This window comes from Gilliamella sp. B2824 (assembly GCF_026536245.1).
Lineage (GTDB): Bacteria > Pseudomonadota > Gammaproteobacteria > Enterobacterales > Orbaceae > Gilliamella.
On record NZ_JAFNON010000009.1, the window covers coordinates 1 to 57,671 of the forward strand.

53 protein-coding genes and 1 tRNA gene (1 of these 54 running past the window's edge) are annotated in these 57,671 nt (G+C 36.4%); 38 read left to right on the top strand and 16 right to left on the bottom strand.

Features of this window, described 5'->3' with window-relative positions:
- Together J3U56_RS09090 and J3U56_RS09095 are read left to right on the top strand one after the other, a co-directional pair.
- Window positions 1-560 (top strand): hypothetical protein (locus J3U56_RS09090; RefSeq protein WP_267367422.1); only part of this gene is annotated, 560 nt, incomplete at its 5' end.
- A gap of 13 nt (window positions 561-573) precedes the next feature.
- Window positions 574-957 (top strand): DUF596 domain-containing protein, encoded by a 384-nt coding sequence (locus J3U56_RS09095; RefSeq protein ID WP_267367424.1) that lies wholly within the window; start codon window positions 574-576, stop codon window positions 955-957.
- Between the two features lie 59 nt (window positions 958-1,016).
- On the opposite strand, the gene J3U56_RS12190 is transcribed toward J3U56_RS09095, so the two are convergent.
- Window positions 1,017-1,100 (bottom strand): SymE family type I addiction module toxin, encoded by an 84-nt coding sequence (locus J3U56_RS12190; protein WP_416380338.1) that lies wholly within the window; start codon window positions 1,098-1,100, stop codon window positions 1,017-1,019.
- Between the two features lie 294 nt (window positions 1,101-1,394).
- Here J3U56_RS12190 and J3U56_RS09105 point away from each other — a divergent pair, with 294 nt between their 5' ends.
- The 8 genes from J3U56_RS09105 (at window position 1,395) to csdE (ending at window position 8,317) form a co-directional block, all read left to right on the top strand.
- Window positions 1,395-2,372 carry an RNase A-like domain-containing protein gene (locus J3U56_RS09105; protein WP_267367429.1) on the top strand — a complete coding sequence of 326 codons (978 nt, stop codon included), beginning with the start codon at window positions 1,395-1,397 and terminating at the stop codon, window positions 2,370-2,372.
- Window positions 2,369-2,671, top strand: coding sequence for a contact-dependent growth inhibition system immunity protein (locus J3U56_RS09110; protein WP_179854724.1), 303 nt, complete (start codon window positions 2,369-2,371; stop codon window positions 2,669-2,671). The genes J3U56_RS09105 and J3U56_RS09110 overlap by 4 nt, the downstream gene beginning before the upstream one ends.
- 346 nt (window positions 2,672-3,017) lie before the next feature.
- A complete protein-coding gene (locus J3U56_RS09115) occupies window positions 3,018-3,197 on the top strand; it encodes a hypothetical protein (protein ID WP_267367434.1) in 180 nt (59 codons plus the stop codon).
- Window positions 3,198-3,651: 454 nt separating this feature from the next.
- Window positions 3,652-4,353: a hypothetical protein gene (locus J3U56_RS09120; RefSeq protein WP_267333947.1), complete on the top strand. Its 702-nt coding sequence runs from the start codon at window positions 3,652-3,654 to the stop codon at window positions 4,351-4,353.
- Window positions 4,354-4,648: 295 nt separating this feature from the next.
- The gene (ubiU, locus tag J3U56_RS09125) at window positions 4,649-5,644 is read left to right on the top strand and encodes a ubiquinone anaerobic biosynthesis protein UbiU (protein ID WP_065633153.1); all 996 of its coding nucleotides are present in this window, start codon (window positions 4,649-4,651) and stop codon (window positions 5,642-5,644) included.
- A gap of 150 nt (window positions 5,645-5,794) precedes the next feature.
- Window positions 5,795-6,673, top strand: a complete 879-nt coding sequence (locus J3U56_RS09130; RefSeq protein WP_267367436.1) for a U32 family peptidase — start codon at window positions 5,795-5,797, stop codon at window positions 6,671-6,673.
- Window positions 6,630-7,853, top strand: coding sequence for a cysteine desulfurase CsdA (gene csdA, locus J3U56_RS09135; RefSeq protein ID WP_267333950.1), 1,224 nt, complete (start codon window positions 6,630-6,632; stop codon window positions 7,851-7,853). Before J3U56_RS09130 ends, csdA begins: the two co-directional genes overlap by 44 nt.
- Window positions 7,854-7,921: 68 nt before the next feature.
- Window positions 7,922-8,317: a cysteine desulfurase sulfur acceptor subunit CsdE gene (gene csdE, locus J3U56_RS09140; RefSeq protein ID WP_267344914.1), complete on the top strand. Its 396-nt coding sequence runs from the start codon at window positions 7,922-7,924 to the stop codon at window positions 8,315-8,317.
- A gap of 47 nt (window positions 8,318-8,364) precedes the next feature.
- Here csdE and dolP read toward each other — a convergent pair whose 3' ends face one another.
- The gene (gene dolP, locus J3U56_RS09145) at window positions 8,365-8,943 is read right to left on the bottom strand and encodes a division/outer membrane stress-associated lipid-binding lipoprotein (protein ID WP_267333952.1); all 579 of its coding nucleotides are present in this window, start codon (window positions 8,941-8,943) and stop codon (window positions 8,365-8,367) included.
- 250 nt (window positions 8,944-9,193) lie between these two features.
- On the opposite strand from dolP, the gene J3U56_RS09150 reads away from it, so the two are divergent.
- Complete coding sequence (locus J3U56_RS09150; protein ID WP_267333953.1) at window positions 9,194-9,892, top strand: DUF1266 domain-containing protein; 699 nt, start codon at window positions 9,194-9,196, stop codon at window positions 9,890-9,892.
- Window positions 9,883-12,573 (top strand): hypothetical protein, encoded by a 2,691-nt coding sequence (locus tag J3U56_RS09155; protein ID WP_267367439.1) that lies wholly within the window; start codon window positions 9,883-9,885, stop codon window positions 12,571-12,573. The genes J3U56_RS09150 and J3U56_RS09155 overlap by 10 nt, the downstream gene beginning before the upstream one ends.
- Before the next feature lie 92 nt (window positions 12,574-12,665).
- Here J3U56_RS09155 and J3U56_RS09160 read toward each other — a convergent pair whose 3' ends face one another.
- The 3 genes from J3U56_RS09160 to xthA form a co-directional block, all read right to left on the bottom strand.
- Window positions 12,666-14,336: a molecular chaperone HscC gene (locus J3U56_RS09160; RefSeq protein ID WP_267344908.1), complete on the bottom strand. Its 1,671-nt coding sequence runs from the start codon at window positions 14,334-14,336 to the stop codon at window positions 12,666-12,668.
- Between the two features lie 225 nt (window positions 14,337-14,561).
- Window positions 14,562-15,914 carry an exodeoxyribonuclease VII large subunit gene (gene xseA, locus J3U56_RS09165; protein WP_267333956.1) on the bottom strand — a complete coding sequence of 451 codons (1,353 nt, stop codon included), beginning with the start codon at window positions 15,912-15,914 and terminating at the stop codon, window positions 14,562-14,564.
- A gap of 31 nt (window positions 15,915-15,945) precedes the next feature.
- Complete coding sequence (xthA, locus tag J3U56_RS09170) at window positions 15,946-16,752, bottom strand: exodeoxyribonuclease III (protein WP_267333957.1); 807 nt, start codon at window positions 16,750-16,752, stop codon at window positions 15,946-15,948.
- Window positions 16,753-16,866: 114 nt separating this feature from the next.
- Here xthA and tyrA point away from each other — a divergent pair, with 114 nt between their 5' ends.
- The 10 genes from tyrA (at window position 16,867) to J3U56_RS09220 (ending at window position 26,139) form a co-directional block, all read left to right on the top strand.
- Window positions 16,867-17,988, top strand: coding sequence for a bifunctional chorismate mutase/prephenate dehydrogenase (gene tyrA, locus J3U56_RS09175; RefSeq protein ID WP_267333958.1), 1,122 nt, complete (start codon window positions 16,867-16,869; stop codon window positions 17,986-17,988).
- 151 nt (window positions 17,989-18,139) lie between these two features.
- The gene (glmM, locus tag J3U56_RS09180; RefSeq protein WP_267333959.1) at window positions 18,140-19,477 is read left to right on the top strand and encodes a phosphoglucosamine mutase; all 1,338 of its coding nucleotides are present in this window, start codon (window positions 18,140-18,142) and stop codon (window positions 19,475-19,477) included.
- A 251-nt stretch (window positions 19,478-19,728) separates the two neighbouring features.
- Window positions 19,729-20,511 (top strand): F0F1 ATP synthase subunit A, encoded by a 783-nt coding sequence (gene atpB / locus J3U56_RS09185; protein ID WP_267333960.1) that lies wholly within the window; start codon window positions 19,729-19,731, stop codon window positions 20,509-20,511.
- A gap of 36 nt (window positions 20,512-20,547) precedes the next feature.
- Window positions 20,548-20,778 carry a F0F1 ATP synthase subunit C gene (gene atpE / locus J3U56_RS09190; protein WP_034901511.1) on the top strand — a complete coding sequence of 77 codons (231 nt, stop codon included), beginning with the start codon at window positions 20,548-20,550 and terminating at the stop codon, window positions 20,776-20,778.
- Between the two features lie 24 nt (window positions 20,779-20,802).
- A complete protein-coding gene (gene atpF, locus J3U56_RS09195; protein ID WP_065563773.1) occupies window positions 20,803-21,273 on the top strand; it encodes a F0F1 ATP synthase subunit B in 471 nt (156 codons plus the stop codon).
- 13 nt (window positions 21,274-21,286) lie between these two features.
- Window positions 21,287-21,820, top strand: coding sequence for a F0F1 ATP synthase subunit delta (atpH, locus tag J3U56_RS09200; protein ID WP_267333961.1), 534 nt, complete (start codon window positions 21,287-21,289; stop codon window positions 21,818-21,820).
- A gap of 11 nt (window positions 21,821-21,831) precedes the next feature.
- Window positions 21,832-23,373 carry a F0F1 ATP synthase subunit alpha gene (gene atpA / locus J3U56_RS09205; protein ID WP_416379598.1) on the top strand — a complete coding sequence of 514 codons (1,542 nt, stop codon included), beginning with the start codon at window positions 21,832-21,834 and terminating at the stop codon, window positions 23,371-23,373.
- Between the two features lie 14 nt (window positions 23,374-23,387).
- The gene (gene atpG / locus J3U56_RS09210; protein WP_065633167.1) at window positions 23,388-24,257 is read left to right on the top strand and encodes a F0F1 ATP synthase subunit gamma; all 870 of its coding nucleotides are present in this window, start codon (window positions 23,388-23,390) and stop codon (window positions 24,255-24,257) included.
- Between the two features lie 47 nt (window positions 24,258-24,304).
- Entirely contained in the window at window positions 24,305-25,687 is a 1,383-nt protein-coding gene (atpD, locus tag J3U56_RS09215; protein WP_267333962.1) for a F0F1 ATP synthase subunit beta, read from the top strand.
- Between the two features lie 26 nt (window positions 25,688-25,713).
- Window positions 25,714-26,139, top strand: a complete 426-nt coding sequence (locus J3U56_RS09220; RefSeq protein WP_065633169.1) for a F0F1 ATP synthase subunit epsilon — start codon at window positions 25,714-25,716, stop codon at window positions 26,137-26,139.
- An 82-nt stretch (window positions 26,140-26,221) separates the two neighbouring features.
- Here J3U56_RS09220 and J3U56_RS09225 read toward each other — a convergent pair whose 3' ends face one another.
- Both J3U56_RS09225 and J3U56_RS09230 read right to left on the bottom strand, forming a co-directional pair.
- Complete coding sequence (locus J3U56_RS09225) at window positions 26,222-26,770, bottom strand: hypothetical protein (protein WP_267367441.1); 549 nt, start codon at window positions 26,768-26,770, stop codon at window positions 26,222-26,224.
- A gap of 333 nt (window positions 26,771-27,103) precedes the next feature.
- On the bottom strand, window positions 27,104-28,414 hold the full coding sequence (locus J3U56_RS09230; RefSeq protein ID WP_267367443.1) for a hypothetical protein: 1,311 nt from the start codon (window positions 28,412-28,414) through the stop codon (window positions 27,104-27,106).
- Between the two features lie 1,202 nt (window positions 28,415-29,616).
- Between J3U56_RS09230 and recC the strand changes: the two genes are divergently transcribed.
- The 14 genes from recC to lysS all read left to right on the top strand — a co-directional run bounded on the left by recC (window position 29,617) and on the right by lysS (window position 43,914).
- A complete protein-coding gene (recC, locus tag J3U56_RS09235; RefSeq protein WP_267367445.1) occupies window positions 29,617-32,832 on the top strand; it encodes an exodeoxyribonuclease V subunit gamma in 3,216 nt (1,071 codons plus the stop codon).
- An 8-nt stretch (window positions 32,833-32,840) separates the two neighbouring features.
- Window positions 32,841-33,632, top strand: coding sequence for a TatD family hydrolase (locus J3U56_RS09240; protein ID WP_267367448.1), 792 nt, complete (start codon window positions 32,841-32,843; stop codon window positions 33,630-33,632).
- Between the two features lie 57 nt (window positions 33,633-33,689).
- A complete protein-coding gene (gene panS / locus J3U56_RS09245) occupies window positions 33,690-34,655 on the top strand; it encodes a ketopantoate/pantoate/pantothenate transporter PanS (protein WP_065633175.1) in 966 nt (321 codons plus the stop codon).
- A gap of 137 nt (window positions 34,656-34,792) precedes the next feature.
- Complete coding sequence (locus J3U56_RS09250; RefSeq protein ID WP_065633176.1) at window positions 34,793-36,196, top strand: MFS transporter; 1,404 nt, start codon at window positions 34,793-34,795, stop codon at window positions 36,194-36,196.
- 4 nt (window positions 36,197-36,200) lie between these two features.
- Entirely contained in the window at window positions 36,201-36,833 is a 633-nt protein-coding gene (locus tag J3U56_RS09255) for an MBL fold metallo-hydrolase (RefSeq protein ID WP_065633177.1), read from the top strand.
- Between the two features lie 124 nt (window positions 36,834-36,957).
- Window positions 36,958-37,536: a biotin transporter BioY gene (locus tag J3U56_RS09260; RefSeq protein WP_065633178.1), complete on the top strand. Its 579-nt coding sequence runs from the start codon at window positions 36,958-36,960 to the stop codon at window positions 37,534-37,536.
- Window positions 37,512-38,093, top strand: a complete 582-nt coding sequence (locus tag J3U56_RS09265; protein WP_267334332.1) for a YiiX/YebB-like N1pC/P60 family cysteine hydrolase — start codon at window positions 37,512-37,514, stop codon at window positions 38,091-38,093. Before J3U56_RS09260 ends, J3U56_RS09265 begins: the two co-directional genes overlap by 25 nt.
- Window positions 38,094-38,207: 114 nt before the next feature.
- Window positions 38,208-38,283 (top strand) — tRNA-Asn (locus J3U56_RS09270).
- Between the two features lie 481 nt (window positions 38,284-38,764).
- Window positions 38,765-39,493 (top strand): type 1 glutamine amidotransferase, encoded by a 729-nt coding sequence (locus tag J3U56_RS09275; protein ID WP_267367451.1) that lies wholly within the window; start codon window positions 38,765-38,767, stop codon window positions 39,491-39,493.
- A 29-nt stretch (window positions 39,494-39,522) separates the two neighbouring features.
- Window positions 39,523-40,038, top strand: a complete 516-nt coding sequence (locus J3U56_RS09280; RefSeq protein WP_267344767.1) for a VanW family protein — start codon at window positions 39,523-39,525, stop codon at window positions 40,036-40,038.
- 10 nt (window positions 40,039-40,048) lie between these two features.
- A complete protein-coding gene (locus tag J3U56_RS09285; RefSeq protein WP_267344768.1) occupies window positions 40,049-40,333 on the top strand; it encodes a hypothetical protein in 285 nt (94 codons plus the stop codon).
- A gap of 140 nt (window positions 40,334-40,473) precedes the next feature.
- Window positions 40,474-41,100: a Fe-Mn family superoxide dismutase gene (locus J3U56_RS09290; protein WP_267334342.1), complete on the top strand. Its 627-nt coding sequence runs from the start codon at window positions 40,474-40,476 to the stop codon at window positions 41,098-41,100.
- 175 nt (window positions 41,101-41,275) lie between these two features.
- Window positions 41,276-42,374 (top strand): peptide chain release factor 2 gene (gene prfB, locus J3U56_RS09295; protein ID WP_323849472.1). Its coding sequence is split into 2 segments (ribosomal slippage): window positions 41,276-41,350 and window positions 41,352-42,374, totalling 1,098 coding nucleotides; the frame shifts between segments, so codons are not numbered across the junction.
- A 25-nt stretch (window positions 42,375-42,399) separates the two neighbouring features.
- Window positions 42,400-43,914 (top strand): lysine--tRNA ligase, encoded by a 1,515-nt coding sequence (gene lysS, locus J3U56_RS09300; RefSeq protein ID WP_267334344.1) that lies wholly within the window; start codon window positions 42,400-42,402, stop codon window positions 43,912-43,914.
- 796 nt (window positions 43,915-44,710) lie between these two features.
- Here lysS and J3U56_RS09305 read toward each other — a convergent pair.
- The 4 genes from J3U56_RS09305 to upp all read right to left on the bottom strand — a co-directional run bounded on the left by J3U56_RS09305 (window position 44,711) and on the right by upp (window position 50,880).
- The gene (locus J3U56_RS09305; RefSeq protein WP_267367453.1) at window positions 44,711-46,132 is read right to left on the bottom strand and encodes a hypothetical protein; all 1,422 of its coding nucleotides are present in this window, start codon (window positions 46,130-46,132) and stop codon (window positions 44,711-44,713) included.
- Window positions 46,133-46,913: 781 nt separating this feature from the next.
- A complete protein-coding gene (locus J3U56_RS09310; protein WP_267367454.1) occupies window positions 46,914-48,404 on the bottom strand; it encodes a hypothetical protein in 1,491 nt (496 codons plus the stop codon).
- A gap of 496 nt (window positions 48,405-48,900) precedes the next feature.
- Entirely contained in the window at window positions 48,901-50,157 is a 1,257-nt protein-coding gene (locus J3U56_RS09315) for a uracil-xanthine permease family protein (protein ID WP_267334350.1), read from the bottom strand.
- A gap of 96 nt (window positions 50,158-50,253) precedes the next feature.
- Window positions 50,254-50,880, bottom strand: a complete 627-nt coding sequence (upp, locus tag J3U56_RS09320; RefSeq protein WP_065633185.1) for a uracil phosphoribosyltransferase — start codon at window positions 50,878-50,880, stop codon at window positions 50,254-50,256.
- A 254-nt stretch (window positions 50,881-51,134) separates the two neighbouring features.
- On the opposite strand from upp, the gene J3U56_RS09325 reads away from it, so the two are divergent.
- Complete coding sequence (locus J3U56_RS09325) at window positions 51,135-51,494, top strand: DUF805 domain-containing protein (protein ID WP_267367455.1); 360 nt, start codon at window positions 51,135-51,137, stop codon at window positions 51,492-51,494.
- 64 nt (window positions 51,495-51,558) lie between these two features.
- Here the strand turns inward: J3U56_RS09325 and gntR are convergent, their stop codons facing one another.
- Both gntR and ung read right to left on the bottom strand, forming a co-directional pair.
- Window positions 51,559-52,563, bottom strand: a complete 1,005-nt coding sequence (gene gntR, locus J3U56_RS09330) for a gluconate operon transcriptional repressor GntR (protein ID WP_267334354.1) — start codon at window positions 52,561-52,563, stop codon at window positions 51,559-51,561.
- Complete coding sequence (gene ung / locus J3U56_RS09335; protein WP_267334356.1) at window positions 52,563-53,249, bottom strand: uracil-DNA glycosylase; 687 nt, start codon at window positions 53,247-53,249, stop codon at window positions 52,563-52,565. Before ung ends, gntR begins: the two co-directional genes overlap by 1 nt.
- A gap of 741 nt (window positions 53,250-53,990) precedes the next feature.
- Between ung and grcA the strand changes: the two genes are divergently transcribed.
- Entirely contained in the window at window positions 53,991-54,374 is a 384-nt protein-coding gene (grcA, locus tag J3U56_RS09340) for an autonomous glycyl radical cofactor GrcA (protein ID WP_065633189.1), read from the top strand.
- Window positions 54,375-54,454: 80 nt separating this feature from the next.
- On the opposite strand, the gene J3U56_RS09345 is transcribed toward grcA, so the two are convergent.
- The 3 genes from J3U56_RS09345 to dnaK all read right to left on the bottom strand — a co-directional run.
- Entirely contained in the window at window positions 54,455-55,546 is a 1,092-nt protein-coding gene (locus J3U56_RS09345) for a DUF695 domain-containing protein (RefSeq protein WP_267367457.1), read from the bottom strand.
- A 250-nt stretch (window positions 55,547-55,796) separates the two neighbouring features.
- Window positions 55,797-56,945 carry a molecular chaperone DnaJ gene (gene dnaJ / locus J3U56_RS09350; protein ID WP_065633191.1) on the bottom strand — a complete coding sequence of 383 codons (1,149 nt, stop codon included), beginning with the start codon at window positions 56,943-56,945 and terminating at the stop codon, window positions 55,797-55,799.
- Window positions 56,946-57,071: 126 nt separating this feature from the next.
- On the bottom strand, window positions 57,072-57,671 hold the 3' end of the coding sequence (dnaK, locus tag J3U56_RS09355) for a molecular chaperone DnaK (protein ID WP_267367459.1). It continues 1,314 nt past the right edge of the window; only the last 600 of its 1,914 coding nucleotides appear in the window; the start codon falls outside the window, past its right edge; its stop codon occupies window positions 57,072-57,074.

Genomic DNA, 57,671 nt, shown 5'->3' on the forward strand with positions numbered 1-57,671 from the left:
GTTTGGCACCAATCATGTTTGGTGATGAAACCTTTGGTGATAGAATTTATAACGAATCATCAGGGGATAACGATAGCAACAATAATAAATTGGGAGGTGCAGGGGCTATTACAGCAAGTGGTGCGCCAGGTTTGCCTCCTGATGATGAAGATAACAATAATAGCAAGAAAAATAATGAAAACTATCAAAATGAAAAGCAACAAAAACGATTTGATGAGTTAAAAGACATTTATAATAAAGATAATTCTAAAACTGATTTAGAGATTGATGGTCAATTAATTAAACAAAATGGTGGGAATCGTTACAGTACTCGAATTTATGAAAGTCAAAATTTGTCAGATAAACAAATATATAATTATGCAGAGGAATTAGCTGGACAACCTTTGACGAAGGTTAAAGATGGTATTTATACCGCACGTCTTCAAGATGGAACTAATATTACATTAAGAAATGTATCCAATTCAAATACGGGCGCTCGTTGGACTATTGATATAAAAAATAACCCAACGTTATTAAGATTATATAATGGACTTAATAAAGCTGAAATAAAATTTAAGTGAGAAAATTATAAATATGATAAAAGAAACTGAGTATAACTGTGTGGTTGATTGTGCAGAACAACAATCATTAAATGGGTTATGGGCGTATATTGCACCAAATATGTTGCCGTCCTTAAAAGTTACTGGAAACGAGATTCCATTCCAAAAAAGAAAAGCGTTATTTTTTTATTTTGTTCATAGATTACTAAAAGAAGGTCGTCTTAAGTTAGCAAAAAATGGACATCTTCTATCGGGGTCAATAGACGATCAAATAAAATTATTTTATAACGCTTTTCCAAAAACGGCAGATGGAATGTTTGATAAACAAAAATTAATGGATGACTATTGGTTTTTTGATGATTCTTGTCCGGCGGAAGCCGTCTGGGTTTTGGATGATGGTTCTTTAGAATGGACTTAGGTAGTGAGTTCACAATAAATTATCTTCTAACTATGCGATCTGCTTCGCAAGTTCGACAATTAACTTGCCCAGCCAATCTTAATTATAACAGGGCCGCCTACATAAAAGCCGAATTGCTCCAGCCACCTGCCTTTAATGGTCAGTTGTGGTCTTGGGTTGGGTTTTGTGTCTTATGGCACGTAACTCACGGTATAAAACCGCTTAGTGGATTGTGGTTAGCAGGTTAGCGGTGCGTCAGCACTGTTAACCTGCGCTGATTAATGTTACTGTTTGTTTTATTATCTATTCATCCTTCTTTTTAGCCAGCCTTGCTGAGCCCCAGCGCCTTGCCTGGTATTTGACAATCATTCCTTCCAGGGCTTCTTTATGAATTATATCAATCAGGCAATTTATCTGCCGATGAATATTTCCAGTTAGTCTCATCTTATGCAAGTTCGATGCTTGAAGGAATTCAAGAAGGTCAAACCGATAATGCCAAAAATCACCGCTTTATGGATTGGGATATTTATGATGCTTCCGGAAGCGATTGGATACCGTCAAACATTATATCTAACCCTTATTTATCAGGAGTAAGAGGATTAATTTTATTAAAACAATGGCGAGTTGAAGGATTATCTGAATCACAAATCCAAGAAAGATTTTTAAAAGATAACATATTAGGTGCTTTTGGCTCTGGTCCTGATATTAATGAAATTGTTCATCAGGTTCGTAATGGCGGTTTGAGTGTTGATGATGCACTAAGACTAGCAACATTGACTGTTTATGGAAAAGTGACAGACAATGCAAGCAAAGGTAAAAATGTTACCGGAAAAGAGACTGATGCCAACAAACCATTAGACAAAACAGATTTAGAGCTACAACACGGAAAAGGCAATGTTGAACAAGGTGGTGGAAATTATAAAGAGACTAAGGATAAAATACTGGATAATCAGGACACCAATCAGAAAGCTAATGAAAGTAGTAATTTTGGTGAACATGTAAAAAAAGAACAAGAGATTAACGCTGGAAAGGGGAATGGTGCACACAGTCCAATTGTTCCTGGTGGAGGACTAGCTGCTCATGAAGCAGCCGGGGGGCATCTAATTGCCAGACATGTTGGAAAAACAGAAGCGGAGTTATTGAATAGAGTGTCTACAGGAAATGTAAAAACAGCATCCTCATTTACAGACAGAGCGACAGCTGAAGCTATTACAAGCAAAGCGATTGATGCAAATCAATCTAAGATAAATGACTATTTATCAGGAAGCCAAAAAGGCTATTTAGAGATCGACTATAAATCATCATCGACAATAGGTATTAGTGTTTCAAAAGGTCAAACTAGTGCAACTCAGGTATCAAACGCTAGAATTATTATAGCTAGAGATCCTTCAATGCCTACTGGTTATAGAATTATTACGGGGTACCCAACACCATGATTGCAACAGAAAAATATCCTGCATTATCTTATTATTTGAGATGTTATTTGAATCAAGATTTTGAAGAAATCTTTGGGGGGGCTAAAGAAGCTTTGTTGTCCTATAAAAAGACAGAAACTAATGAAGAACAACACGAAATGATAAAAGAAATTCAATCGTTGATCGAATCTTCATATAATGAAAAGGAATTACAAAGAATTATATTAGATGATATTGACTGTAATTATTATTATCTGAATGAGTGGCCATCATGTAAAGATTGGTTATTACATATGCTATCCATTTTACGGAATTTATAGTGGTAAATAATTTGCATCTAGTTATTTATAAATCATGAATTATAAAATTAATGAATCCCCGCCTTAACCAGTGGGGCTCTTCTTACCTATTTTTAGATCTGTATCGCAAGTTCAATAATCAATTTGCCCTGTTCAATCTTAACGATAAAGGGCAGCCCACATAAAAGCCTACCTGCTCCAGCTACCTGCCTTTGATTGTTAGTTGTGGTCTTGGGTTGGGTTTTGTGCCTTATGGCATGTAACCGAGGTATAAAACCACCTAGCCTTCACTGCGGATAAATCAAAAAACCGGTTAGATACGGGCACCATTGGCTTTAGTGATATCGAAAACAAAGCGGACTATCAAGTGAGCAGTGTTTCTGGCTCTGTAGGTGCAAGTAAAGGCGGGGGAGGATTGTCCCCAACAGGAGGTGCACCACAAATTTATCAGCATGGCGATAAATCCTCAAACATAACGCATTCAGCAATAGATAATAGTGAGTTAATTATTCATGATAGAAAGAATCAAATTTTGGAAGTGAATTAATATGTTAGATTTAAAGATAGTCGTTCATAAGTATTTGAAGTAAAGTACATGGTATTTTTCACCAAATTCTCAACAAGTTGAGATAAATATGCGTTATGTCATATTAATAAAAAAACAGTTATTGAATTGATTAATTGTAATATATAGTCCGCCTCCAACAAAAAGCACTACTTAAGACTACATCAACGTTTTTTTATGTATATTTTATCGCATGTTAATTATTAAATCAGGTAAGAATTAACACTGATCGAATGTAAACATACAAAACAAAAATACAAATAAAAATTTTTTAATCGAAAATATACATGCATCAATTAAGCTCAAATGTGGCAAACAAATCTCGACATTCAATACTTTTACAACCATAATGAAAACGCATCAAAAAAACACATAGACACATTTTACATAGCTTATTGAAAAATAACAAAAATAATAATACCTAATAGGAATAATAATGATGAAAGTTTTTAAATTGTTTATAGTAACCTGTAGTATGTTAAGCCTAATTTCTTGTGCTAATAGAGAGTCACTACCTAGAACAACAATTGTAAATACCGATACAATAACGTTAAATAATGGCACAACAGTTGATATTTTAACTGAAAACGCGATTAATGGTGACGTTGTAGACGATACAAATAATTATTTAAATATTGTCTCTCGTGCAGATACAGCAAAAGTTGTCGGATTAAAGGTTCTTGAATTTGCCACACTATTCCTTGATGGGACTGGTAGCGGTAGTATTGATGGTTTTTCAAAAGAGGATTTAAAAGGCAGTTATATCAATTCGGTTCCAAATAAAACTATGGATTATTTAACCCCACAGTTATATACAATAATTAAAAAATTCGATGCTAATAACCAAAAAGACAATGTTATAACCATACAACCTTATAAATTTAAATTAATTTATGATGGATTAACCGATAATAAATATAATTTTATTTATAACACCACTATACGTACTAACGGATTTCGTTTTGATTGTTCTGAGCAAAACGATCTGACACCAGAAGAGAGAACTAAGCCCTTTAATGAATGGGAGATCAATAATTATCAATTAGTACAAGATACTGCCAGTAAAGCAATTAATGCCTGTATAAACCGATTAAAATCAGAGCAAAATATGACTAATTTTGAAAATGCGCTAAAATAGAGAATTAATTAAGTTAATTTTTTATAACATCCTGACCAGGTAAAAAATAGTTAATATCTGGTCATTAATTTATTAAATCAGCTTAGTTAGTTGCTACTATTTTATAGTGTCACCGTGACTGACTAGTTTAATTCCTTATTATCTTCAATATTAATTAGTCACTGTTAACTTTATAATACCCAAAACTAAACCTGTGCTGTTCTTTTAGCTAAAATTAGCTTTCTATTCGCATTAGATGATAATTTATTGCATAATACACCACGTATTGAATACATAACATAAGTTAGGAATTATTATGGAACTTCTGTGCCCTGCTGGATCTTTACCTTCACTAAAAGTGGCAATTGATAATGGCGCTGATGCTGTTTATATCGGTTTGAAAGATGACACTAATGCTCGTCATTTTGCCGGTTTAAACTTTAATGAGAAACGATTATTAGAAGCTTCAGACTATGTGCATAAGCGTGGTAAAAAATTGCATATTGCGATTAATACTTTCGCTCACCCTGAAAACTTTGAGCGCTGGCAACATGCGGTAGATACCGCAGCTAATATCGGCGCTGACGCATTAATTATTGCAGATCTGGCCATGCTTGATTACGCAGCAGAGAAGTATCCAAATCTTGAACGTCATGTGTCGGTGCAAGCGTCGTCAACCAATGAAGAATCAATTAAGTTTTATTATAATAATTTTCACGTACATCGTATTGTTTTACCCCGCGTTTTATCTATGCATCAAGTAAAACAACTTTCACAAGTTTCACCGGTTCCTTTAGAGGTGTTTGCTTTTGGTAGTTTATGTATTATGGCTGAAGGTCGCTGTTATTTATCGTCTTATTTAACTGGCGAATCACCTAATACCGTTGGCGCCTGTTCACCCGCAAAATTTGTACGTTGGGAGGAGACCGAAAAAGGTCTTGAGTCCCGTTTAAATAATGTGTTAATTGACTGCCATAAAAAAGGTGAAAACGCCGGCTATCCAACCCTTTGCAAAGGGCGTTACTTTGTTGGTAATGAACTTTATCACCCAATTGAAGAACCGACGAGCTTAAACACTATCGAATTATTACCCGAACTGTTTGCAGCCAATATTGCATCAGTTAAAATTGAAGGGCGACAGCGTAGTCCGGCTTATGTTGAACAAGTAACAAAAGTCTGGCGCCAAGCGATAGATCGCTATAAAGCAAATCCTCAAACATTTCAGGCAGAAAAAAGTTGGATGGATACACTTGGTTCGGTTTCTGAGGGAACGCAGACAACATTAGGTGCATACCATCGCAAATGGCAATAATGTGATATTGGTCGACTTAAAACACCACAATAAAACATTTAAAAAAGATTTAATCTTTTTTAAATCGCTTCTTTTTTAAAGAAATGATGTCGATTAACAATTATTATTAATCATTTTTAACAATAAAATATCAATATAGTGAGCAAAACTATGAAATACGCATTAGGTCCAGTGCTTTATTATTGGCCTAAAATCGAAACTGAAGCTTTTTATCACGCAGCTAAAGATAGTGAGGCTGATATTATTTATATGGGTGAGACCGTATGCACTAAGCGTCGTGAAATGAAAGTGGCTAATTGGTTAGAATTAGCAAAGCAGATCGCAAAATCAGGTAAGCAAGTTGTCTTGTCAACACTTGCACTACTCGAAGCCCCTTCAGAACTTAATGATTTACGACAATTAGTTAATAATGGCGACTTTTTAGTTGAGGCGAATGACTTAGCTGCAATTAATATAGCGCAAGAACATAAATTACCCTTTGTAGCAGGCCCTGCGATTAATTGCTATAACGCTTTAACCTTAAAATTATTACAACAACAAGGTATGATACGTTGGTGTATGCCGGTTGAACTGTCACGTGATTGGTTAACTAATGTGCTTAATCAATTTGATGGTTTACATATTGAACGAAAGTTTGAAGTTGAAGTGTTTAGTTACGGCTATCTACCTTTAGCGTATTCAGCGCGTTGTTTTACTGCAAGATCAGAAGATAAGCCTAAAGATAAATGTGAAACTTGTTGTATCAAATATCCGGTTGGTCGAGAAGTATTTTCTCAAGAACAGCAAAAGGTCTTTGTACTAAATGGCATTCAAACACAAAGTGGTTATTGTTACAATTTAGGAAATAATCTTAAAGACATGAAAGGACTTGTCGATATCGTTAGAATTTCGCCACTTGGGCTAGCAACACTCGACATTGTTAAGCAATTTAAAGCAAATGAAGATGGATCACATCCATTAAACATTGAACATAAACGAGATTGTAATGGTTACTGGAATGGTATCGCCGGACTTGAACTCAGCCAATAAACATTTTTCGCCTAAACAATTTAGAGCGGATTTTCCAGCATTAACTAGCGAAAGTGTTTACCTAGACTCAGCAGCAACCGCACTCAAGCCTAAAGCGATGATTGATGCAACGGTGCAATATTATACCCATAATACGGCAACTGCTGAGCGTAGTTTACATCACGATGCGGTAAAAGTGACAGAAGCAATCAAGCAGGCCAGACAAAATGTTGCTGATTTAATTGCAATCAAAAACAGTAGTGAAATTATTTGGACCAAAGGGGCGACTGAATCAATTAACTTAATTGCACAAAGCTATGCTCGCCCTTTATTGAAGCCGGATGACGAAATTATTGTCAGTGAATTAGAGCATCATAGCAATTTATTACCTTGGCTAATTGTTGCGCAGCAAACCGGGGCCAAAATTATAAAATGGTCGTCCAATGTTGATGAACTGACATCACTACTTTCATCACGAACTAAAATTGTAGCTATCACGCAAATGTCAAATGTCACTGGATTTTGCCCTGATTTAGTCGCTATAAGTCAGTTAGTACATCAATATAACGCTATTTTAGTGGTTGATGGTGCCCAAGGTATTGTTCACCAACCGATCAATGTAGAAGCACTTAACATTGATTTTTATGCTTTTTCTGCCCATAAATTATATGGTCCAACAGGTCTAGGTATTTTATATGGTAAAAAAGCATTACTTGAACAAATGGCGGTTTGGCAAGGTGGGGGCAAAATGTTAAAAAAGGCATCATTAACAGAATTTGTTGTGGCAGATCTACCTTATAAGTTCGAAGCAGGTACCCCTAATATTGCTGGAATTATAGGATTTGATGCCACACTGCAATGGCTTAAAAATTGGTCATTGGCTCAACTTGAGCAATATACAGATCAATTATCTCAGTATGCTAAAACACAGTTAACACAATTAGCTAATATCAAGTTTTACAGCGTTGATAATAGCCCCATTATTAGTTTTAATATTAATCAAATTCACCACAATGATATCGCGATTTTATTAAGTGAGCAGCAAATTGCTATTCGAACTGGCGAGATTTGTGCCCAGCCTTTGATGAGCAAATTAGGTTGCCAAGGCGTGATCCGTATATCGCTCATGCCATATAATAACCAGGAAGATATTGATAAATTCATTACAGCATTAAAAAATGCGATGGAGGTATTGAGTTAACTATAGCCTAAAACATAGGCATTAGCTTAATCTATTTGATAATTAATCAGCGATAAAAGGGTTTAATTATGCTATCACCGCAAACGTTAACTGAATTATTTTTAGCACAACAAAACTGGCAAGATCGTTATCGTCAGTTAATTATACTGTCCAAACAGTTACCTGATTTTCCAGACGAACTCAAAACCGAGCAAAACCTAGTACAAGGTTGTGAAAATCGAGTATGGTTAACTTGGCAAAAACAACCAGATGGTACATTTATTTTTCAAGGCGAAAGTGAAGGTAGGATTGTAAAAGGGTTATTGGCTATATTGATTATATTGGCAAACAATAAAACAGCCCAGCAAATTAGTAATATTGATTTTCTAGCTGTTTTAAATAAGCTCAAAATTACTGATGAATTAAGCCCTTCACGTTTACACGGATTAAGCCAATTAATTACTCGGATTCAATCTATAGGTTAATTGCAATTAAAATGGGGAGTCAGTTCCCCATTTAATCATCAGATAAATTAATTTTCTGGAGAGGTAAAAAGCGTAATTACCTTTTTAACGCCATCAACTTTACTTGCGACATCAGCAACAGATTTGCCTTCTTGCTCAGTAACAATACCGATTAAAAAAACTTCTCCGTTTTCGGTCACAACTTTTATTTTACGTGCTTTTGTTTCAGCGTTAAAAACTAATTGAGATTTTACTTTGGTAGTGATCCACGCATCATTGGTCATGGTACCTGCATCAACAGGCTCACCAACACGAATTTGATTATAAACTTTTTTTATCCCTTCAACTTCATGGGCTAAGCTATCCGCTTTTTCTATTTGTTCATTTGTTGCCTGACCAGTTAAAAGAATATTGCCATCATAAGCAGTTGTTGCAATATGGGATCCAATAAATGTAGATGCGTTATCTTTTAACTTCATGCCCATACGTGAATTGAGTGTAGTGTCATCAACTTGTGTTCCTGCTGTTCGTGGATCTGAAGCCACTTTAGCTGTAGCACCCGCTCCTGCGCCAATTACGGCAGCAACACAACCTTGCAACATAAACACACCAAATATGAATATTGCAAATAAAGCAATTTTTTTCATGGTGACTCCTTTTTATTTATTGCTTCTTAGTAATCAAATAGTGATTACTTTGCTTTTATTATGCCTTGTTGACATTGATTTGCAAAATATAATTACCGTAACTGCAACAAGTCTAAGATTCATTTCGCTCAATCAAAAGGATTTTTAAAATATATCTAATCCCATTAATTTAAATAACAATTTCGTTTTTTAGCTTAAATCTGCTATCTTTTTATATTAAATAATATAAGTAATGATATAAATAAAAAATATGAATCAAGATATTATCGATTGGTTATATGGATTGTCAGCACCGATGGTTGTATTACATAAAGATAAGGGTGCCAGTTATACTTCACCATTTTTTTATCCTCAACAAGATTTTGTTGATATGAGCGAAAGTTGGGGGATTGATTCTCGAGAAACTTTACTAAATTGCGTGTTTGATATGGTCGATGATGGGCATGCTTCAACACTGTCTCACTATTATTTTATCTATTCACGATATGCAGAATTTGACTGGTGTAAGTATTATAACGAGCAAACTGACTACCAAAAAGTGTTGCTTGATTTTGTTAAACAAACCTTTCCTATATGTGGTGTAGCTAGCATCAGAAGTTGGGATTATGCACGGATGGCCTATATTTTACGTAATGGTATCACAAACAAATATATCACCGAACAAGAAGCATTATGGATTCTATTCAGAATTGGTATTCGTGCCCAATATTATTATAGCTCTTGGCAACATTATTTCACCAGTTGGTTTATTGGTTATCAGTATTGGATATCACTAAATAATAAAGAAAACTTAGAATTACTACGTTGCGAATTATCCAGAGCTTCAAACGCGCATACCATGACCAATTTATATTCAGACTTACAAGCACCATTTAACTGCTTACCTTGGTTTATTGATTTGGATGATCAACAAAAACCTGAATCATTAATGGAGTATCAATGGTCATGAATGAAGATATTTGGCATTTATTAGGAATTGTTCCAACAAAAGATATTGGAGTTATTCGTCAAGCATATCGAACTAAGTTACCTGATTATCATCCTGAAAGGGATCCTGAGGGGTTTAAAGCGTTACGTCAAGCCTATGACAATGCAATACTGTATGCACAATCCACCGAAACAGTAATTGATCAACCACAAGCAGAATCTGAAGTAAAACCAAACGATCCTTTAAGTGACGAACAAATTCAAGCAAATGAAATTTGTGCTGCTTATCAAGCGCTATTAAACGATCCTAACCGTTGTTACAAAATTGATGAGTGGCAAAAATTTATTGGTTCGTTTTATGATTATCCAATGGCGGTAATAGATATCGCCAAATGGCAATTGCTAGAAATAAGTTATGAAACTACCAATATATCACAATCATGTGTTAACTTATTAGCCGAAAATTTGCGTTGGCGACAACAACTCATCAGCCAATATCCCGATCAATATGAACACTACAACAATTTTTTAAAATATCTTGAGGGTGGGGATTTTTTTGATTACACCGCCTTACCCACAACGAATAAGCCAATACAAAATGTCACAATTGAGTATGTGTATAATGCCAAATGGATATATTGGGAGCAACGTTCGGCGGACCTTTACGCCTATTTACAACAAGATACTGTTATTTATTTGCCTGATGATAAAACATTGATGCTTGCTTTAAGCTACTGGCATTGTGTGGCTGAATTAGAAAATCAAGCAATTTTAGACTATGCGCTATCAGCAATAACACAACCAGATCAAGCTGAATATTTAATTATTGAATGGAAATATATCGCGGCAAATCAATATACTTTACTCAATAATAAACAGCAGGCTTTACAAGCTTGGATTGATCTTTACCATTCAGGGCATTATGTAGAAAAAGCAGAAAGTTGGATTGCGGGTTGGTGTGCATATTATGCTAGTAATTACCTGCCATTATTATTTGTTGCGCTTAATGACTCTTACTGCCTTGAAGTAGATAAAACTGACAATTATCTATTTACCATTCCACAATTTACACCAACCACCATCGCTCGATTAGCCAAAATTGATCCGAGCGAATATAGCACGGAGATTGCAGATTTTATTAATTGGGCTTTAAGTACAAACTGGAATTACCGACAAATCTTATCAATGTTATTACTTGATGATGGTAGCAATCGCTTATTGCGTTTATATCGTCATGCCATCATGTTACGGCACGGTAACGAAACAATGTTACAACAAATTTTAGATGAACAGAGCGATGATCCATTTGAACAATTTATTCTGACTAATTTAAAGCGACAAGCTAAACAACATTTAGCATGGCTATCAAGACTTACGCCAGTGAAAGAGTTCAAAGCTTGGCTCTATGATAATAATGAAAACTTACCTATTCCCGCTAGATTTGATCCAGATGAAAATGGCGATCAGTTTTTATATAGCCGGTTGTTCCTTGATAGGTTTGATCATTTACCTGACATCGCAATATTACATCTTTATAAAAATCTAAACTACACCCATATGGAGATGTATGACTGGGTTGTATATTTTAAATTTCAAAATGTTTATCAATTACCCTCACCACCCAATGACAACACAATATTTTACAACAAAAATAACTATTGGCAGTGGTATCGTGAATGTATCTTGGCGCTAGCCATTGTTAACTCGCCTTTTAAAACCGCTCAATACCTGCAACAACACAGTAATACCTTTAATTTATCGAATAATAATGCACTTAAACCCATTATAGATATTTTCAAAAATCCAAAATGGCAAACAAGCGATGAATTATACAGTTTGATTAATAATGATAATAAATTGATTAATAGTATGTTAATCAGTTATCCCGATTCGATAGAGTCTTTTATTGATGAGCCAAACAACGTTGATTTTAATGATATTGAGCAAAAATTAGCACACTCATGGCATGCAAAATTAAAAAATGGCAATCGAATTTATTTAATGTTTTTATATAAGATTGTCTTAAATAAACCTTCGCAAGCTAAACAGCTAGATCAAATACTAAAAAACTTTGCTGGTGATGATAAAGCATTAATCAAAGTAGCAACTAATTTGCAGAAAAGCGGGGATTTACCTTATTTGAATAACTTCAAACAAAACGCCAGCCATCACCAACCAGCACAATTGATACAGTCAATGATTGCACTTTTATCTCAAAAATATGGTATATGCTCAGAAACTGAACTTGAAAAATTAGAAGAGTTAAAAGATAACACGGATAATGATTTGATACTGCGACTTTGTGCCACACTGCTTTTAGCCCAAAATAACCAAAAACAAGCGTATTTAAACTCGTTATCGCTGCCTAAAAATGAATGGACGCAATTTTGGCGTTGGAATGGCCGTACTGACCTATCAGGATTTGCGAAACAGTTATTTGTTAGTTTGATTATCATTGCTTACGGTAAGACATTTATGGATATATATAATCAGACGCCAAATATATTTTCTGTACTCTTGACGATATCTTATATTTTTGCCGGAATAAATATCGTGTTTGCCATAAAACGACGTCTGAATGATAGCTATCAAGGACAAAAATACTTTTTTAGTATAAATACATTTTTGTTAATCTTTTTACTGTATCCTTGTTATCAGCCTAGTTTAAAACAGATCAATCGTTTTGGTCCACCTTTAGAATAAAGCAAAAGTCGTTAGCCAAACTTCCCCCTTTTTTAAATCAACTAAATAAAAGGGGGGGAATTAAACGTTTATCAAATCATGCAGCTAAGCAATTACCGACCTAAATCGTTTAATTGTGACTCAATTTCACTGCGCATCTGATTTATTTCATCTAAATTTTGTTGATTTAATACCGTTAAAAAATCTTCAATATAAGATCCAATCAACAGTCGTTCATCGCCTAGTGATTGCGCCCATGCACGCTCTAATCTTGCCAATAAAGTACGATTTGGCATTTCATCACGTGGGTGTATTTTTAACGCTTTTAACCGCTCATGGCTTTCCTGTTTTTGCTTATCGGTTAATCCAATTGGGCTTTGATCGATCACTTTACCATATTGCTCACCAGTCTCAAGTAGAACAACGTCAACTTCTAATAATCCATTTAAATCATAGCTAAAACGAACATCAACACCCTGTGTTTTTTCCATCGGTGTAAGTGGTATTTCAAACTCATCAATCAACACATTATTTTCTACTCGAGGATTTTCGCCTTGATAAACCGAAATGCAGATCGCTTTTTGTTGTGGTTGCGTTGAATAAAACGTTTTTACCTTAGACGTTGGCACAATAGTGTTACGTTCAATGATAGGTGAAAACAAGCCACTTACCTTACCTGAACAACTTTCAATACCAAGTGTATAAGGACAGACATCAGTTAATATTACCTCTTCAACATCTTGATTGCGCAAACGGCAAGCCGCTTGTACCGCCGCACCTTGTGCCACAATTGTAGTCGGATTGATGTGACGATAAGGTAATTTACCAAAAAGTTTAGTCACCAATTCACGCACCACACCTAGCTGTGATGATCCCCCTACTAATACGATATGTTCAAGTTGAGCAGGCTTTAAACGCGCATCACTTAAGGCTTGTTCAACTGGCGCTCGCAAACGATTAAGCAGTGGTAGCCAAATCACTTTAGCTCGACTTTCATTAAGTTCAAATTGCCACTCTTTATCTTGCCAAAACCAAGTTAAATATTGCATTTGTTCACCATTTAACTTGCATTTGACTTGTTCAGCTAAATCTAATAATCGAGCATAATCATCAACAGCAATATCTTGTTGTTTAAGCTTCCATTCACTTAAACAAGCTTGAACAATTTCATGGGTAAAATCTTCACCGCCTAGATAGTTATCACCCGCTGACGCGTGAACCTCAATAATGGGTAGAGCATATTCAAGTACGGTTACATCAAAGGTCCCGCCACCTAAATCAAATACTAACGTATTACCTGATTGTTCTTCATGTAATCCATAGGCCATGGCAGCAGCAGTTGGTTCATTAATCAAACGAACTGCGTTTAAACCAGCTAACTCGGCAGCAAAACGAGTCTGCTTTCGCTGTTCATCATTAAAATAAGCCGGAACAGAAATAACAACATCACAAATTTCTTGTTGCAAAAATGCTTCGGCATCGGCTTTTAACGATTTTAAAACTAATGCTGAAAGTTCTGTTGGGGTGAATTTTTTACCGGCTAGCTCATAAATTTTATTTGAACCTAAAAATCGTTTAAATGCGGCAGCACTTTTATCAGGATGAGTCGTTAGGCGAGACAGCGCTGCACGGCCAACTAAAATAGAATCATCTTCATCAATACTTACCACAGAAGGTGTTACAACTTCACCGATAGCATTGGGAATCAACGTTGGCTTACCTTCTTGCCAGACACAAATTAAACTGTTGGTCGTACCTAAATCAATACCAATTGGAGGATTCATACACTTTTTAAATAAAATAATAATTTGTTATGCTCGAATTATATACTAGTGCCAGCCTAAATTGCAAAGCAAATAACACCTTGAAATATCGATAAAAAATATAATTTTCAGCAAGTTTTGACAATTCAATTAATAAATATAGTGAACAACCAATTTAAATATCAACCTTGTGATAAAGCTTATTCAATTTAGATCGAATACTCTTAATTTTTATATTCACTGAGATCACTTTGAGGTGATATCTTTATCATCAATTGTAGTAATTTGACTAACAAGTTTACCTTGTTTTAACCTGGTAATGATGAAATCACCAACGGTCACTTGTGCCGCACAACCGACCACCGCATTATCAACCGTTGTGGTCACTGAATAACCTCGTTCTAATGTGGCAAGTGGACTGACACTATTAAGCTGTGAGGTTTGTAAGGCGAATTGATGTTGTGATTGAGTAAATTTTTGCTCAATCAGATGGATTATTTGTTGCTGACGTTGATTAATTGTCTGCTGTAAAGCGCTTATCGTATTTTGCGGAGAGAGACGTAACAATCTTTTATCTAAGTAATTATATCGATTTGTTTGTCGAAGCAAATATTGCTGAATATTGTCATATAAGGCATGACGATAAGTTAATAGTACATTTAACTGTTTGGCTAACTTTGCTTGCGGATGTTGAGTTTGTAATCGATGATACCCTTTATTTAACATTTCACGGCATCTTGTTAAATAGTAATCAATAGCCATAGATAAATACTGTTCTTGAATTTGTAACCGCTTTATTTGATCTAAGCTATCTTGGCTAACTAATTCAGCAGCAGCCGAAGGCGTAGCAGCTCGAACATCAGCGACAAAATCGGCAATGGTAAAATCAATTTCATGCCCAACAGCACTGACAATCGGTAAACGGCTAGCAAAAATCGCTCTTGCTACGACCTCTTCATTAAAAGACCAAAGATCCTCTAATGATCCCCCTCCTCGGCCAACAATTAATACATCACATTCTTGACGAATATTGGCAATTTCAATCATTCGAGCAATTTGCGCGGCAGCTTCAGTACCTTGTACTTGTGTTGGATAAATAATTAAATGCAAACTTGGATCTCGGCGCTTTAATATCTGACAAATATCATGTAGTGCTGCGCCGGTTGATGAAGTAATAATACCTACTGTTCGAATATTATCCGGTAAGGGTTTTTTATAAATAGCATCAAATAGCCCCTCGTCGGATAGTTTTTGCTTTAACTGTTCAAATTTTTGTTGTAATAAACCTGCACCTGCTGGTTGTAGCTGATCAATCACCAGTTGATATTCACCGCGTGCTTCATAAAGTGTGACAGTTGCTCGAACTAAAACTTGCTGGCCATTTTGGGGAGTAAAGCCCGTTCGAAAATTACTATTACGAAACATTGCACATCGCACTTGAGCTGCATCATCTTTTAGCGTGAAGTACCAATGACCTGATGATGGGCGAGAAAAATTAGAAATCTCACCCACTAACCAAATCTGGCCAATAGCATCTGAAAGTACATCTTTTACCATTTGATTAAGATCTTTAACTGATAAAATTGAACGACTTTGCATGCTATTATCCTTACTAAATAGGTGTATAAACTTAAACTAAATCAAACTCTGCCCAAATTGGCGCATGATCAGACGGCTTTTCCATTGCCCGAATTTCATAATCAATACCTGTTTGCTGACAATAAGATAACAGTTTTGGGCTGGCTAAAATTAAATCAATTCGAAGCCCAGTACCCGTATCAAAGCCTTTGGAACGATAATCAAACCAAGAATATTCCTGTTTTGTTCGATGTTCATTACGATAAGTATCTGTAAAGCCAAGTGACAGTAAATTGTTCATCCAATCTCGCTCTTCAGGTAAAAACGAACATTTACCAGTACGTAGCCAGCGTTTACGGCTATCTTCCGATATTCCAATATCAATATCAGTTGGACAAATATTCATATCGCCCATAATTAAACAGAGCTGTTCACTTAATTGTTGCTGTTTTAGGTAATCAATCAGATCCTGATAAAACTTACGTTTTGCTGGATACTTGATTTCATGATGTAAACTTTCGCCTTGAGGAAAATAACCATTAATCACCGTTAAATTACCTTCATTGGTGGGTAATTGTGCCATGATTAAACGGCATTGGGCATCTTGTTCATCGGTGGGAAAGCCACATTGTACTGATATGGGCTGTTGCTTGGTTAAAAGTGCAACACCATAGTGCCCTTTCTGCCCATGATAATGTAAGTGATAACCAAATTGGGCTAACTCTTCAACCGGAAACTGATCATTATGTACTTTCGTTTCTTGTAAACCGATTATATCAGGCTGATGGATATCAATAATCGCAGCGAGCTGATGAATTCTGGCGCGAAGACTATTAATATTAAATGAGATAACTTTCATAATAAATTTATTATACTGGAATTAACGTTGTCATTGACTCATGCTACCAAAAATACGTTATACTGTTAAGCTATTACAGTAAAAGCTTCAATTTGTGCTAAAGGAATCCCATCTATGTCAACGGAATTACTCACACTACGCGATAAAATTGATGAAGTCGACAAATCAATTTTAGCTTTAATTAGTCAACGACTAGCATTAGTTGCCAAAGTTGGTGAGGTAAAAAGCAAACATGGAATTCCGATTTATGATCCCAAACGTGAAGCCGATATGTTAGCTAAACGTAAACACGAAGCCGAAAATTTAGGCATATCACCCGTTTTAATTGAGGATATTTTACGCCGGTTAATGCGTGAGTCTTACATCAGTGAAAACGATAAAGGTTTCAAAAAAGTATATACAGGTAGCGGATCAATTGTCATCATCGGTGGTAATGGTCAAATGGGGCGCCTGTTTTCTCGTTTATTTACATTATCTGGCTATCAAGTTAAAACGCTGGGTTCTAAAACCATGCATCAAGCAGCCGAAGTTGTCGCTGATGCCGCTGCCGTTATTGTTACAGTACCTATCAACAAAACATGCGAAATCATTGAACAATTACCGCCATTACCCAAAGATTGTATCTTAACTGATTTTACGTCTATAAAAGTCAAACCATTACAAGCCATGCTTGATAAACATTCAGGGCCAGTAGTTGGATTACACCCAATGTTTGGTCCAGACGTGCCAAATTTAGCCAAACAAATTATTGTTTATTGCCAAGGTCGTTATCCAGAACAATACCAATGGCTTATCGAGCAAATGCGAATTTGGGGTGCTAACTTATGCGCAATTGACGCTAAAGAACATGATAAATGTATGTCGTTTATTCAAGCTTTACGCCATTTCACCTCTTTTTCATATGGCGTTAATCTACAACGTGAACAAGCCGATTTGGAGCAGCTCATCGCCTTATCATCACCGATTTATCGATTAGAACTCATGATGGTGGGGCGTTTATTTGCTCAAGATCCCGAGCTCTATGCCGATATCATCATGGCATCCGATGATAATATTGAACTAATTAAACGCTATTATGAATGTTTTGGCCAAATGGTGAAATTAATTGAACAACGAGATAAGACTAAATTTGTTGAAAATTTCAATGAAGTCACCAAATGGTTTGGTCCTTATGCCAAGCGATTTATAAAAGAGAGCCAAGTTTTATTAAAATTTGCCAATGATAATCGTGATTAAAATTACAGTTAACATTCAGTAAAATTTAAATATTTTACGATAATTTAGTCATTAATTACACCTTATTGGCGTGTAATTATTAATGTTTAATAATAAAAATTACTCATTATAAATGAGTTAATCAAAATTACTTTTGTGTGAGGGAATAAACATGTCGAATCGAAAATACTTTGGAACCGATGGAATTCGAGGAAAAGTGGGGCAATATCCTATCACACCAGATTTTGCACTTAAATTAGGTTGGGCTGCCGGTCGCGTATTAGCGAAAGATGGAGTAAAAAAAGTTATTATCGGTAAAGATACCCGTATTTCAGGTTATATGCTTGAATCAGCTTTAGAAGCAGGATTTGCTTCAGCGGGCGTTGCTGCTGCTTTTACTGGACCAATGCCGACGCCTGCTATTGCTTATTTAACCCGAACATTTCGTGCAGATGCTGGGGTTGTCATTTCAGCTTCACATAACCCTTTTTATGATAACGGTATCAAATTTTTTTCGACAGAGGGTAAAAAGCTTGATGACGAAATTGAATTAGAGATCGAAGCTCAGCTTGAAAAACCAATAGACTGCGTTGAATCAAAACAACTGGGCCGAGCTAGTCGTATCACTGATGCTGCTGGCCGCTATATTGAATTTTGTAAAAGTACTTTTAACCATGATCTTAGCTTATCTGGTTTAAAAATTGTTGTCGATTGTGCGAATGGGGCAACCTACCATATCGCCCCTAAAGTATTACGTGAACTTGGTGCCAATGTGATAAAAATCGGTTGTGAACCAGATGGCGTCAACATCAATGATAATTGCGGTGCTACAGACATTAGAGCATTATCCAAACGTGTCATTGATGAAAAAGCGGATTTAGGTTTTGCTTTAGATGGTGATGGTGATCGCGTTATTATGGTCGATCATAAAGGCTGTAAAGTTGATGGAGATCAGATCATCTATATCGTCGCCCGAGAGGCTTTAAGACAAGGGCAACTAAAAGGCGGCGTTGTCGGCACATTAATGAGTAACATGGGGCTTGAGCTCGCGCTAAAAAATCTGGGTATCCCATTTGAAAGAGCGAAAGTTGGCGATCGTTATGTACTAGAAAAACTCATTGAAAAAAACTGGCGACTCGGTGCTGAAAATTCAGGGCATGTTTTATTATTAGATAAAACAACCACAGGGGATGGCATTGTCGCTGGTTTACAAGTATTGGTTGCAATGGTACACAATAATATGTCTTTAGCCGATCTTTGTAGTGGTATGACTATGTTGCCGCAGGTATTAATCAATGTTCGATTCACAAGCCAACATGATCCTCTACAGAGTCATGCAGTAAAAACCGCCATTAAACAAGCCGAACAACAACTCGGTAACCATGGTAGAGTTTTGATTCGTAAATCAGGCACAGAACCACTTATTCGAGTTATGGTAGAAGGAACCGATCAATCCGAAGTTCAAAACCTAGCTGAACAAATTGCCCAAGCAGTCAAAGCGCAAAATTAGCGCCATTTATCCCCATTAATTTAGCTATTGATGGGGTAATATTTCTAATAAAGTTATTCTTACAGCTTCTATTCTTTACACAAAATTAGTAAAAAGTGTCTAAATTCTTAATTTTGTTAATCAGTTGTTGACTTAATATAGGCAATTGGGTTTAAAATAGTAGCTTCGGTTATTACAGCGATTGCTTATACCTTTTAAGGTTAAAAATAAGCAGTGTTTTTTTTATTATTAGAAATAGGTAAGAGGGTTATATGTCAGTTTCCTCTCCAGCTTCACCACAAGCTTATATTAAGCATCACCTTGAGAACTTGCAGGTGGGTTCGGGTTTTTGGACCTTTAATCTTGATTCATTATTTTTCTCAATTTTACTTGGTGTGCTTTTCTTATGGATTTTCCATCGTGTAGCAAGGAAAGCAACCAGTGGTGTACCAAGTAAACTACAATGTGCAGTCGAGATGATCTTCGAATTTGTTAATAATACTGTCAAAGACATGTTTACAGGTCAAAATAAACTGATCGCTCCACTTGCTTTAACAGTGTTTATTTGGGTTTTCTTAATGAATTTAATGGACCTTATCCCTGTTGATTTTCTACCTTATGCAGCGCAATGGTTAGGTCTTTCTCATTTAAGAGTGGTACCGACAGCTGATGTTAGTATTACAATGTCAATGTCACTCGGCGTGTTTGCACTCATTATTATTTATTCAATCAAGTACAAAGGAATTTCTGGATTTATCAAGGAATATACCCTTCACCCATTTAATCATTGGGCATTTGCGCCGATCAATTTAGTGCTTGAGTTAGTTAGCCTTTTAGCTAAACCCGTATCTTTAGGACTTCGATTATTTGGTAACATGTATGCAGGTGAGCTTATCTTCATCTTAATTGCTGCACTATTACCTTGGTGGTCACAGTGGGTATTATCATTACCGTGGGCCATTTTCCACATTTTAATTATTACATTACAAGCATTTATTTTTATGGTGTTGACGATCGTCTATTTAGCTATGGCATCGGCAACGGAAGAACATTAATTTCACTATTTTTTTGATAATAAACTGGAGTATATAATGGATAGTATGTTATTTGTAGCCGCAGGCATAATGATGGGATTAGCTGCAATTGGTGGTGCAGTTGGTATTGGTTTACTAGGTGGTAAATTCTTAGAAGGTGCTGCACGTCAACCAGAATTAATGCCTATGTTACGTACTCAATTCTTTATTGTTATGGGTCTAGTTGATGCGATCCCAATGATTTGTGTAGGTATTGCACTATATGTCATTTTTGCTGTTGCAGGTTAATAAAAATTTAAGAGGAATCGTCTCATGAATATGAACGCAACTCTCCTCGGCCAAGCAATTACATTTGTATTGTTTGTTTGGTTCTGTATGAAGTTTGTTTGGCCTCCAGTTATCCGCGCGATTGAAAAACGCCAAAAAGAGATAGCGGAAGGACTTGCTTCAGCAGAAACAGCAAAAAAAGATTTGGAATTAGCCAAAGCAAATACATCTGACATAATGCAACAGGCTAAGGTTGAGGCTAATGCAATTATTGAGCAAGCGAATAAACGCAAAGCGGCCATTCTTGAAGAAGCTAAACAAGAAGCTACTCGTGAAAAAGAAAGGATTGTTGCTCAAGGACTTGCTGAAGTTGAAGCTGAGCGTAAACGCGCTCGTGAAGAGCTTAAACAACAAGTTGCTACACTCGCTATTGCCGGTGCAGAAAAAATTATTGAACGTTCTGTTAATGAAGCCGCTAACAGCGACATCATTGATAAACTCGTAGCTGAACTATAAGGAGAATAGAGCAATGGCTGACTTAATTACGATTGCTCGCCCTTATGCTAAAGCCGCTTTCGACTTTGCTGTTGAAAAAAATAGCATCGAATCATGGCACAAAATGTTAGTGTTAACTGCTGAAGTGAGCAAAGATGCTCAAATAAAAAGTATTTTAACATCTGACATGAAAACCGATTCAGTGGCGAACTTACTCATTAACATCTGTAAAGATGTGCTTGATGAGTTTAGCACTAATTTTATTAAAGTGATGGCTGAAAACAAACGTTTATCGCTTCTTCCTGAAGTGTTAACACTGTTTGAGCAATACTGTTTAGAGAGAGAAGCCCAGGCAGACGTTGATGTAATTTCTGCTAATGAGCTGAGCAGTGAACAACTTGATAAAATTTCTGTCGCTGTCGAAAAACGTTTATCACGAAAAGTAAAACTAAAATGTCATATTGATAAATCGCTCATTTCTGGTTTTATTATTCGTACGGGCGATATGGTTATTGATAGTAGTATCAGAGGACGTCTAAATCGACTAAATGACGTTCTACAGTCTTAAGGGGACTGATAATGCAGCTAAATTCAACTGAAATAAGTGAACTAATTAAAGAGCGAATCGCTCAGTTCAATATTGTGAGTGATGCTCACAATGAAGGAACAATCATCTCAGTAAGTGATGGTATCCTTCGAATCCACGGATTAACTGATGTCATGCAAGGCGAAATGATTGCATTACCCGGCAACCGTTATGCAATGGCATTAAACCTTGAAAGAGATTCTGTTGGTGCAGTGGTCATGGGACCCTACGAAGACTTGTCTGAAGGGATGAAAGTACAGTGTACAGGTCGCATTTTACAAGTACCAGTTGGTGATGGTTTATTAGGTCGTGTTATTAATACACTTGGCGAACCAATTGATGGTAAAGGTTCGATTCAACATGACGGCTTCTCACCTGTAGAAGTCGTTGCGCCAGGCGTTATCGACCGTCAATCAGTTGACCAAGCGTTACAAACTGGTTATAAAGCGGTTGACTCAATGATTCCAATTGGTCGTGGTCAACGTGAACTTATCATCGGTGACCGTCAAACGGGTAAAACCGCATTAGCAATCGACGCCATTATCAATCAACGTGATTCTGGTGTTAAATGTATCTACGTCGCAATCGGTCAAAAACAATCAACTATTGCTAACGTAGTACGTAAACTCGAAGAGCATGGTGCACTTAAAAATACGATTGTGGTTGTTGCATCAGCATCTGAATCAGCAGCATTACAATACTTAGCACCTTATGCAGGTTGTGCGATGGGTGAATACTTCCGCGATCGCGGTCAAGATGCACTAATTGTTTATGATGATTTATCTAAACAAGCCGTTGCTTATCGTCAAATTTCATTACTACTTCGTCGCCCACCTGGACGTGAAGCTTATCCTGGTGACGTGTTCTATCTTCACTCACGTTTACTTGAACGTGCAGCGCGTGTTAACGAAGCTTATGTTGAAGAGTTCACTAAAGGCGAAGTAAAAGGTAAAACCGGTTCATTAACTGCGTTACCAATTATCGAAACTCAAGCGGGTGACGTTTCTGCATTCGTACCAACTAACGTAATTTCGATTACAGATGGTCAGATCTTCCTTGAAACCAGCTTATTTAACTCAGGTATCCGTCCTGCGGTAAACCCGGGTATTTCGGTTTCTCGTGTGGGTGGTGCGGCTCAAACTAAGATAATGAAAAAATTATCAGGCGGTATTCGTACAGCACTTGCACAATATCGTGAACTGGCTGCGTTCTCACAGTTTGCATCTGACTTAGACGAAGCAACAAGAAACCAATTAAGCCATGGTGAAAAGGTAACTGAATTACTCAAACAAAAGCAATATTCACCAATGACAGTTGCTGAGCAATCAATTGTGCTTTACGCTGCTGAACGTGGTTATCTTGAAGATGTTGAACTGACTAAAGTGTTACCATTTGAAGCAGCACTTCTTGCTTATGCCCATAGCCAATATGCCGATTTTGTTAAGGAAATCGATACAACTGGTAACTACAATGATGAGATTGAAAACAAGCTAAAAGCAATGCTTGAAAGCTTTAAATCAACTCAAACTTGGTAAGGATGGGATAACAAATGGCTAATGCAAAAGAGATTAGAACCAAAATTGCCAGTATCCAAAGTACACAAAAGATCACTAAAGCAATGGAGATGGTTGCCAACTCTAAAATGCGTAAAACGCAAGATAGAATGGCAGCTAGCCGACCATATGCCGAAATGATTCGTGAAGTAATTGGACATTTAGCGTTAGCTCAAATAGGTGCCAAGCATCCCTATTTAGAAGAAAGAGATGTTAAGCGAGTTGGCTATCTTATCATTTCGACCGATCGTGGTTTATGCGGTGGTTTAAATATTAATCTTTTCAAAACTGTCATTGCTGATATGTCAGCATGGCAGGAAAAAGGTGTTGAGTCTGATGTCGCTTTAATTGGATCACGAGGGGTATCGTTTTTCTCATCGGTTAAAGCGAACATACTAACCCAAGTAACCAACTTGGGGGATGAACCAACATTATCTGATTTGATTGGACCGGTAAAAACAATGCTTGAGGCATATGACAATGGCAAGGTTGATAGATTATATATTGTCACCAATAAATTTATTAATACCATGTCGCAAAAGCCAACTATACAGCAGTTATTACCATTACCACATTCAGATGATGAAAAGCTTAAAGCTTCATCAGGGGATTATATTTATGAGCCAGATGCGAAATCATTATTAGATGTGATTTTACGTCGTTATATTGAATCACAAGTCTATCAAGCGGTGGTTGAAAATCTAGCGAGTGAACAAGCAGCAAGAATGGTAGCCATGAAAGCAGCAACCGATAACGGTGCAAACTTAATCAATGAATTACAAATTGCGTATAACAAAGCACGTCAAGGTGCAATTACCAATGAATTAATTGATATTGTATCGGGTGCCGCTGCTGTTTCAGGTTAAGGCTAAATATTGGCTAATAGTTAAGAAAAAGACGTAGAGGATTAAAAATGGCTACTGGAAAGATTGTCCAGATCATCGGTGCGGTGGTTGATGTCGAATTCCCTGAAGATGCTGTACCAAAGGTATATGATGCATTAGAAGTGGAAACCGGCACTGAAAAATTAGTTCTGGAAGTTCAGCAACAATTAGGTGGTGGCGTTGTATGTTGTATTGCAATGGGATCATCTGATGGTTTAAGACGTGGACTTAAAGTAGTAAACACAGGTCACGGCATAGAAGTTCCTGTGGGAACAAAAACACTTGGCCGAATTATGAACGTACTTGGTGATCCTGTTGATAAAGCAGGTCCTATTGGTGAAGAAGAGCGTTGGGCAATTCACCGTGCAGCACCAACATACGAAGAGTTGGCTAACTCAACAGAATTACTTGAAACCGGCATCAAAGTTATCGACTTAATTTGTCCTTTTGCTAAAGGGGGTAAAGTTGGTCTATTTGGTGGTGCGGGTGTTGGTAAAACCGTTAATATGATGGAGTTAATTCGTAACATCGCGATCGAACACTCAGGTTACTCAGTATTTACTGGTGTGGGTGAACGTACACGTGAAGGTAACGACTTCTATCACGAAATGAAAGAATCAAACGTACTTGATAAAGTATCACTGGTTTATGGTCAGATGAATGAGCCACCAGGAAACCGTTTACGTGTTGCGTTAACTGGTTTAACCATGGCTGAAAAATTCCGTGACGAAGGTAAAGACGTACTCTTATTTATCGATAATATTTACCGTTATACCTTAGCCGGTACCGAAGTATCAGCTTTATTAGGACGAATGCCATCTGCGGTAGGTTACCAACCAACACTTGCAGAAGAAATGGGTATTCTTCAAGAACGTATCACCTCAACCAAAACAGGGTCAATCACCTCAATTCAAGCGGTATATGTACCTGCGGATGACTTGACCGACCCATCACCAGCAACAACCTTTGCTCACTTAGATGCAACAATCGTATTAAGTCGTCAAATCGCATCATTAGGTATTTATCCAGCGGTTGATCCACTTGACTCAACAAGTCGTCAGTTAGATCCACTTGTTGTTGGCCAAGAACATTACGATTGTGCTCGTGGCGTACAGTCAATTTTGCAACGTTATCAAGAATTAAAAGATATCATTGCAATCCTTGGTATGGATGAATTATCAGAAGATGATAAATTAACTGTTGCTCGTGCACGTAAGATTCAACGTTTCTTATCTCAACCATTCTTCGTTGCGGAAGTATTCACTGGTTCGCCAGGTAAATACGTACCATTAAAAGACACCATCAGTGCATTTAAAGGTATTATGAACGGTGATTATGACCATATTCCTGAACAGGCATTTTATATGGTTGGTTCAATCGACGAAGCGATTGAGAAAGCAAAATCTCTCTAAGAGATTTATAGAACGGAGAGAGCATTATGGCACTAACTTCCTATCAATTAGAAGTTGTTAGTGCTGAATCTCACCTTTTTTCAGGTGATGTTCAGCGAATCAGAGTCACAGGACAAGAAGGTGAACTTGGGATCTATCCTGGTCATACTCCGCTACTTACCATGATTAAACCCGGTATGGTAGGCATTGTGAAAGCAGATGGTGAAGAAGAGTTTATCTATCTATCAGGTGGCATCTTAGAGGTGCAACCGACCCTTGTAACGATTTTAGCCGATACCGCTATTCGCGGAGAAGACTTAGATGAAGCCAGAGCGCAAGAAGCAGTAAGACAAGCGCAAGAGCATATTAATCATCCGAGTGATGATATGTCATTTGCACAAGCATCAGCTGAACTATCAAAAGCTTTAGCGAAAATCCGAGTCATCGAATTAACGCGCCGTATTGGACAATAACTGAGTTACCCTATCCAAACTTAAAAAAGGTTACAAAAATTAAATTTGTAACCTTTTTTACATTTGAACTAGGTGTTAAGTGCTAACTATTAATCTTAGACAAACCTGCAAGTAGTTTATTTTTTAAACTTTCAATAAAACATCTATCAACGTCAATCGGATAAGCACCAGACTGCCATGATCGAAGATAAGCGATTTGTTGAGAGGTTAACTTTACATAATTATTGTTTATATAAACAACAGTGCTTTGCTCCGACGCCTGCTTCTCGTTCGTTTGCAACGACTCGTTGCTGGCTTTTGCCTTTACTTTCGCTCTGCTCTCTTCACGGCAACGTCGCTCATACCACTGCTGATAATCATCAATTTGATAAGTACATTCCAGTTTAGCGCCAAAATCGGTTAACACGGCTTCTGGCAATCGTTCGCTCAGCTTATTTAATGGAAAGGCACAAGCAATAACCCATCGATTTTGATATTTTTTCAGTTTTGCCGTTTGTAATTTTAAAGCGTAACCAAATAACTGTGTTAAAACATAAGCACCTTGATTATAACTACGTAAAAACACACCTTCTTTAAAAAGTAAAATATCCTTGAATTGGTGTTGTAAATTGAGTTTTTCAGAGATATTCATACAAAATATTATAATTCATCAGCCTCGACAAGCAGTCATAATTACCCAACCTAAATTAGAACCAGGCACGTTCCCAATTAGAAAATGACTCGCGAAATATTAAACAACAATAAAGCGCTTTTTGTCATTTAACGAGGCTTAATTTATGAATTTCTACAAGTAATAATTTTGACTCACTTTTGCTTATTTTTTAAGCTAGTTCGGCGCCGGCGGCTCCGACGCCAGCATATGCATTTACATCGCATATGCTGGCTATTGCCATTATAGGCGCATAGCGCCAACAATGGCATCGTCGCTCATATCATCACTTATTTTTTATAACGCTGCTTTAATTTAACGTTTACATGCCACTCGCCCACCTGAACTGTTAGGGGCCTCCATATGTGAAACATAACCAGAAAAATTCACAGTAAAATAAATATTATAAGCGGACCAATCTAATTCGCGCGTCCAGTAGTAAGAAAAATAGGTATTTTGCGCTTCCCAATTCGAATTAGGATAGTTTGTGCCTGCTACCCATCCCCATTCTCCCATAATAGAACTACCAATTGCGCGGATAAAGCTGTTCGGATAAATAGTCCAATTACCGCCAACTGAATTTGCTGGAGAGCTGGTATAATCGCGCCTTAATGGCACATTAGCAAGTCCACCACATAAATTTTGCGCGGTAGCCTGATTTATATCACCACTCTTTATAGGAACTAACCATACCGATGTTGGATTAAAGGTATAATCATGCGATATCGATTTATCATACCCTAAAGTTGCGCGCACTGTCACATTACCTGTTGGCTTATCATTTAATGTAATAAACCCTAATGAATCTACAGCAACCTTACCACCAGGATTACTGATCAAAGTGTAAGTATAGTCCGTTTGTGCACCAGTCATCACTAACTGAAATTTAGCACCAGGAAAGCCAGTTGTCGGAAACGTTTTTGCAGATACCGTTGGTTGGACTTTAAATCCATAATTAGGCACATAATCAGCTGTGTAACCACCACCATGAACAGCATCCGGCGTGCCTTTAGAACCATTCCATTCCCAAGGTCCCGAAACCGGTGAAGTTATTGTTGCATCATAAGTTCGCCACTGCATCTTAGGTGAAAGAACGATGTCATTAGGTTTAGCATAACAAATCATAGAGTCAGGAGCGATCTTATATTTTTTGGTTAACGTCACGCTATCGCTTTCATTGGGTATGCCATATTGAGAATAGGTTTTGAGCACTGCAGATATCTCTAACGTTAACGGCATGACATAACCACTGCCACAACCGATAATATTATTCAAATCACTATTTGGTATTTTATTTCCCTTTCCATCATACCATTGAGAACTTGTCACTGTGAGTAAAAAAGGCTTAATGGGATCTGCTTTATCTCCATCAATATCTGAAAAATTAGTTATACTACTTAAATTATTGTAATAATACGTTTTCACAACAAAATCGCTGAACCGAAGATTTCCATCAAATCTTTTTACTACATCACTAGTAATATTGCCACTTGCTTCGCTATAAAATACATTTTTTACCGTAAAACCATGTTTATCGGATGCTTCTTTTACATTTGCCACTTTCGGCGCATTACCTATAATATTTTGCACGGTAGTAGAGGTTAAGCCATACGCATTTGGTTGCAAAAATAAACTCATAAATAATATAACGATTATTAACTTTATCTTCGCTATCGAAAAATATAAATTGAAAAATTTTGAGCTAAAAATAGCGAAAAAGTGAATAGATGATTTTACTAATGTAAATGGAAGAATATTTTGTAATAATGCCAATACAGAAAGTCGGTGTTTACTCTCTAATTGACTTAAACCCGATGCCCGATGCCCGATGCCCGATGCCCGATGCCCGATGCCCGATGCCCGATGCCCGATGCCCGATGCCCGATGCCCGATGCCCGATTAAGACCACATTTTAACATATTTTTACTAATCCTTGTAGTGATTTACTTAATTTTTTTATAAAATTCAATTAGATAAACATTAAAACCATTACAACAAACCTGTATAGGAGCTTGTAAAAGTTTTCGTCATAGTAAATAAGTTCGAAAATTTTGTAATGCTCATTTTGGTAAAGATATGTAAAAATTAATTTATTCAATAAGATAGATAAATAATAATGTGATCATAAATAACGTTTTTAAGTTCATTTAGTTTGCATAGATTAAAAAAGCGTATAGTCAATTATTCAGCTGTTAACAGAGTTATACGACTTTTTAAGTACAAAATACTTAGTAACAATAATCATTGTAATCAAGTAAATAACGTTGTATTTAACAATGAAAAATCAACAAGTTAAACAAGGCAATAGCTCAACTTTAAAAGTTTTGGTAAAAAAAAAGACGATTTTGTTGTCAATAAGTCAGATTAATTATTCGTTTATAATCATAAAGCCAACCACTGAGCTAATTAAGATAGGTCATCACCTCAAAGTGTAATTAAGCGAGCAATATAGTTTAATTCTTCCACAGCAAGATAGGTTTTGATCCTATATATATTTAGTAAATTAAATGCCGATCAATAGCAAGTTAGATAAGAGAGAATATAAAATATTTTGTTCCTCAAAAAATGGATTACCCGTGTTTTTTTAGCAAAAATAGTTTATAGATGATTAATTTAATATAAAAATATAGAGTTATCATTCAAAGACCTTGCCAACATTTATCATAATTAAGCTAAATGATAAAACGTTAAACGTTTGCCTTTTCAAAAGGAAAACCCTATCGAAAATATTCATGCATAAAAGATCAAGTGTGAATAATTATCGATGCTGGATTTATTAATCACTATCAGCGATAATTTCAGGCAACTATACTAATTTTAATGTGATTATGTTTACCATTTACCATTCAAATCAAGTCGATTTACTCAAGTCTTTGGTAAGTCAATTAATGCAGCAACAACCATTGAATGATCTATTTATGCCAGACATGGTTATTGTGCAGAGTCAAGGAATGGCACAGTGGTTACAAATTGAGCTTGCTGATGAATTGGGAATTATAGCCAATGTTGAATTTCCTTTCCCTACTCAATTTATTTGGCAACTTTATCAAACGCTATTACCTAATGCTCCCATTGAAAATACGTTTAATCCTGAATCTATGGCTTGGCGCTTATATTATTTATTACCTAAAATTATTGATGAGCCTGAGTTTATTACCCTTAAACATTATTTAAATATTGATAAGCAAGATAGAAAGTTATATCAACTTGCAACTCGTATTGCTCGTTTGTTCGACCAATATTTAGTTTATCGTCCTGATTGGCTGGCACAATGGGAAGCCAATAACACAGTTCAAGAATTAAACTTACATGCCGATGAAGTTTGGCAAGCAAAACTCTGGCGTAAACTAATATCAATTAGTCAACCTTACCATCGCGCTAATATCTATCAACAAATGTTGGAGATTCTAGCAGATCCTCATTTCGATCCAGCACGGCTGACGCCATTACCAAAACGAATTTTTATTTTTGGTATAACTTCACTTCCACCAATTTATTTATCACTACTTTCAGCATTAGGACAACATATTGATGTCCATTTAATGTTTAATAACCCGTGTAAATGGTATTGGGGAGATATCGTTGAGAAACAATTATCACAATCACATAATGACCCAACCCAAATACCCAATGCTTTATTAACCTCGTGGGGAAAATTAGGTCGAGACAACCTATTTTTATTGCAAGAATGTATGAATAAGCAAGATATTGATGTGTTTGTCGATCAACAACGTGATTGTTTATTACACTCTATTCAACAAGATATTTTGGATCTTTATCCCCAAGTGGCAACCCAACACCCCATTCAAACTCAAGACCGCTCTATCTCTATCCATGCTTGTCATAGTGAACAACGCGAAGTTGAAGTGTTATATGACTATCTTTTGTCAATTTTTGATGCCGATCCATCACTTGAGTTACGAGATTGTATTGTAATGGTATCGGATATTGACAAATACGTTCCTTATATTCGTTCAGTTTTTGGTAATGCTTATGGGCAACGCTATTTACCTTTTACAATTTCAGATCAAAAAGCTCGCAATATTGATCCAATAGTACAGGGCTTCTTTGCGATATTGAATTTTCCACAAAGCCGATTTACTGCTGAAGATTTGTTTAATTTACTTGAAATACCAGCCATTTCTAAACAATTTTCAATCGATGAATCACAATTATCACTATTACGAATTTGGATTGTTGAATCTGGCATTCGTTTTGGGCTTGAACATAACCACAGTTGGCTATTTGGGCTTGAACGATTGCTACTGGGTTATACCATGACAAGCGATCAAGGTGGTTGGCAACAAATTTTACCTTATGATGGTGCAACGGGTTTAGATGCTGAATTAATAGGTCAATTAGCTGAATTTATTGGTGTAGTCAGTAAATGGTTAGTGTTATTAGATGAAGATAAACCTTTGGCAGAATGGCAAAGCTGCTGCCTTGAAATTATCAATGACTTTTTTTTCAAAGATGCCCAAAACGAATCAATATTATTGATGATTGAACAAGAGTGGCAAAAGCTGATAAATAGTGGGTTAACAGCTAATTTTTCTGACAAAATTTCAATTACAATTTTACATGATGCAATGCAGGCACGTTTGGAACAAAATCATTTAGCCCATCGCTTTTTAATTGGTAAAATTAACTTTTGTACTATGATGCCGATGCGTTCAATTCCCTTTAAAGTGGTGTGTCTACTGGGTATGAATGATGGTGATTATCCTAGGGCTTCATTACCACTAGATTTTGATTTAATTGCAGAACATCCAAGACGAGGGGATCGAAGTCGTCGTAATGATGATCGCTATCTTTTTTTAGAAGCGATATTATCGGCTGAAAATCAATTATATATCAGCTATATTGGTCGTGATATGAAAGATGATAGTGAGCGCTATCCATCTGTTTTAGTTGATGAACTTTGTGATTATATTGCGCAATACTATTGTGAAGAAGGTGCTGAAAAAACAGAAAATACAAAACATTTTCCTGATTTTTTATGTATCCATCATACTCGAACCCCTTTTAATCCACAAAACTTTTTACAAGATCCAAGAAGTTATGCCGATGAATGGTTACCTGCCGCATTACAGCAAGGTAAAACTGTACCTTTTATCAGCCAAATTACCACTATCACAGTAGATAGTATTAATCTTGATGAACTAAAAAGGTTTTATCAGCATTCAATAAGGTTTTTTTTACAAAAACGCTTCCATTTTTATATCCATTATTTAGATGATAACTTACCCGATGCAGAAAATTTTAATTTAGATAACTTAAAGCGTTATCAATTAAATATAGCAATACTTGAACAACTAATTACAAAAGATGGCAATAATTCACAAGACGATCTTTATCAACGTTTAGCATTAAGTGGGGATTTGCCCGATGGCGCTTTTGGACAGATCATCTATGATGAGCAAAATCAAGCTATGCACGCTTTAGCTGATAAAATTAATCAAGAACGCCTAAACTTTACTACTCAAGAAGTTAATTTAACTATTTCTACAAGTCAATACGATTGTCAGTTGCAAGGATGGTTAACCCATATTCAACAAGATGGTATTTTAACTTGGCGCCCATCTAAATTATCAATTCGTAATGGGATTTCGTTATGGATTGATCACTTACTCTATTGTATTTTAAATCCCGATACACTCGACACTCAAAGCCGTATGTATGGTCGAGAAGAGACTCAATGGCGTTTTTCATATTTAAACGCTAATCAAGCCTTAGGTTTTCTGACTGATTTAGTCGAAGGGTATTTACAGGGGATAAATGAACCATTATTTATGCCAATCGAAAGTGCGTGGAGTTGGTTAATAACAGCCTACAACCCGAAAACCGGTGAAATTGTGCCGAGTGAAAAAGCCAATAATAAATTGTTAAGTACTTGGCAAGGTGGTTTGTATTATCCAGCTGAATGTGATAGTTACTATCAAAGGCTTTATCCTGAACTAACTCAAAATTTGATAGAACAAATTATTGTTTTAGCTAAGCGGTTTTTAGTGCCGATCTTATTGCATCAAACAACAGTTGAATAGGAGGCATTATGTTTATTGATACACATTGTCATTTTGATTTTCCACTGTTTACCAATCATTTAGACGAATCAATAAATTATATCCGACAAGCAAATATTACCGGATTGATTATCCCGGCGGTTGCCGCTCATCATTTTGATACGGTGCTACAATTAGCCAATCATTATAACGAAATTTATGCTGCATTAGGATTACACCCAATATATAGCCATACTGAAGCTGATTTAGAACAATTACGTAATCGACTCAGCCATCTACCCCAAAAAGTGGTTGCAATTGGTGAAATAGGTTTAGATAAATATAATCTGACTATCGACTGGCAACAACAGTTATTCTTTTTTAGATCACAATTAATGTTGGCTAAACAATTCGATTTACCGGTACTTATCCATTCACGTAAAACTCATGATATTATGTATCACGAGTTACACCAAGCCGATCTGCCTTGTCGTGGCGTGATACATGGTTTTTCAGGTAGCTATCAACAAGCGATGCAATTTATTAAGCTTGGTTATTCTATTGGTGTTGGAGGAGTCATTAGTTATGATCGCGCAAACAAAACACGCAACACAATTGCTAACTTACCGCTTGCAAGCCTTGTACTCGAAACTGATGCGCCCGATATGCCATTAAGTGGCAAGCAAGGTCAAGCAAATCGACCTGAAAATATCGTCGAGATATTTAAAATTTTAACTGAATTACGCAGTGAATCACCCGAGCAAATACTTAACACTATCTTAACAAATACCTTGACGCTATTTAGTAGAATTAATAGAATGACCACACTGTGCAAAAAATAAATAACTAATTAATTATTATAAAGATATTTTATTTAACTAACCAGATGGTGTTTTTTTATGGCGAAACGTTATAACCAATTTTTTATTCAATCACTCATATCCCTTACACGCTTATTCCCGCTGTGGGCAATACTTTGTGCCGTAGCAGCCTATTTTTTCCCAAGCACATTTTTACCTGTGCGCCCTCATACATCACAGTTATTAATGTTTGTAATGTTTACTATGGGCGTAACGTTAAGTATTGATGATTTTAAACGCGTCGTTACCAAACCTAAAGCGGTAATAATTTGTACCCTACTGCATTATATCGTCATGCCACTGACCGCTTTAATCTTATCTAAATTGTTTACCATGCGACCTGAGTTATTAGTTGGCATGGTTTTAGTCGGTAGTGTTGCGAGTGGTACCGCATCAAATGTTATGATCTATTTAGCAAAAGGCGATGTCGCGTTATCTGTCACAATTTCGTCAGTATCTACCCTAGTTGGCGTAGTTGTTACCCCGCTACTCACGTTATTATTAGTTGGTACCACTGTTGAAGTTCCGGTTCTGGATATGCTTGTTCACATTGTGCAAATTGTGTTAATTCCAATTATATTAGGTTTATTGGTGCACCATTTACTCAACCCATTAGTAAAAAAATGTGAACGTTTTTTACCACTTTTATCGATGATCTGTATTTTATTAATACTTTGTGTTGTAGTTGCAGGTAGCCATGCACAAATAGGACAAGTTGGTTTTACAGTTATTTTTGCAGTTATTATTCATAATGGCTTAGGAATACTGGGTGGTTATTGGGGTGGACGTCTATTTGGATTTGACGAATCAACCTGTCGAACTATGTCACTGGAAGTAGGTATGCAAAACTCAGCATTAGCAGCAACCCTTGGTACAACTTATTTTTCAGCATTATCCGCTTTACCAGCAGCAGTATTCTCAGTTTGGCATAATATTTCAGGTTCATTACTTGCAGGATATTGGCAAGGCAAACCCGTTAAAAATAAGAAAAAAGCCAACAATTAACAAATATTATTGTAGAATAACCTTCAGTACTTTGTCTGGCTTAATAATCGATTAAGCTAGGCAAAACAATATACATTCAGGGCTGATATTTTTCCCCTGTTAAGCCCAGTATTCCGATGAATTTTAGGTTAATTAAAATGAATAGCGAATTACAATTATCCCCTTTTGTGTATCGCATATTACCGTGGATCGCGGCATTTGCTTTTTTTATGCAATCGCTCGATACCTCGATATTAAACACTGCACTGCCAACCATGGCTAAAGACCTTAATCAATCACCGTTAAATATGCAATCAGCTGTCATTAGTTATGCTTTAACACTTGCATTGTTTATTCCGGTTAGTGGTTTTTTATCTGACAAATTTGGTACCAGAAATATTTTTGTTATGGCGGTGGGGCTATTTACTTTAGGGTCATTACTTTGTGCTTCATCCAATTCATTAATTTTCTTAGATATCTCACGCGTTATTCAAGGTATTGGTGGTTCCATGATGGTTCCAGTATCACGTTTGGTGCTCATCAAGTCATTTAAACGGAGCGACTTTTTAGTCGCCTTAAACACTGCAACTATTCCCGGTTTAATTGGACCGGTATTAGGGCCGGTACTAGGCGGTTATTTAGTTGACATGGTCAGTTGGCATTGGGTATTTTTAATCAACCTACCTATTGGTTTATTAGGAATGATAATTAGTTTCCGATATATGCCCAACATAAAAGGCGTGCGAATGCCTTTTGATTTATTTGGTTTTATATTTATTGTCATTACTTTTATTAGTGCAACGTTAAGTGTTGAACTTTTAAACCAAAATCAACAATATCAGCTACCCTTGTTACTTGTAATAATTAGTATTGTGTTTTTGTTTATTTATCGAGGATATGCAAATAAAAAACCAGCGCCGTTATTCCCTTTATCACTATTTAAGATTCGTACATTCAAAATAGGAATTATTGGCAATCTAATTTGTCGTTTAGGCATATCGGGGGTGCCTTTTTTAATTCCTCTATTATTACAAGTAGGATTTGGTTATTCAGCCATTTTTGCAGGTATGATGTTGGTACCAATGGCGCTAGCATCAATCTGTACCAGAATATTCATTCCTCGAATTTTAGGGCGTTTAGGTTACCGTTTTGTATTAGTTGCTAACACCATATTTGCAGGCATTATGATTGCTTTAATGTCACTTTTGAATTCATCATCACCGCTTATCTTTATGTGTTTATTGCTATTTTGTATTGGTGGCATTAACTCTATTCAGTATACAGCGATGAATAGCATCACATTAGCAAATTTAGAAGGCGAAAATACCAGCAGTGGTAATAGTTTAATGGCAGTAAACCAACAATTAGCGATCAGTTTTGGTACAGGATTTGGCGCAGTATTAGTACGATTGATTAGTCATTCAACCAGTACTATTCATGCATTTCAATATACCTTTATTATACTCGGCGTTGTTACCATATTATCAAGCATGATCTTTGCCCAGTTAAAAAAAGAGGATGGACAAAATCTAACCTCTCATCATCAAGAAACAAGGAGATAACAATATGTTCCAGTATCAAATCATTCCAGTTACAGCTTTCCAAGAAAATTGTAGCATCATTTGGTGTGATAAAACCATGGAAGGCGCAATTATCGATCCTGGTGGTGAGCCTGAATTATTAGAAAAAGCAGTAGAAAAGTTAGGCGTTAACATAAAACAAATTTTGCTAACACATGGGCATTTAGATCATGTAGGTGCAGCAGTTACATTAGCAACTAATTTTGGTGTGAAGGTTATCGGACCTAGTCATGAAGATGAATTTTTATTTAATGCCTTACCACAACAATCAATGCAATTTGGTTTTCCCTATACCGAAAGTTTTTTACCCGATCGTTGGCTGAAAGAAGGCGATAAAATCCAAGTCGGCAACATTACACTTGATGTACTTTTTTGCCCCGGCCATACTCCAGGACATATCGTATTTATTAATGCAAAAGATAAAATTGCATTTGTTGGTGATGTACTATTTAAAAGTAGCATTGGACGAACCGATTTTCCTCGTGGAAATCATGCTGATTTAATCTCATCAATAACCCATAAACTTTTCCCACTGGGTGATGATTTTATCTTTGTTCCTGGCCATGGACCTATGTCGAGCTTTGGCAATGAACGAATGACTAACCCTTTTTTAGTCTAAGACAACTATTGGTTTAAATAAAAAGCAACATTAATAATGTAAACTTTTTAATGTTAAAATAGTTTACATTATAGTTTTTTGTATTATTATTGCACTACTGTTTATTTTTTAATGGTAGAAAATAATGAAACTCACAACATATTATCCAACTTATATCAATACACTATTTAACTTATCATCTTGGCAACGCAAACTGTGTGCAACTACAGGGGCGGCCCTACTGCTAGGGTTAGCAGCTAATATCAGTATTCCCACATACCCAGTACCATTCACACTTCAATCGTTAGCCGTATTGTTAATTGGCGCTTTTTTAGGTCGTAAACTAGGTGCATTAACCATACTTCAATATCTCTTTTTAGGTGCAATGGGATTACCACTATTCGCTAACGGTAGCGGTGGAATTATGGCATTAGCTTCACCGTCATCAGGTTATTTGTATGGTTATATATTTAGTGCTTATTTAGCCGGTTTTGCTGCCGAAAAAGGGTACGATCGTCACTTTATTTTAGGATTAATTGCCTTCGCTTGTGCACATCAACTCTTATTTGTATTTGGTGTCGTTTATCTAATGGGATATATGCATATTTCACTTATCGAAGCACTAAAAGTCGGCTACTTACCTTTTGTTGGTGTTGATGCAGCTAAATTTATTATTGCAACTTGCGTAATGTTCTCATTATGGCGCCACCACGCACGCAAATAACCATGCAAATTGGCGATATTATTTTCCAAGCCCAGAATGAAGAAAGCGAATTCAATACAGCGATCACTCATTCTGGTGCCCAAATCAGCGCTGATGACATAATCAATCAAATAAGCCATGTTGGGTTATATATTGGCGATAATATCGTTATTGAAGCCACCCAAAAACATGGGGTAATCTATACCCCCCTTAATGACTTTTTAGCCGTTGCAAAATATAATCTTGTCGCAACCATTTATGATGAGTCAGTCATCAAAAATGCATTAACACGAGTTCAAACCTGCCTTGGGTTGCCCTATAACCATAGTTTTCGAGCAGATGATAAGGGCTTTTACTGTAGTGAACTGATTACTTTTGCCTTTAAATACCCGTCAGGTAAAGATTATTTTCAATTATATCCAATGAATTTTAAAGATTCTGTTACTAACCAAATTATCCCCTATTGGATCGATTATTATCGAGCACTTAACCAAACTATTCCACAAGGTGCATTAGGTTCACATCCACAACAGTTAATGCGGCAAACACATTTATTTAAAACTATCCGAACATATTAAGCTTAGCAAATAAAGTCAATAAAATAGGTCAATTGAACATAAAAAAGCGATTTGAAATAATTTAATTGTTGACATAGCGGCATTAAATCTATAATATGCGCGCTACATTTCGGTTCCTCCATAGTTCAGTCGGTAGAACGGCGGACTGTTAATCCGTATGTCACAGGTTCAAGTCCTGTTGGAGGAGCCAACTTCATTCAACTTATGTTTTTCCAACCTTAGCAAATCATTAAAATTATCAATTTTCAAAGTTACTCATCAATACTTGGTGTTAAGCTAACTAGAAAGCTTATTTAGATGGTATAATGCTGTGGAAATTATATGTCTCAATCATCCTTCAATCCTGCAAAACGTTATTAAGCAAAATTGTTTTGTAAAATCTTAAATGATAACGGTTTAACGATATTATCTAAATGAGTTTGAACTGTGGCTCACCACTAGAATATAAAATTTAAAAAATTATTTTTAGCTGATAAATTGAAAGAATATCTTGCAAAAAAAATCAATCAATAGCATATTTAATACTATTTATTTGATTTAAAGCTTATTTTTAAACTAAGTTAGCTGCTAAAACGCATTTATGAACAATGGCTTAAACGATTAACAATCGTCAATAATTTATAATAAAATTAAAATAAATTTTGTAAAAATGAAATTTAGGGAAAAGAATAATGCATATACATTTTATTATTCACGAAGATTTCGAAGCACCTGGCGCATATGAGCAATGGGCAAAAATACATCAACACACAATTAGCTATTCACGTGTCTACCTTGGTGAACCCCTTCCAGATAATATCAATAGTATTGATTTTCTAATTATCATGGGTGGACCACAATCACCGGCAACTACAAAACAAGAATGTGCCCATTTTGACTCGTTAGCTGAGCAAGCTATCATTTTATCTGCAATTAAAGCCAATAAAGTTGTTATTGGTGTTTGCCTTGGATCACAATTAATTGGCGAAGCACTTGGTGCACATTACGAACATAGCCCAGAAAAAGAGATTGGCAAATTCCCAATTACGTTGACCGAAGCTGGTAAAAAAAATCCGTTATTTTCTCATTTCGGTGATAGTTTAGCTGTCGGTCACTGGCACAATGATATGCCTGGTTTAACTCAAGATGCCCAAATCATTGCCTATAGTGAAGGCTGTCCACGGCAAATCATTGCCTATGGTCCATTCGTGTATGGTTTCCAATGTCATATGGAGTTAACTCATGAAGTGGTTGCTAAGCTCATTGCACATTCTCAAGATGATATTAGTCAAGCTGCAAATTATCGCTTTGTCGATACAGAAGACAAATTACGCGCGCACGATTATAGCCAAATGAACTTAAAGTTGTTTATTTTTCTCGATAAACTTAACAAGTATTATCACTCCACCTGTAAAAATTGATCCATTATTCGATATAAAAACTGTCAATTATGCAAAAAATTGTAGTAGATAAACCGGAAAAACGCAGCCCTTTAAGGTTAAAATTAGGAAAAGAATACTTTATTTTAAAACGTAAACTAGATTGGTGGAAAAATCGTAAGCTATATAGTACTGTCGACATCAATAATCACGCGTGCCGTTATTCCCATAAAAAACATCAATCGGTTTTATTAAGGCAGTTAAAAGATGTGGATATGTATCTGCAATACAACAAAATCACCAATCTACACTTAGCGGTAGAAAAACTCAATGGTTCAATCATAAAACCGAATCAACGTTTTTCGATCTGGCATAACATCGGGCGCCCAACGAAAAAGCGCGGTTTTTTAGAAGGTCTTTCACTGCACAATGGCAAAATTGGTAAAGATATTGGTGGGGGACTCTGTCAGTTAGGCAATTTAATTTATTGGATGGTTTTGCATTCTGAATTAACGGTTATAGAACGCTGGCGACATAGTTTTGATGTTTTTCCTGATGTAAACCGCACTCGCGACCTTATCTTATAACTATGTTGATTTGCAGCTACTCAACAAAACCAATACAACATACCGCCTTAATCTTTGGCTTGATGATAAATATTTACATGGGGAACTACTTGCTGATACTCCGTTATGTTATCAATATGAAGTTTTCGAAACCGATCATCGCATTGAGCAACAATGGTGGGGAGGTTACACAAGGCACAATAAAATATGGCAACGAAAAACCCATTTAATAGATCATTATCAGCAAGAAAAGCTAATTTGTGAAAATCATGCCATTATGATGTACGTACCCTATTTAAAAAATAGTGAAGATTAATTAACAACCATAAGAAAATAGTAATTTTCACAAACAAATAGTCATCAACTATCTAAATAATAGTTTGTGAGCCATATTAATAACTCGTATACTGCTTAAATTAAGTAGTTAATAATAATATATATGAAAGGAGCAACTTCATGGCCTACACTTTACCAGCGCTACCTTATGCGTATGATGCATTAGAACCTTATATTGATGAACAAACTATGCATCTACATCATGACAAACACCATCAAACTTATGTCAATAATGCCAACGGCATTTTAGAAACACTATCTGATGAAATCAAACAATTAAGCCCTGAAGCTTTATTAGCTAATTTGGACAAAGTGCCAAGCGATAAAGTTACCGGAATTAAAAATAATGTGGGTGGGCATGTTAATCACACTTTATTTTGGGAACTACTAAAAGTGGGAACTGAACTTAAAGGTGAACTAAAAGCCGCAATTGAAAAAGATTTTGGTACAGTTGATGCATTTAAAGAAAAATTTTCAGCAGCAGCGGCAAGTCGTTTTGGCTCAGGTTGGGCATGGTTAGTATTACAAAATGGTAAACTTGCAGTTGTATCAACAGCAAACCAAGATTCTCCGCTAATGGGTGAAAAATATTCAGGTGTTTCTGGTACACCAATTTTAGCACTTGATGTTTGGGAGCATGCTTATTATCTAAAATACCAAAATCGTCGTGCTGATTACATTGGTGCATTTTGGAATGTCATTAACTGGGACAAAGTGGCTGAACTTTATGCTCAAGCTAAAAAATAATTAATTTAAATAGTTCTGTTTTGAGTTAAAAATGACGCATGATGCGTCATTTTTATTTTCAACAATAATGTATCAAAGCAAGGATAAGACATAAAATTGCTAATTGCTAATTTATGTATAAATCCGCTACAATGTGCGATTATGCCAAAATTATAAAAACCAACAAAAATAGAACATGTTTGAAATTAATCCAATAAAATCCAAAATAGCTGAACTTACTGAGCGCACAAATGTCATTCGGGGGTATCTTTGACTATGATCTCAAGAAAGAACGTCTTGAGGAAGTCAATGCCGAATTAGAACAATCCGAAGTTTGGGCCGATCCAGAAAAAGCACAAGCATTAGGCAAAGAACGCGTTGCGCTAGAAGAGATCATCAATACCATCAATACTTTAGAACAAGGTCTGGACGACGTCGAAGGTCTACTTGAACTTGCTATTGAAGCAGAAGATCAAGACACTTTTGACGAAGCCAATCAAGAACTTGAACAACTCGAAAAAAAGCTAGCTGGTCTTGAATTTCGCCGAATGTTCTCGGGTGATTATGACAGTGCTGACTGTTACTTAGATATCCAATCAGGCTCAGGTGGTACTGAAGCCCAAGATTGGGCGGAAATGTTACTGAGAATGTATTTACGCTGGGCTGAATCGAAAGGTTTTACAACCGAAGTGATGGAAGTATCAGACGGTGATGTAGCTGGCATAAAATCAGCCACAATCAAAGTAACCGGCGATTATGCTTATGGTTGGTTACGCACTGAAACCGGTGTCCACCGCTTAGTACGAAAAAGCCCATTCGACTCAGGAAACCGCCGTCATACCTCATTTGCATCGGTATTTGTCTATCCAGAAGTTGATGACAATATTGATATCGACATCAATCCAGCCGATCTGCGCATCGACGTTTATCGTGCATCGGGCGCGGGTGGTCAGCATGTCAATAAAACCGAATCTGCTGTACGTATTACCCACGTACCAACGGGAATTGTGACACAATGTCAAAATAACCGCTCGCAACATAGTAATAAAGATCAGGCCATGAAACAGTTAAAAGCAAAACTGTATGAGCTTGAAATGCACAAAAAGAATGCCGAAAAACAACAAATGGAAGAAAACAAATCCGATATTGGTTGGGGCAGCCAAATTCGTTCGTATGTACTTGATGATTCACGAATCAAAGACTTACGCACAGGCGTTGAAACACGCAATACGCAAGCCGTTTTAGACGGTGATTTAGATCAATTTATTGAAGAAAGCTTAAAAGCCGGTTTATAACTGGTAATAAATAAAAGGTAAAATTATGTCAACACAGCAAGAGCAACAAAACCATATTGAAGAGTTAAATAACGAGCTTACAATACGTCGTGAAAAGCTAGCTGCAATTCGCAAACAAGGCATTGCTTTCCCGAATGATTTTCGTCGTGACGCAATTTCAAGCGATCTTCATAAATTGTATGATGATAAAACTAACGAAGAGTTAATTGAAAATAAAATTACTGTCACTGTTGCCGGTCGAATGATGATGCGCCGTATTATGGGTAAAGCCTCATTTGTATCATTACAAGATGTTGCAGGGCAAATCCAGCTCTATGTCACTCGTGATGATCTACCCGAAAATTACTACAACGAACAATTCAAAAAATGGGATCTTGGTGACATCGTCGGTGCTAAAGGTTACTTATTCAAAACCAAAACAGGTGAACTATCAATTCATTGTGAAGAAATCCGCCTACTAACTAAAGCATTACGCCCATTACCAGATAAATTCCACGGCTTAGCAGATCAAGAAATGCGCTATCGTCAACGTTACCTTGATTTAATTACTAATCAACAATCACGTGACACCTTTATTGCTCGCTCAAAAGTGGTAACTGAAATTCGTAACTTTATGTTAGAAAATCACTTTATGGAAGTCGAAACCCCAATGATGCAAGTCATCCCAGGTGGTGCATCAGCCAAACCATTTATTACTCACCACAATGCGCTTGATTTAGATATGTATCTACGTATTGCCCCTGAACTTTATTTAAAACGTTTAGTTGTAGGTGGTTTTGAACGAGTATTTGAAATTAATCGAAACTTCCGTAATGAAGGCGTATCACCAAGACATAATCCAGAGTTTACCATGATGGAAATGTACATGGCTTATGCCGATTACAAAGACCTGATTGTTTTAACTGAAGCATTATTCCGCCGCCTTGCAATCGCCGTAACGGGTAATCCAGTTGTACAATATGGCGAGCATACTTTCGATTTTGGCAAACCATTTATCAAAATGACTATGCGTGAGGCAATTTGTCATTACCGTCCAGAAACCGATAATGCTGATTTAGATGATTTTGATAAAGCGTGTGCAATTGCCAAAGCTGTCGGTATTAAAATTGAAAAAAGTTGGGGACTCGGTCGAGTGGTAACTGAAATCTTTGAAGAAGTGGCTGAAGCTAACCTCATTCAACCAACATTTATCACCGAATACCCGGCAGAAGTCTCACCACTTGCTCGTCGAAACGATGAAAACCCATTTGTAACAGACCGCTTTGAATTCTTTATTGGTGGACGTGAAATTGGTAACGGCTTCTCAGAACTTAACGATGCTGAAGACCAAGCACAACGTTTTGCCGATCAGGTATCGCAAAAAGATGCGGGTGATGACGAAGCAATGTTCTATGATGAAGATTATATCACCGCATTAGAGCACGGCTTACCGCCAACAGCTGGACTAGGAATTGGGATTGACCGAACAGTAATGCTATTTACCAACAGTCATACCATTCGTGATGTCATTTTGTTCCCAACTATGCGTCCAATTAAATAAACCAAATACCACAAAAAACTCATCTATTAAAAAATAGGTGAGTTTTGTCAGTAAGCACTTATATTTTCTTTAACTTTTCTAAAATTATTTTACTCACAATAAGCATATTATATATGCAATATATATCTAATTAGGCTTTTCCAATTGCCAATCAAGTTCACTTAACATTAATATAATTTAGCATCATGCTTAACGCCACACATGTAGCCTATAACTTAATTAGTAACAGATAAATAATATAGTAAGTTATTGCTCACTATAAACATGACCACTAAACGTGGATTACGAATATATAAAGGTTTTATCAGGACTTTTCATTAAACTAAATACTGAGAAGTGAATTTTACATAAACATAACTTAGCAATCATAGAGTATATTTGTTTGATTCATACTCAAATAAGTTATTAACTTACGCTAAAGCAAATCAGCAATCTTTGCGTTTTTAATGCTCACTATTATTTAGCATTAGGTTCACTTAATTACATAAATAACCATAATATGATAATCAATCACATATAGTTTAACCTAGAAAGTAAGTACTTAATCACTTTAAATCATAACCGATTGTTCATTAATACAATAACTTAGCCTTTATGTAGATTTTGGATTCGCAAGCAACGTTGGCTATAAATTTAGCCAACGTGATGTTACTGCAATTTACTCAACTATATCGGTACAGGCTTAGACACCACAAAATTGCTATTTATCGCTCACAAAACCATTTAAGTTAACAAATATTTAACGAATAAACACTATTTTTGCTAACCCTCAACTTTCGTGCTCAAGAAATAAGCACTAAGGATAGACGCAAACCAGATCGTTCCGGGACGAGGAGTAGTTGTGAACGGCGCCTACGTCGAAAAAAACAATGAACAGTGTCGAATCATCACCGATGGCAATAGCGGTGCTGCCGACAAAAATGGATGAGATATAAAAGTGCACATTGCCCCATTCAGAAAGGAAACCTGCGCCGATATTAGCATCGGCATAATTATCACTGGATGGTGGTGTGGCAGGTGTCCATGATGGTCCCCATCCCCAACGCCTGTTAACTGCGTTAGTTAAGTCTTTTACCTGTGGCAAACGATAACCACCGCCTAAACTACTACACCAGGATGAGGCGCTATCAACAGTAACATCGCCTACGCCTAGTGGGCGGGCAACGAACCACTGCTTTAACTCAAAACCATAGCTTAATACCGTTTTATTACGACTATCTTTACCCTCTATCACAAAAGTCTGCGGCAAGCTAGCTGGAGCCACACTACCCGGTAATGCTGAATCCTGTTGGGCTTTTGTTGCTGCAGGACCAGTAAGCGTGACACGTATGAAATTTGGATTAGTGGGTGATGGTGTCATGGTAGCGGTAATACCACCTTGAGTGACAGTTGGCCAGGTTAATGTAGAGCTATCAATATTTTCTATGTCTAAATCAAAATACAAATTATTAGCACCGGTAGTCGGGAAGTTAAGCTTGTACTGTGATGGCTCAGCTGCTTGCTTTACAAAACCTCGTTGTCGATTCCAAATATCGGAAGGTTTGGAATAAACGGGCCCCCCCCGACCCGGCCATGCGTAACAGATTTTAGGCGCGGATTTGGGTCTGGTGATATAATAGGCAGCCGTGCTACCACTAAAATTACCACTATTTGGCACCCCATACTGGGTGGTTAAACTACCATCAGTACTGGTTAATTCTACTTTATAAGGTGCCATACAGCTATCTATGTTGGCACTATGCGTCACGGCTCGATTCAATTTATCGGTAATGCTCACGCTTAAATTACCGGTCGCGGTAATTCCATTAGTACCCTGACCATCACCATCATCATCCCCCCAATAATTGTAAGGCTCACCAATTAAGTCGTTTAAGGCGATAGCGTTAACAGTGGCAGGGACCAGCATTCCAATATCACTAAAGTGTTCATTGGCTTCTGGGAGAACGATTGGATTATCTGCGGTTGAAGTATTATTGTCCGGTGTGTAGGTGGTTTGAGTCGTGCCGTCAGAAACGGTAATACCTAACAGCCCCTCAGTCGTGGTGACCTTAGTGACCCCATTATCAAAGGTTAAATAGGGTGCACTACCATGAATGACTTCCGCCGTCGTTGCCGACAATGCTTGAGTCGTAGTGGCATACAGCAATAATAACCATGGTATCGATGCTAAAGCCAGTTTAGATAATTGACCTGATGCTTGAGTTTGCCTAAAAAACAAGGTTGCACTTAAGATTAACCTTAAATTTATCGCTTTAAGTAAGCGATAGCATAACGCTAAATTAAATGTGCATCTTTTGCTTACACTGATTGCTAAAAAACGAGGGTGAGTTACCTTGCTTTGATGAAATAAGTTAGGTGTAGAAGTAAGAGTTGAATTAAATTTTAGCCTAAAGAGAGATTGGTGAGTTTTTAAAACATTGTTTTGCCAGCGCTGGTGTCTGGTGTCTGGTGTCTATAATTATACTGCATGGCGTTCCACCCGTCAACTAATCTGTTATTTTATTTGATTTTTTTATGTTAAATGGCTATAAATCAAGCTTAAATAAGCTTAATTTTCGGAATTATAAGGCTATGATAAAAAAAAGTCACTCATTCAGCCGAATTATTTGTAAAGAAATGTAAATAATACCATAAATAATAAATGCTAATAGCTTTTAAATAGCCAAATATAGTTAAAATATAGCGGATTATTTTTTTATTCAAAAATATATCACCCGCTTGTTTATTAAAGTTCTGAATAGATGTTTTGGAATTTAGATGGGTTAAAATTTCGGATGTTGCTTGTTTTATGACGTTTTCTCTTTGGAGAAAACGCCCGACGCCCGAGTAAAGAGGGGATTATATGATCTTCCCCAAATTACTCGTATCGTTCATTTTTGCTTACCGATGCTATCGGCTAGGAATACACCCTGCCGCTGAAACTGTCCTGTTGTTGCTTAACCTTTATTACGCCTTATTAAACGCCTACGACTTAAGGATTAAGGACTAAGAACTAATGACTAAGGATAGGCGCAAAACCCGCGGAAGCTGTTGACGGGGTCGATGCTGTCAACGTCGCCGTCGTCCGAGCCGACATAGAACGGGGACCTACCGTTGCTGTCACTTGCCCAGTAGAAGTAGGAGACGAAGCCGGCAGCGGCATAACTGTACATGTAGCCCCATTCGGTGAACAAACCCGCACCAATATTACGCTGGTAATTATTTTGAGTTGATGCCGGCGTGGCGCCATCTATGCCATTAACGCATGGAAAGTTGCTATTATTGACGCCACATTTCGCGTTAGTTAAGTCTTTAACCTGTGGCAGACGGTAACCACCGCCTAAATTGCGACACCAGGATGATTGGTTAGGATAGTTATCTGATTTATTTCCGCGATTAACGAACCACTGCTTTAACTCAAAACCATAGCTTAATACTGCTTTATTACTGCTATCTTTACCGACTAACACAAAAGTCTGTGGCAAGCTGGGAGTAGCAATACTTCCTGGTGTGGCTGAACTTTGTTGCGATGATGTTGCCGCCGGACCAGATAGGGTGACGCGGATGTTATTAGCATTATCGGGTGATGGCGTCATGGTGGCGGTAATACCGCCTTGGCTGACTGTTGACCATGTCAATGTTGAACCGTTAATACCACCTATGTCTAAATCAAAATACAGATTATTTGCCCCAGTAGTGGGGAAGTTACGACTGTAACTTGATGACTCAGTGGACTGCACTAAAAAACCTCGTAGTGGATTCCAAATATCAGCGGGACCGGCGTAGATGCCGGTGCCCAAACTCAGATTCGGTTTGGCATAACAGATTTTTGGTGCGGCTTTAGGACTGATATAATAAGTAACAGAACTACCATTGAAACTACGACTATTAGGCCGCCCATACTGGGTGATTAAACTACCAGCAGTACTGGTTAATGCCACTTTATAAGGTGCTTGACAGATATTTAAAGTAGCACTACGACTCACGGCTTGATTGTCTTTATCGGTAATACGTACGCTTAAATTACCGGTTACGGTAATACCATTAGTACCCTGACCATCACCGTCATCATCTCCCCAATAATTATAGGGTGCACCAATTAAAGCACTTAAGGCAATGGAGTTAGCAAGGGTAGGTACCAACATCTGTACATCAGCTAAGATTTCACCAGCATTAGGTAACACTATAGGGGTAGTCGCTGAAGTATTGATTGCCGGAGTAATGGTAGTACCATCAGATAATTTAATCCAAAGCAGCTCCTCAGTAGTGGTAACTTTAGTTACCCGATTATCAAAGGTTAAATAAGGCTGAGTGCCGTTAATTACCTGCACGGTAGTGGCGGATAATGCCTCAGTATTAAATGAACAGCATAACAATAACAATGATACTAACACTAAAACTAGTTTAGATAACGGGCATGATGCTTGAGTTTGAGTATAAGCCCCGAGTGAATTTAAGATTAACCTTAAATTTATATCTTTAATTAAGCTTAAGGATAGCGCTGAGCTCAAAGCGTATCTTTTGTTTACACTTATTGCTAAAAAACGATGATTATTTACGCTGTTTCGATGAAATAAGTTAAAAGTAGAAGCAAGAATTGAATTAAATTTTAGCCTAAAGAGAGATTGGGGAGTTTTTAAAACATTATTTTGCCAGCGCTGGTGTCTGGTGTCTGGTGTCTATAATTATACTTCATGGCGCTCCATCCGTCAACTAATTATTTATTTTATTTCGTTTTTTTATATTAAATGCCATAAATCAAGCTTAAATAAGCTTATTTTTCGGAATTATAAGGCTATGATAAAAAAAAGCCACTCATTCAGCCGAATTATTTGCAAAGAAATGTAAATAACACCATAAATAATAAACGCTAATAGCCTTTAAATAGTCAAATATAGTTAAAATATAGCGGATTATTTTTTTATTCGAAAATATATCACTCGCTCTTTTCGAAAAAATAAGCGACATTTTTAGCCGTTAATCAACTTAATAATTAACGGCTATTTATTAGTCAGCTGATTTATGAGGTAAAATTAAATTTAGTACAATCGCTAAAATTCCACATAAACTGATTCCTTGCAAAGCATAAGATCCAAAATCAAAAATCATGCCGCCAATACCAAATACAAGTACTAACGAGACGATACACATATTACGTGATACAGAAAGATCAACTTTATGTTTGACTAAAATATTAATGCCAACCGAAGCTATCGAGCCAAAAAGTAATACCATAATTCCGCCCATTACAACTGTCGGAATAGAGCTTAAAAAAGCACCAATCTTACCAATAAATGACATTAAAATAGCCCAAATAGCTGCCCAGGTCATTACTCTAGTTCTAAAATTACGCGTTAATGTGACTGCACCAATAACTTCAGCATAGGTAATACATGGCGGGCCACCAAAGAAACCAGCAGCAGATGTTGCTAACCCATCACCCAGTAACGTGCGCTGTAATCCTGGTTCTTTAGTGTAATCTTTACCGGTGACAGAACTAATGGCCATAATATCACCAACATGCTCGATTGTTGGTGCTATAACGATCGGAATCATATATAAAATGGCTTGCCATTGAAACTCAGGAAAAGTGAAATCTGGAATTTTAAACCAAGGTGCTTCGATGACTTGTTGAAAGTTGACAATACCAAAAATACAAGAAAACATGTAACCAACAATAATTCCAGCAATAATTGGCACTAATTTAAAAAAACCTTTTGCCCAGATTGCTACAATCAACGTCGTTAATAAAGAAGCCATTGAAATAATAATCAATTGATAGTTTTCTGCTGATAAACCGCTATTTTTACCCATTGCCATGCCAACCGCTACCGGCGCTAAAGATAAACCAATAACCATAATAATTGGCCCTGTTACAACTGGAGGTAAAATGCGATCAATAATATGGCTGCCATTAATTTTGACTAAAAAAGCAAAAAACATAAAAACCAAACCTGCCGCAACTAATCCACCTAACGTAGCTGGAATTCCCCACTGTGCAACCCCAAAAGAGATAGGTGCAATAAATGCAAATGAAGAAGCTAAAAATACAGGCACTTTTCCTTTAGTGGTTAATTGAAATAATAACGTACCCACACCCGCTGTAAACATTGCAACATTTGGATTTAATCCAGTTAAAAGTGGCACTAAAACCAATGCACCAAAGGCAACAAATAACATTTGCGCACCGGTAAAAATATCTTGCCAAGCATGTTTAAGTGGCGAGATATTATTGTTTATTTGATCAAGAGCATTTTTAGTCACGTGGTCCTCTCTTAATTACTCTATTAATTGATATTTATTTCTTTACTAAATAGCGGACATAAAAAAACCGGATAAACCGGTCTAAAATTTGAGATTTTATTTTGTGCCGAATATCTTATCTCCAGCATCGCCAAGCCCTGGTAATATATAACCTTTATCGTTCAATTTATCATCGATTGAAGCGGTATAAAGTTCAACATCAGGATGAGCTTGTTCCAATACTTTAATACCTTCTGGTGCAGCCACTAAAACAAGCACTTTAATATTTTTACAACCTGCTTTTTTTAGTAAATCAATTGTTGCAACCATAGAACCACCCGTTGCTAACATTGGATCAACAACTAAAGCCATACGTTCATCAATGTCAGAAGTTAATTTTTGGAAATAAGGAACAGGTTCAAGCGTTTCCTCATTACGATAAAAACCAACAACGCTTATACGTGCACTAGGTATATGCTCAAGTACACCATCCATCATGCCTAAGCCGGCACGTAAAATAGGTACTACGGTAATTTTTTTACCTTTAATTCGTTCAACTTGTACTGGTCCACACCAGCCTTCAATGGTCACTTTTTCAGTGGGTAAGTCAGCAGTAGCTTCATAGGTTAATAAACTGCCAACTTCACTAGCAAGATCGCGAAAATCTTTAGTGCTAATATCATGTTCGCGCATTAAACCAATTTTATGGCGTACTAGAGGATGTTTTACTTCAACTATTTTCATGGGAGGGCCTCAGTGTTACTTTTTATCATCTATTAGTAGGTATAAATAACCACTGAGCGATAATGTTAACATAGATCATTGTAACTGAAAACCTATAATCGTGAGCAAAACATAGCAAACATAAAAATAACATATTGTTTGTTAATATATTGTTACTATGTGTAAATATTTTGTTTTATTTATGTTTTTTTATTAAAATAGTCGCTGCTTTAAATAGCAAAAGTCAAATATAAATAAAAAAAGGAATTATAACAATGAATTGGTTTATCAGTTGTATGACAAAAAATTATGCAAACTTTAGTGGTCGAGCTCGTCGTAAAGAGTATTGGCTTTTCAACTTATTTGTAATCATATTTTTTTTCGTATTAATGTTTTTAAGTTCGCTTAGTCAAGCTATGGCATCATTAATGCTTTTAGTTGGAGTAGTTGCAGTATTAGCATTTTTTATTCCAAGTTTAGCAGTGACGGTACGTCGTTTGCATGATACCGACAAATCAGGCTGGTGGTATTTAATTAGTTTCATCCCATTTGGTAGTATTGTACTGCTTGTTTTCATGTGTATAAATTCTACACCGGGTAGTAACGAGTATGGTGATAATCCGAAAGGATTATAATTGCTTGTTTACCTCATCAATTTTATTGATGAGGTTCTATTATTCCAACATTATTTTTATGCAATTAAATACTTTCTCCATCTAGATATTCAACAGACAAATCCACCACTTTTTGATCTATCCTTTCCCCATTAATTCTTTTTAATAATAGTTCTGCAGCTATTTTACCCATTTCAATTCTTGGAGTATGTATCGATGCTAATTTTGGATTCATATATTGACCTATTTGATGCCCATGAAAACCAACAATAGCGATTTGTTTAGGAATTTCAATGCCCATTCGTTGGCATTCAAGCAGTACGCCTAAAGCCAAATCATCGTTAGTACTAAAAATCCCATCAACGGCAGGAAACTCTTTTAAAATTTGGTGTAAAAAACGTGCGCCAAGTTCATAAGAGGAGGCTTCTTTAGTCGCTAACGTACGCGGCGTTAAGCCTGCTTCTTGCATCGCTTTTTCATAGCCTTGTTGACGAATAATGCTACGTTGATCTTGCCTTGCGCTAAAATAAACAATATTGCGACGCCCTTTTTCGATCATACGATGAATCATATTTCGGGTTGCAGTAAAATTATCAAATCCGACGGCCATATCAATACACGGCGACACACTATCCATAATTTCAACCACAGGAACGCCCGAAATTTCGATCATTTTTAATGTAGCAGGATTATGGATTCTTTCAGTTAAGATTAATCCATCAATATTATAAGAAAGTAATGAACGAACCCGTTGCTCTTCTTTATCGGCATTGTATCCTGTATGAGTAATCATGGTCTGATATCCTTTGGCATCAGTTACCATCTCAATTCCTTTTAAAATATCCGCAAAAACTTGGTTGGTTAACGATGGAAACACAACCCCAATCGCATTACTTTTTGCATTTGATAACATATCAGGCGCTTTATTAGGGATATAACCAAGCTGCTCGATTGCCGCTGAAATTTGAGACTGTAATGGTTTAGACACCAAATTAGGATCGCGTAAATATCGACTCACTGTCATTTTACTTATGCCAATTAAATTAGCAATTTCTTGCAAACCAGTTCGCCGTTTTTTACTATAACTCATCACTGTTTTTCCGGAAGTTGTGGCTGCCAATCAATCGGTGTTTTACCCTGTTTTATAATAAGATCGTTTGCCTTTGAGAAATGCTTACAACCCAAAAAGCCACGATGTGCAGATAATGGTGATGGATGCACAGACGTTAAAACATGATGTTTTTGCCGATCGATAAATTGCCCTTTTTTTTGAGCGGGTGAGCCCCACAATAAAAATACAACACCTTCAAGATATTTATCAATTGCCGCAATAACATGGTCAGTAAACGTTTCCCAACCTATTTTAGCGTGGGAATGAGCTTGCCCTGCTTGAACAGTTAATACCGTATTTAATAAAAGAACACCTTGATTTGCCCAAGAACCTAAATAACCATAAGAAGGAATTTTGAAACCCTCAATATCCGTCGAAAGCTCTTTATAGATATTAAGTAACGATGGTGGTGGTTTAACGCCAGGTAGTACTGAAAACGACAAACCGTGAGCTTGATTAGGTCCATGATATGGATCTTGTCCTAATATCACGACTTTAATGTCATTAAAAGGCGTAAAGCGGAATGCATTAAACACATCATGCTGTGGAGGATAAATCACTTTACCTTTAGCTCGTTCTGATGCGACAAATTGCAATATTTGTTGAAAATAAGGTTTATCTTTTTCCGATCCAATGACATCATGCCATGTTAATTGATTACTCATACAATACCTATATTATTATTTCATATGGCTCAACAACATTATCAGCCGATAACATTAATTATACCTAAAAATAATAATAAACCTAACAGTAATCAAGTACGTTTAATCTAAATAAACACGCTTAAAAATTCAATTAAACATAAATTAGGCATAACTTGCTCGTTCAGCATCAATATTTAACGATCATTTTTGTAATAATCCAAGTTTATGAATTAAGATCTGAAATTTGGATTGATTAATAATCTAATTAATTTTATTAATGAGTAACACACTCATCATCAAAGTAATCATCCCAAAGGGATTCATGATATTTATGGTTATTGGCAATGCGTATACTTAGATGAATAATATAAAATATGCATAAGATCATATTTGTATTGATAATCGTATTGCTATTGATAAAAAGTTATTAAATGATAATAGGCTAGGTATGGCATTAAAATTTACTTTTACCTTAAGTGAACCGCTTAAAATTGATGTAAAAAATACCGTTTTTAAGGCAACTTGATTTACCTAACTTATTAATCGTCGTTTTATTACTTGTAAAGTATTTTAATACAATTGAATAATAATATCTTACATATCAATCAGTTGATTAGTTTAAAAAAAATATTAATCAATTTTTATCAAAGGTATTACTTATCGAATTAATAGCTTTTTTTGACTTTAATCAAAACTTGAAAGTGCTATATTAACCTTAATTATTTTAGGGCAATAAGGCCCCGTTAGGAGGATTTAAAAATGATTACAGGTATCCAAATTACTAAAGCAGACAATGCAGCACTTCTTAACTCTTTCTGGTTATTGGACGACTCTACAAAAGAAGCTCGTTGTGTCGCTGCAAAATCAGTTTATAAAGAAGATCAAGTTATCCCAACTGCAGAACTTGGTCAATTCGAATATCGTGAAGTTCCATTAGATGTTGCTCCAACTATCAAAGTTGAAGGTGGTCAACACTTAAATGTGAATGTTCTTCGTCGTGAAACTTTAGAAGATGCTGTTCAACACCCAGAAAAATATCCACAATTAACTATTCGTGTTTCTGGTTATGCAGTTCGTTTCAACTCATTAACTGCTGAACAACAACGCGACGTTATTGCTCGTACATTCACAACTAAAATGTAATTTTAGTTTATTATCGAATGATTAAAACCCAGCTTATGCTGGGTTTATTTTTATGAAAAAACAAATTTCTTTGTTCTAAACTAGTCTACCCAAGCTAAATACTCCATCCAAGCAGGATCAAACTCACAGTCAATTTTTACTGATAGATCTTGATATTGATTTAATATATTTTGAATTATTTGAGTAGCAAAATGTTTATCTTCTACATACCAAAGCATAGTTCTTGTTGCTTGGTGTAAAGAATTTTGGGCATGAATGCCTTTCTTATTTTCACGGAAAGCGGCGCTAATGGCATCTTCTATATCGTAAACTAACGATAAGGTCTCTTTACAATCTAGCTCTATACTCAGATTAAGTCCATAACCATAATTAATATCACAAGCCAATGCATTAGCCGTTTCGTTACGCTGCACTAAGGTCGTATCATCAGGATCATCTTTACTTGCTAATTCAAATACAAACAATTGATCTTCACTTTCAGAAATAGGAAAAATACCGGTGTGTTTTAAATCATTTTTCCAGATATCATCAAATCGTTTAGCAAACTCTTCAGCCGTAATACTATTAGAATCAGGCATTGTGTCGACAAAATTAATTGATTGCACTTTTATAGCTAAGTCGTACTCCCCTAAAAGATGATCCAAAATGACTAAAGCTAATGTTTGTGCATAATTTATTTGATCTTTGGCGATTGGTTTAGCAAACATTAAATCCAAAGCAATTTTACGATGATCTTCATGATATTGAATCAATAAATCAGATGCCCCCAATGAAAAAGAGGTACCATTAAAATTTATTTCAAAATCAGAAATTTTATTAGCTCGTTGACGAAATGCCTCGATTTCAAATAGATCTAAACTAGGTGCTAATTTAACAATTTCTACTACTAGTTCAAAACGTTCAATTTTACCTTCAGCAGTAAAAATAATTTTATGTTTTTTTACCTCTCCCCCCATAATTTCGGCAATAACGTCTAATTGGTTTTCACTTAACAAGTTATTGAGCTTTTCCATTAAATCTAAAGGTTGCAATTCACTAAGAGACTGTTCTGACTGTTTAACTTTATTCCAAAAGGATTGGATAGCTATTTTGAGGTTATCATCTGGTGTTGATTGTTGAGCAATGACTACATTTTGTGGTCGCAATTTTTGCCAAAGTTTTTTAAAAAACATAAAAAAATCCTATAGATAAAAGTGATTAAAATTATATACAAATAAAAATAATATGTAATTCAATATACTACATCAATTTAATTTTGAACAACATCGATTATCTACGTTTGATACAAAATATTGCACAAAATTTAGCTATCAAGAATTAACAAAAAAACATTTAAAAATGAGGGTTTATTGATATGAACTAGATAAATAAAAATGGCGAGGTAGTTTTTCTGCCTCGCCATTTGTACATTATTGAAAATTATTAGCCAAAAAACTTTTTCACTTTATCAAAAAAGCTTTTTTCTTTTGGACTATGCTTAGAACTTTTATCGGCTTTAAAACTTTCGCCTAATTCTTTTAACAACTCTTTTTGTTTACCCGTTAAATTAACAGGAGTTTCAACCACAACATGACAATACAAATCACCCATTGTACTACCGCGTAATGATTTGACACCTTTACCACGTAATCTAAACATTTTTCCTGTTTGTGTTTCGGCCGGTATCGTTAAACTGACTTTACCATTAAGTGTTGGTACTTCAACTTCGCCACCTAGTGATGCCAATGCAATATTAATTGGAATTTCACAATGTAAATTATTACCATCACGTTCAAAAATACCATGTGGTTTAACTTGCACTTGCACATATAAATCACCAGCTGGTGCACCGTTTAAGCCTGCTTCACCTTCACCGGAAAGTCGAATACGATTACCCGTATCCACCCCCGCAGGAATAGTTACAGAAAGTGTTTTTGTTTTTTGGATACGACCTTCGCCATGACACTTTTTACAAGGATTTTTAACTACTTTGCCTCGTCCATGACAAGTTGGGCACTCTTGCTGTACAGCAAAGAAACCTTGGCGCATTTGCACAACCCCTGCACCATGGCAAGTTTCACAGGTAACAACATCTGATGCCTTTTCTGTACCTTGACCATGACAAGTATCACAAGTAACCCATGTTGGTACTTTTATTTCTTTGCTGACACCCGCAGCGGCTTCTTCAAGTGTTAAGGTAATATTGTATTGCAGATCAGCACCACGTGATGCGCTTTGCGCTCGTCCGCCACGACCACCACCAAAGAAATCACTGAATATATCATCAAATGCTGAACCACCACTAAAGCCGCCGAAGCCACCAAATCCACCGGCACCCGCTCCGGCACCACCGCCAAAACCTTGCTCGAAAGCAGCATGCCCATATTGATCATAAGCTGCTTTTTTCTGCGCATCGGTCAAAACTTCATAAGCTTCTTTCACTTCTTTAAATTTTGCTTCTGCTTCAGCTTTATTATCCTGATTTTTATCAGGATGATATTTCATGGCAAGGCGTTTATAGGCTTTTTTTATTTCAGCTTCAGTAGCACTTTTACTTACGCCTAATGTTTCATAATAATCTTTCTTCGCCATAATTTACCTTTATTTTTATTTATTACATAAACAACTAAACGGGCTTGAGTTACCTCGCGCCCGTTTAATGTGTTACATGTTTAAAACTCGTTGAAATAACTCATTAAAAAACACAGCGGTTAATGCTTATTTTTTATCATCATCAACTTCTTTAAAGTCTGCATCAACAACATCGTCTTGCGCTGTAGAGCTACTACCTGCTTGAGTTGACTGTTCTGCCTGACCTTGTTGCTGCGCTAGTTCAAGCAATTTTTTAGATGCTTCCATTAATGCATTAATTTTCGCTTCGATTTCAGCTTTATCTTCACCACGCGCTGCAACTTCTAATGCACTCACTGCATCTTCAATGGCTGTTTTATCAGCAGCTGGTAATTTATCGCCTGCATCAGACACTTGTTTACGCGTTGAGTGAACAAGGTGATCTGCTTGGTTACGAATTTGAGCTAACTCTTCAAACTTACGGTCAGCTTCTGCATTCGCCTCAGCATCATTTACCATTTTTTGAATCTCTTCTTCACTTAAACCTGAAGAAGCTTTAATAGTAATATTTTGTTCACGTCCAGTGTTTTTATCTTTTGCTGATACATGTAAGATACCGTCAGCATCAATATCAAATGTTACTTCAATTTGTGGCATACCACGCGGTGCAGCTTGAATACCATCAAGATTAAACTGACCTAATGATTTGTTATCACTTGCACGTTTACGTTCACCTTGTAACACATG

Excerpts from the sequence above, each read along its gene's own strand:
- J3U56_RS09095 (WP_267367424.1), top strand. The coding sequence starts at position 574 with ATGATAAAAGAAACTGAGTATAACTGTGTGGTTGATTGTGCAGAACAA.
- J3U56_RS09105 (WP_267367429.1), top strand. The coding sequence starts at position 1,395 with ATGCTTGAAGGAATTCAAGAAGGTCAAACCGATAATGCCAAAAATCAC.
- J3U56_RS09110 (WP_179854724.1), top strand. The coding sequence starts at position 2,369 with ATGATTGCAACAGAAAAATATCCTGCATTATCTTATTATTTGAGATGT.
- J3U56_RS09120 (WP_267333947.1), top strand. The coding sequence starts at position 3,652 with ATGATGAAAGTTTTTAAATTGTTTATAGTAACCTGTAGTATGTTAAGC.
- ubiU (WP_065633153.1), top strand. The coding sequence starts at position 4,649 with ATGGAACTTCTGTGCCCTGCTGGATCTTTACCTTCACTAAAAGTGGCA.
- J3U56_RS09130 (WP_267367436.1), top strand. The coding sequence starts at position 5,795 with ATGAAATACGCATTAGGTCCAGTGCTTTATTATTGGCCTAAAATCGAA.
- csdA (WP_267333950.1), top strand. The coding sequence starts at position 6,630 with ATGGTTACTGGAATGGTATCGCCGGACTTGAACTCAGCCAATAAACAT.
- csdE (WP_267344914.1), top strand. The coding sequence starts at position 7,922 with ATGCTATCACCGCAAACGTTAACTGAATTATTTTTAGCACAACAAAAC.
- dolP (WP_267333952.1), bottom strand. The coding sequence starts at position 8,943 with ATGAAAAAAATTGCTTTATTTGCAATATTCATATTTGGTGTGTTTATG.
- J3U56_RS09150 (WP_267333953.1), top strand. The coding sequence starts at position 9,194 with ATGAATCAAGATATTATCGATTGGTTATATGGATTGTCAGCACCGATG.
- J3U56_RS09155 (WP_267367439.1), top strand. The coding sequence starts at position 9,883 with ATGGTCATGAATGAAGATATTTGGCATTTATTAGGAATTGTTCCAACA.
- J3U56_RS09160 (WP_267344908.1), bottom strand. The coding sequence starts at position 14,336 with ATGAATCCTCCAATTGGTATTGATTTAGGTACGACCAACAGTTTAATT.
- xseA (WP_267333956.1), bottom strand. The coding sequence starts at position 15,914 with ATGCAAAGTCGTTCAATTTTATCAGTTAAAGATCTTAATCAAATGGTA.
- xthA (WP_267333957.1), bottom strand. The coding sequence starts at position 16,752 with ATGAAAGTTATCTCATTTAATATTAATAGTCTTCGCGCCAGAATTCAT.
- tyrA (WP_267333958.1), top strand. The coding sequence starts at position 16,867 with ATGTCAACGGAATTACTCACACTACGCGATAAAATTGATGAAGTCGAC.
- glmM (WP_267333959.1), top strand. The coding sequence starts at position 18,140 with ATGTCGAATCGAAAATACTTTGGAACCGATGGAATTCGAGGAAAAGTG.
- atpB (WP_267333960.1), top strand. The coding sequence starts at position 19,729 with ATGTCAGTTTCCTCTCCAGCTTCACCACAAGCTTATATTAAGCATCAC.
- atpE (WP_034901511.1), top strand. The coding sequence starts at position 20,548 with ATGGATAGTATGTTATTTGTAGCCGCAGGCATAATGATGGGATTAGCT.
- atpF (WP_065563773.1), top strand. The coding sequence starts at position 20,803 with ATGAATATGAACGCAACTCTCCTCGGCCAAGCAATTACATTTGTATTG.
- atpH (WP_267333961.1), top strand. The coding sequence starts at position 21,287 with ATGGCTGACTTAATTACGATTGCTCGCCCTTATGCTAAAGCCGCTTTC.
- atpA (WP_416379598.1), top strand. The coding sequence starts at position 21,832 with ATGCAGCTAAATTCAACTGAAATAAGTGAACTAATTAAAGAGCGAATC.
- atpG (WP_065633167.1), top strand. The coding sequence starts at position 23,388 with ATGGCTAATGCAAAAGAGATTAGAACCAAAATTGCCAGTATCCAAAGT.
- atpD (WP_267333962.1), top strand. The coding sequence starts at position 24,305 with ATGGCTACTGGAAAGATTGTCCAGATCATCGGTGCGGTGGTTGATGTC.
- J3U56_RS09220 (WP_065633169.1), top strand. The coding sequence starts at position 25,714 with ATGGCACTAACTTCCTATCAATTAGAAGTTGTTAGTGCTGAATCTCAC.
- J3U56_RS09225 (WP_267367441.1), bottom strand. The coding sequence starts at position 26,770 with ATGAATATCTCTGAAAAACTCAATTTACAACACCAATTCAAGGATATT.
- recC (WP_267367445.1), top strand. The coding sequence starts at position 29,617 with ATGTTTACCATTTACCATTCAAATCAAGTCGATTTACTCAAGTCTTTG.
- J3U56_RS09240 (WP_267367448.1), top strand. The coding sequence starts at position 32,841 with ATGTTTATTGATACACATTGTCATTTTGATTTTCCACTGTTTACCAAT.
- panS (WP_065633175.1), top strand. The coding sequence starts at position 33,690 with ATGGCGAAACGTTATAACCAATTTTTTATTCAATCACTCATATCCCTT.
- J3U56_RS09250 (WP_065633176.1), top strand. The coding sequence starts at position 34,793 with ATGAATAGCGAATTACAATTATCCCCTTTTGTGTATCGCATATTACCG.
- J3U56_RS09255 (WP_065633177.1), top strand. The coding sequence starts at position 36,201 with ATGTTCCAGTATCAAATCATTCCAGTTACAGCTTTCCAAGAAAATTGT.
- J3U56_RS09260 (WP_065633178.1), top strand. The coding sequence starts at position 36,958 with ATGAAACTCACAACATATTATCCAACTTATATCAATACACTATTTAAC.
- J3U56_RS09265 (WP_267334332.1), top strand. The coding sequence starts at position 37,512 with ATGGCGCCACCACGCACGCAAATAACCATGCAAATTGGCGATATTATT.
- J3U56_RS09275 (WP_267367451.1), top strand. The coding sequence starts at position 38,765 with ATGCATATACATTTTATTATTCACGAAGATTTCGAAGCACCTGGCGCA.
- J3U56_RS09280 (WP_267344767.1), top strand. The coding sequence starts at position 39,523 with ATGCAAAAAATTGTAGTAGATAAACCGGAAAAACGCAGCCCTTTAAGG.
- J3U56_RS09290 (WP_267334342.1), top strand. The coding sequence starts at position 40,474 with ATGGCCTACACTTTACCAGCGCTACCTTATGCGTATGATGCATTAGAA.
- lysS (WP_267334344.1), top strand. The coding sequence starts at position 42,400 with ATGTCAACACAGCAAGAGCAACAAAACCATATTGAAGAGTTAAATAAC.
- upp (WP_065633185.1), bottom strand. The coding sequence starts at position 50,880 with ATGAAAATAGTTGAAGTAAAACATCCTCTAGTACGCCATAAAATTGGT.
- J3U56_RS09325 (WP_267367455.1), top strand. The coding sequence starts at position 51,135 with ATGAATTGGTTTATCAGTTGTATGACAAAAAATTATGCAAACTTTAGT.
- gntR (WP_267334354.1), bottom strand. The coding sequence starts at position 52,563 with ATGAGTTATAGTAAAAAACGGCGAACTGGTTTGCAAGAAATTGCTAAT.
- ung (WP_267334356.1), bottom strand. The coding sequence starts at position 53,249 with ATGAGTAATCAATTAACATGGCATGATGTCATTGGATCGGAAAAAGAT.
- grcA (WP_065633189.1), top strand. The coding sequence starts at position 53,991 with ATGATTACAGGTATCCAAATTACTAAAGCAGACAATGCAGCACTTCTT.
- J3U56_RS09345 (WP_267367457.1), bottom strand. The coding sequence starts at position 55,546 with ATGTTTTTTAAAAAACTTTGGCAAAAATTGCGACCACAAAATGTAGTC.
- dnaJ (WP_065633191.1), bottom strand. The coding sequence starts at position 56,945 with ATGGCGAAGAAAGATTATTATGAAACATTAGGCGTAAGTAAAAGTGCT.